General features: G+C 38.9%; 52 protein-coding genes, 1 tRNA gene and 1 pseudogene (1 of these 54 running past the window's edge). 29 read left to right on the top strand and 25 right to left on the bottom strand.

Going from position 1 to position 57,671, the window contains the following annotated elements:
- Window positions 1-500, bottom strand: partial view of a metallophosphoesterase family protein gene (locus VAHSUH02_RS01235; RefSeq protein WP_005384124.1) — the 5' end (the start) only. 766 nt of this gene lie to the left of the window's left edge; 500 of the gene's 1,266 nt are visible here — the first part of the coding sequence; it begins with the start codon at window positions 498-500; the stop codon falls past the left edge of the window.
- A gap of 184 nt (window positions 501-684) precedes the next feature.
- On the opposite strand from VAHSUH02_RS01235, the gene bioB reads away from it, so the two are divergent.
- Window positions 685-1,710, top strand: coding sequence for a biotin synthase BioB (gene bioB, locus VAHSUH02_RS01230; RefSeq protein WP_005375253.1), 1,026 nt, complete (start codon window positions 685-687; stop codon window positions 1,708-1,710).
- A gap of 182 nt (window positions 1,711-1,892) precedes the next feature.
- On the opposite strand, the gene VAHSUH02_RS01225 is transcribed toward bioB, so the two are convergent.
- From VAHSUH02_RS01225 to VAHSUH02_RS01205, 5 genes are all read right to left on the bottom strand, one after another.
- Window positions 1,893-2,255 carry a hypothetical protein gene (locus VAHSUH02_RS01225; RefSeq protein ID WP_005375251.1) on the bottom strand — a complete coding sequence of 121 codons (363 nt, stop codon included), beginning with the start codon at window positions 2,253-2,255 and terminating at the stop codon, window positions 1,893-1,895.
- 426 nt (window positions 2,256-2,681) lie between these two features.
- Window positions 2,682-3,569, bottom strand: coding sequence for an RluA family pseudouridine synthase (locus VAHSUH02_RS01220; protein ID WP_038148970.1), 888 nt, complete (start codon window positions 3,567-3,569; stop codon window positions 2,682-2,684).
- Between the two features lies 1 nt (window position 3,570).
- Entirely contained in the window at window positions 3,571-4,764 is a 1,194-nt protein-coding gene (locus tag VAHSUH02_RS01215) for a GNAT family N-acetyltransferase (protein WP_005384130.1), read from the bottom strand.
- 143 nt (window positions 4,765-4,907) lie between these two features.
- The gene (locus VAHSUH02_RS01210) at window positions 4,908-5,852 is read right to left on the bottom strand and encodes a DUF2156 domain-containing protein (RefSeq protein WP_005375748.1); all 945 of its coding nucleotides are present in this window, start codon (window positions 5,850-5,852) and stop codon (window positions 4,908-4,910) included.
- A 30-nt stretch (window positions 5,853-5,882) separates the two neighbouring features.
- Window positions 5,883-7,007: an efflux RND transporter periplasmic adaptor subunit gene (locus tag VAHSUH02_RS01205; RefSeq protein WP_005375740.1), complete on the bottom strand. Its 1,125-nt coding sequence runs from the start codon at window positions 7,005-7,007 to the stop codon at window positions 5,883-5,885.
- Between the two features lie 168 nt (window positions 7,008-7,175).
- Between VAHSUH02_RS01205 and VAHSUH02_RS01200 the strand changes: the two genes are divergently transcribed.
- The gene (locus VAHSUH02_RS01200; RefSeq protein WP_005384133.1) at window positions 7,176-8,027 is read left to right on the top strand and encodes an aldo/keto reductase; all 852 of its coding nucleotides are present in this window, start codon (window positions 7,176-7,178) and stop codon (window positions 8,025-8,027) included.
- Window positions 8,028-8,289: 262 nt separating this feature from the next.
- Here VAHSUH02_RS01200 and VAHSUH02_RS01195 read toward each other — a convergent pair whose 3' ends face one another.
- The 3 genes from VAHSUH02_RS01195 to VAHSUH02_RS01185 all read right to left on the bottom strand — a co-directional run bounded on the left by VAHSUH02_RS01195 (window position 8,290) and on the right by VAHSUH02_RS01185 (window position 10,626).
- On the bottom strand, window positions 8,290-8,613 hold the full coding sequence (locus VAHSUH02_RS01195) for a branched-chain amino acid transporter permease (protein ID WP_005375776.1): 324 nt from the start codon (window positions 8,611-8,613) through the stop codon (window positions 8,290-8,292).
- The gene (locus VAHSUH02_RS01190; protein WP_050777371.1) at window positions 8,606-9,322 is read right to left on the bottom strand and encodes an AzlC family ABC transporter permease; all 717 of its coding nucleotides are present in this window, start codon (window positions 9,320-9,322) and stop codon (window positions 8,606-8,608) included. The genes VAHSUH02_RS01195 and VAHSUH02_RS01190 overlap by 8 nt, the downstream gene beginning before the upstream one ends.
- A 137-nt stretch (window positions 9,323-9,459) precedes the next feature.
- Entirely contained in the window at window positions 9,460-10,626 is a 1,167-nt protein-coding gene (locus tag VAHSUH02_RS01185; RefSeq protein ID WP_005384136.1) for an iron-containing alcohol dehydrogenase, read from the bottom strand.
- A 253-nt stretch (window positions 10,627-10,879) separates the two neighbouring features.
- On the opposite strand from VAHSUH02_RS01185, the gene VAHSUH02_RS01180 reads away from it, so the two are divergent.
- Window positions 10,880-11,698 carry a MetQ/NlpA family ABC transporter substrate-binding protein gene (locus VAHSUH02_RS01180; RefSeq protein WP_009660678.1) on the top strand — a complete coding sequence of 273 codons (819 nt, stop codon included), beginning with the start codon at window positions 10,880-10,882 and terminating at the stop codon, window positions 11,696-11,698.
- A 66-nt stretch (window positions 11,699-11,764) separates the two neighbouring features.
- On the opposite strand, the pseudogene VAHSUH02_RS09765 reads toward VAHSUH02_RS01180, so the two are convergent.
- The 7 genes and pseudogenes from VAHSUH02_RS09765 to VAHSUH02_RS01150 all read right to left on the bottom strand — a co-directional run.
- Window positions 11,765-12,292 (bottom strand): annotated as a pseudogene (locus VAHSUH02_RS09765) (nitroreductase family protein); the annotation flags it as partial.
- A 12-nt stretch (window positions 12,293-12,304) separates the two neighbouring features.
- Complete coding sequence (locus VAHSUH02_RS09760) at window positions 12,305-12,580, bottom strand: DUF362 domain-containing protein (RefSeq protein ID WP_005384141.1); 276 nt, start codon at window positions 12,578-12,580, stop codon at window positions 12,305-12,307.
- Between the two features lie 691 nt (window positions 12,581-13,271).
- Window positions 13,272-14,825, bottom strand: a complete 1,554-nt coding sequence (locus VAHSUH02_RS01170) for a nitrite/sulfite reductase (RefSeq protein WP_038148971.1) — start codon at window positions 14,823-14,825, stop codon at window positions 13,272-13,274.
- Window positions 14,826-15,113: 288 nt separating this feature from the next.
- The gene (locus tag VAHSUH02_RS01165) at window positions 15,114-16,505 is read right to left on the bottom strand and encodes a cation:dicarboxylate symporter family transporter (protein WP_005375760.1); all 1,392 of its coding nucleotides are present in this window, start codon (window positions 16,503-16,505) and stop codon (window positions 15,114-15,116) included.
- A gap of 204 nt (window positions 16,506-16,709) precedes the next feature.
- On the bottom strand, window positions 16,710-17,438 hold the full coding sequence (locus VAHSUH02_RS01160; RefSeq protein WP_005384144.1) for a LutC/YkgG family protein: 729 nt from the start codon (window positions 17,436-17,438) through the stop codon (window positions 16,710-16,712).
- The gene (locus VAHSUH02_RS01155) at window positions 17,438-18,883 is read right to left on the bottom strand and encodes a LutB/LldF family L-lactate oxidation iron-sulfur protein (RefSeq protein ID WP_005384145.1); all 1,446 of its coding nucleotides are present in this window, start codon (window positions 18,881-18,883) and stop codon (window positions 17,438-17,440) included. The genes VAHSUH02_RS01160 and VAHSUH02_RS01155 overlap by 1 nt, the downstream gene beginning before the upstream one ends.
- Window positions 18,884-18,895: 12 nt before the next feature.
- Window positions 18,896-19,633 (bottom strand): (Fe-S)-binding protein, encoded by a 738-nt coding sequence (locus VAHSUH02_RS01150; RefSeq protein WP_038148974.1) that lies wholly within the window; start codon window positions 19,631-19,633, stop codon window positions 18,896-18,898.
- A 500-nt stretch (window positions 19,634-20,133) separates the two neighbouring features.
- Here VAHSUH02_RS01150 and VAHSUH02_RS01145 point away from each other — a divergent pair, with 500 nt between their 5' ends.
- Both VAHSUH02_RS01145 and VAHSUH02_RS01140 read left to right on the top strand, forming a co-directional pair.
- Complete coding sequence (locus tag VAHSUH02_RS01145; protein ID WP_005384149.1) at window positions 20,134-21,744, top strand: S-layer homology domain-containing protein; 1,611 nt, start codon at window positions 20,134-20,136, stop codon at window positions 21,742-21,744.
- Between the two features lie 104 nt (window positions 21,745-21,848).
- Window positions 21,849-23,168 carry an S-layer homology domain-containing protein gene (locus VAHSUH02_RS01140; protein ID WP_005375742.1) on the top strand — a complete coding sequence of 440 codons (1,320 nt, stop codon included), beginning with the start codon at window positions 21,849-21,851 and terminating at the stop codon, window positions 23,166-23,168.
- Between the two features lie 207 nt (window positions 23,169-23,375).
- Here the strand turns inward: VAHSUH02_RS01140 and VAHSUH02_RS01135 are convergent, their stop codons facing one another.
- Together VAHSUH02_RS01135 and VAHSUH02_RS01130 are read right to left on the bottom strand one after the other, a co-directional pair.
- Entirely contained in the window at window positions 23,376-24,203 is an 828-nt protein-coding gene (locus VAHSUH02_RS01135) for a polysaccharide deacetylase family protein (protein WP_005375770.1), read from the bottom strand.
- Between the two features lie 10 nt (window positions 24,204-24,213).
- Window positions 24,214-26,298: an OPT family oligopeptide transporter gene (locus VAHSUH02_RS01130; protein ID WP_005375753.1), complete on the bottom strand. Its 2,085-nt coding sequence runs from the start codon at window positions 26,296-26,298 to the stop codon at window positions 24,214-24,216.
- Between the two features lie 278 nt (window positions 26,299-26,576).
- Here VAHSUH02_RS01130 and VAHSUH02_RS01125 point away from each other — a divergent pair, with 278 nt between their 5' ends.
- Window positions 26,577-27,932, top strand: coding sequence for a class II fumarate hydratase (locus VAHSUH02_RS01125; RefSeq protein WP_005375750.1), 1,356 nt, complete (start codon window positions 26,577-26,579; stop codon window positions 27,930-27,932).
- 202 nt (window positions 27,933-28,134) lie between these two features.
- Here the strand turns inward: VAHSUH02_RS01125 and VAHSUH02_RS01120 are convergent, their stop codons facing one another.
- From VAHSUH02_RS01120 to VAHSUH02_RS01105, 4 genes are all read right to left on the bottom strand, one after another.
- Window positions 28,135-28,476, bottom strand: coding sequence for a hypothetical protein (locus VAHSUH02_RS01120; protein WP_005384156.1), 342 nt, complete (start codon window positions 28,474-28,476; stop codon window positions 28,135-28,137).
- 115 nt (window positions 28,477-28,591) lie between these two features.
- Window positions 28,592-29,425 carry a hypothetical protein gene (locus VAHSUH02_RS01115; RefSeq protein WP_005384157.1) on the bottom strand — a complete coding sequence of 278 codons (834 nt, stop codon included), beginning with the start codon at window positions 29,423-29,425 and terminating at the stop codon, window positions 28,592-28,594.
- 44 nt (window positions 29,426-29,469) lie between these two features.
- Window positions 29,470-29,721: a hypothetical protein gene (locus VAHSUH02_RS01110; RefSeq protein ID WP_005384158.1), complete on the bottom strand. Its 252-nt coding sequence runs from the start codon at window positions 29,719-29,721 to the stop codon at window positions 29,470-29,472.
- A gap of 175 nt (window positions 29,722-29,896) precedes the next feature.
- Complete coding sequence (locus VAHSUH02_RS01105; RefSeq protein ID WP_255308839.1) at window positions 29,897-30,691, bottom strand: DUF805 domain-containing protein; 795 nt, start codon at window positions 30,689-30,691, stop codon at window positions 29,897-29,899.
- Between the two features lie 286 nt (window positions 30,692-30,977).
- On the opposite strand from VAHSUH02_RS01105, the gene VAHSUH02_RS09755 reads away from it, so the two are divergent.
- From VAHSUH02_RS09755 to istB, 3 genes are all read left to right on the top strand, one after another.
- Window positions 30,978-31,703, top strand: coding sequence for a DDE-type integrase/transposase/recombinase (locus VAHSUH02_RS09755; protein WP_255308838.1), 726 nt, complete (start codon window positions 30,978-30,980; stop codon window positions 31,701-31,703).
- Between the two features lie 67 nt (window positions 31,704-31,770).
- On the top strand, window positions 31,771-32,277 hold the full coding sequence (locus tag VAHSUH02_RS09750; RefSeq protein WP_255308837.1) for a Mu transposase domain-containing protein: 507 nt from the start codon (window positions 31,771-31,773) through the stop codon (window positions 32,275-32,277).
- Window positions 32,261-33,016: an IS21-like element helper ATPase IstB gene (gene istB, locus VAHSUH02_RS01095; protein WP_105112029.1), complete on the top strand. Its 756-nt coding sequence runs from the start codon at window positions 32,261-32,263 to the stop codon at window positions 33,014-33,016. The genes VAHSUH02_RS09750 and istB overlap by 17 nt, the downstream gene beginning before the upstream one ends.
- A gap of 57 nt (window positions 33,017-33,073) precedes the next feature.
- Here istB and VAHSUH02_RS01090 read toward each other — a convergent pair whose 3' ends face one another.
- Window positions 33,074-34,210, bottom strand: a complete 1,137-nt coding sequence (locus VAHSUH02_RS01090) for a hypothetical protein (protein WP_038148608.1) — start codon at window positions 34,208-34,210, stop codon at window positions 33,074-33,076.
- A 400-nt stretch (window positions 34,211-34,610) separates the two neighbouring features.
- Window positions 34,611-36,878: an autotransporter outer membrane beta-barrel domain-containing protein gene (locus VAHSUH02_RS01085; RefSeq protein WP_005382510.1), complete on the bottom strand. Its 2,268-nt coding sequence runs from the start codon at window positions 36,876-36,878 to the stop codon at window positions 34,611-34,613.
- A gap of 378 nt (window positions 36,879-37,256) precedes the next feature.
- Here VAHSUH02_RS01085 and VAHSUH02_RS01080 point away from each other — a divergent pair, with 378 nt between their 5' ends.
- The 3 genes from VAHSUH02_RS01080 (at window position 37,257) to VAHSUH02_RS01070 (ending at window position 40,054) form a co-directional block, all read left to right on the top strand.
- Window positions 37,257-37,853, top strand: a complete 597-nt coding sequence (locus VAHSUH02_RS01080; RefSeq protein WP_005382508.1) for a DNA-3-methyladenine glycosylase I — start codon at window positions 37,257-37,259, stop codon at window positions 37,851-37,853.
- 128 nt (window positions 37,854-37,981) lie between these two features.
- Window positions 37,982-38,698, top strand: a complete 717-nt coding sequence (locus tag VAHSUH02_RS01075; RefSeq protein WP_005378605.1) for a DUF554 domain-containing protein — start codon at window positions 37,982-37,984, stop codon at window positions 38,696-38,698.
- A 171-nt stretch (window positions 38,699-38,869) separates the two neighbouring features.
- Window positions 38,870-40,054, top strand: a complete 1,185-nt coding sequence (locus tag VAHSUH02_RS01070) for an MFS transporter (protein ID WP_038148606.1) — start codon at window positions 38,870-38,872, stop codon at window positions 40,052-40,054.
- Between the two features lie 74 nt (window positions 40,055-40,128).
- Here VAHSUH02_RS01070 and VAHSUH02_RS01065 read toward each other — a convergent pair whose 3' ends face one another.
- Complete coding sequence (locus VAHSUH02_RS01065) at window positions 40,129-41,115, bottom strand: GMP reductase (protein WP_005382504.1); 987 nt, start codon at window positions 41,113-41,115, stop codon at window positions 40,129-40,131.
- Between the two features lie 194 nt (window positions 41,116-41,309).
- On the opposite strand from VAHSUH02_RS01065, the gene thiT reads away from it, so the two are divergent.
- The 17 genes from thiT (at window position 41,310) to tnpA (ending at window position 57,590) form a co-directional block, all read left to right on the top strand.
- Window positions 41,310-41,840, top strand: a complete 531-nt coding sequence (gene thiT / locus VAHSUH02_RS01060) for an energy-coupled thiamine transporter ThiT (protein ID WP_005382503.1) — start codon at window positions 41,310-41,312, stop codon at window positions 41,838-41,840.
- Window positions 41,833-42,957, top strand: a complete 1,125-nt coding sequence (locus VAHSUH02_RS01055; RefSeq protein WP_005382502.1) for a molybdopterin-guanine dinucleotide biosynthesis protein MobB — start codon at window positions 41,833-41,835, stop codon at window positions 42,955-42,957. The genes thiT and VAHSUH02_RS01055 overlap by 8 nt, the downstream gene beginning before the upstream one ends.
- The gene (locus VAHSUH02_RS01050) at window positions 42,938-44,173 is read left to right on the top strand and encodes a molybdopterin molybdotransferase MoeA (RefSeq protein WP_005382501.1); all 1,236 of its coding nucleotides are present in this window, start codon (window positions 42,938-42,940) and stop codon (window positions 44,171-44,173) included. Before VAHSUH02_RS01055 ends, VAHSUH02_RS01050 begins: the two co-directional genes overlap by 20 nt.
- A 501-nt stretch (window positions 44,174-44,674) precedes the next feature.
- The gene (locus VAHSUH02_RS01045; RefSeq protein ID WP_005382500.1) at window positions 44,675-45,697 is read left to right on the top strand and encodes an AraC family transcriptional regulator; all 1,023 of its coding nucleotides are present in this window, start codon (window positions 44,675-44,677) and stop codon (window positions 45,695-45,697) included.
- 342 nt (window positions 45,698-46,039) lie between these two features.
- Window positions 46,040-46,306 carry a membrane protein gene (locus tag VAHSUH02_RS01040; protein ID WP_005377360.1) on the top strand — a complete coding sequence of 89 codons (267 nt, stop codon included), beginning with the start codon at window positions 46,040-46,042 and terminating at the stop codon, window positions 46,304-46,306.
- 168 nt (window positions 46,307-46,474) lie between these two features.
- Window positions 46,475-47,497 (top strand): AraC family transcriptional regulator, encoded by a 1,023-nt coding sequence (locus VAHSUH02_RS01035; protein ID WP_038148611.1) that lies wholly within the window; start codon window positions 46,475-46,477, stop codon window positions 47,495-47,497.
- A 385-nt stretch (window positions 47,498-47,882) separates the two neighbouring features.
- Window positions 47,883-48,785 carry a L(+)-tartrate dehydratase subunit alpha gene (gene ttdA, locus VAHSUH02_RS01030; protein ID WP_005382498.1) on the top strand — a complete coding sequence of 301 codons (903 nt, stop codon included), beginning with the start codon at window positions 47,883-47,885 and terminating at the stop codon, window positions 48,783-48,785.
- Window positions 48,785-49,396, top strand: coding sequence for a L(+)-tartrate dehydratase subunit beta (ttdB, locus tag VAHSUH02_RS01025; protein WP_005377424.1), 612 nt, complete (start codon window positions 48,785-48,787; stop codon window positions 49,394-49,396). Before ttdA ends, ttdB begins: the two co-directional genes overlap by 1 nt.
- A 102-nt stretch (window positions 49,397-49,498) precedes the next feature.
- Entirely contained in the window at window positions 49,499-50,767 is a 1,269-nt protein-coding gene (locus tag VAHSUH02_RS01020) for an SLC13 family permease (RefSeq protein WP_005377373.1), read from the top strand.
- A gap of 233 nt (window positions 50,768-51,000) precedes the next feature.
- Window positions 51,001-52,671: a formate--tetrahydrofolate ligase gene (locus VAHSUH02_RS01015; RefSeq protein ID WP_005382497.1), complete on the top strand. Its 1,671-nt coding sequence runs from the start codon at window positions 51,001-51,003 to the stop codon at window positions 52,669-52,671.
- 86 nt (window positions 52,672-52,757) lie between these two features.
- Window positions 52,758-53,375 (top strand): cyclodeaminase/cyclohydrolase family protein, encoded by a 618-nt coding sequence (locus tag VAHSUH02_RS01010; protein ID WP_005382496.1) that lies wholly within the window; start codon window positions 52,758-52,760, stop codon window positions 53,373-53,375.
- A gap of 163 nt (window positions 53,376-53,538) precedes the next feature.
- Entirely contained in the window at window positions 53,539-54,861 is a 1,323-nt protein-coding gene (locus VAHSUH02_RS01005) for a nucleobase:cation symporter-2 family protein (protein WP_105112028.1), read from the top strand.
- 173 nt (window positions 54,862-55,034) lie between these two features.
- Complete coding sequence (locus VAHSUH02_RS01000; protein ID WP_005380570.1) at window positions 55,035-55,475, top strand: MOSC domain-containing protein; 441 nt, start codon at window positions 55,035-55,037, stop codon at window positions 55,473-55,475.
- A 20-nt stretch (window positions 55,476-55,495) separates the two neighbouring features.
- Window positions 55,496-56,461, top strand: coding sequence for a GTP 3',8-cyclase MoaA (moaA, locus tag VAHSUH02_RS00995; RefSeq protein ID WP_005380654.1), 966 nt, complete (start codon window positions 55,496-55,498; stop codon window positions 56,459-56,461).
- 1 nt (window position 56,462) lies between these two features.
- Entirely contained in the window at window positions 56,463-56,765 is a 303-nt protein-coding gene (locus tag VAHSUH02_RS00990) for a hypothetical protein (protein WP_005380673.1), read from the top strand.
- Window positions 56,766-56,872: 107 nt separating this feature from the next.
- Window positions 56,873-56,948: transfer RNA gene (locus VAHSUH02_RS00985), tRNA-Lys, on the top strand.
- A 177-nt stretch (window positions 56,949-57,125) separates the two neighbouring features.
- Window positions 57,126-57,590, top strand: coding sequence for an IS200/IS605 family transposase (tnpA, locus tag VAHSUH02_RS00980; RefSeq protein ID WP_005375295.1), 465 nt, complete (start codon window positions 57,126-57,128; stop codon window positions 57,588-57,590).
- Window positions 57,591-57,671 lie beyond the last annotated feature (81 nt).

The raw sequence follows: 57,671 nt of genomic DNA, 5'->3' as shown, positions 1-57,671 counted from the left end.
TGCATGACAGCAAGGGAAAACTCATCTCGTTCAAAGGCTTTATATTGTGCAGCAAAATTAGATTGTTCATTGCCATGGCCACAACTGATGCCGTAAACACCACCAACTTCAATATTATTAACCATCAACGGAAATCGTTGTACCTGTGTATCCGAAAACACATGTACATTATCAGGCATTGATAAGCCAGCGCGCCAGCTTTCAGCAGGATCATGATTACCTTGCACCATATATACGGGAATATGCGCCTCCCACAAGCGATACATAGCACGCACAAATCGGACCTGAGCCTCTAAATTATGATCTTCACTATTATAAACATCACCGCTAATCACAACTGCATTAACGCGTTCGCGCACAGCGATTTCAATGATATTATTGAAAGCTTCATAAGTTGCTTCTGCGACAGCACGATCTACATGCCGACTCATCCCCATAGCATATTGAAAAGGAGCCCCTAAATGAAGGTCTCCACAATGTATAAAACGAAAGGGTTGCATATTGTCTCCTTTCCTAACTTATAGAATACTAATATCTAATTATACTATATATTTCTATATAATATGTAAGATATCATATTGTAAACTAATTAATTTATACAGTTGACAATTAGTATACAAGAATACTACAATTACATTGTAAATATATTCGTTTTTATAAGTTAACAATAACAAGGAGGCTATAATGGCACTTCCAGTAGAGCAACAAACCCAGGTGGGTTCTTATGAAAAAATATTAACTATTGCCAATCGTATATTACATGGTGGGGAAATCACTAAAGAGGAAGCCATCGATTTAATCCATACATCCGATGAAGATACCATGATTCTATTGGCTATGGCAGATAAAATAAAACAACATTTCAACGATAATTCCGTCGACATTTGCGCGATTGTAAATGCTCGTTCTGGTAAATGTCCTGAAAACTGTAAATTCTGTGCACAGTCGGCACACCACAATACAGGCGTTCAAGAATATCCATTTATGGATGATGAATCGATTTTAGAGGCTGCTAGAAAAGCAAAAGAAGCTGGTGCTATTCGTTTCTCTATTGTTACAAGCGGTCGCAACACTTCCAACCCTAATGAATTCAACCAAATCTTACGCGTATTAAAAGAAATCCGCGAAAAAATTGGTTTAGAAATTTGTTGTTCCCTTGGTTTGTTAACCTATGAACAAGCTCTTCAATTAAAAGAAGTTGGTGTTACTCGCTATCATTCCAATATCGAAACTGCACCAAGTCATTTCCCTGACATCTGCTCCACACATTCCTATGAGGACAAGATGTCTACCATAGAAAATGCCAAAAAAGCTGGCATTCGCGTTTGCTCTGGCGGTATCTTAGGTCTAAACGAAACGCTAGAACAACGCGTAGAAATGGCGTTTGAACTTAAACGCCTCAACATTGATTCCATACCATTAAACATATTAAATCCGATCAAGGGTACTCCATTCGAACATAACAAAGCGTTAAAACCGATGGAAATTTTACGTACCTTCGCTGTATTCCGTTTCATTTTACCTCATGCATTAATTCGCACCGCAGGCGGTCGAGAAGTAAATCTACGCGATTTACAATCGTACGCACTAAAAGGTGGTCTTAACGGCATCATGGTAGGCGGTTACTTAACAACCGGCGGTAGATCCCCGCAAGACGATTTACAAATGATTAATGATTTGGAATTAACCCGTACAGCCGCTCAGCTATAAACTAACGGTTGTTACCAATCACTAGTGGATATCTTAAATTTTACCTATCTACAAAGACTGTAGCACCTCTGCGTGTTTACAATACATTTACACATAAAAAATACCTAGCTAGTTGCTGTCTAGCTAGGTATTTTTATATTTAATTTTTTAAATTTATATCTAAAATATTAAATTCAAGCTATTTATTGCCATAACAATCTATAGATGGCTTGACCATTCGTATTGCCTTCAATCGGTTCAGGATCTTTATCATAATCAACATTATCATATTGAGTGCCGTTTGGCATATACGCATCTACTTCTAGAATTTCCATGGTCCGATTATAACGGCTAATATATACCTTATAGCGAAGTTCATCGCCACCTGGTTCATTAACCTTTAGCCAAAGAACAGCATCATAATCGCTTTTTTGAACACTATCATTATCTATAAAGAGTTGATTACCTTTGTCATCAGGACTTACATAGTACCAATCAGTCGCTTGTGCCGTATTCGAATATGTTATGAGGCAAAAAAAGGCCATCAAAGCTATAAGCAACTTCATAGTGGCCCCCTTTCTAACCCAACAACAAAAGTCTTATAACTAGAACGATTTTTTTAAATATTTTTAAAAAAAATAAAGAGAAGATATTATCCTCCTCTATTATCATATCAAGAAGTATGGCATTTATCAACATTTAATAAACGAATTTTACATTTCATCTAAATTTCATAAAATATTTTTTAGAAGTTCATTTTACCTTCATGGTATTTACTTATAATTACTACATCAAATGATAATTATAAGTAAATATTCCCTGATTACTTAATGTATTTATCTCCCGACAAGTAATACTAACCCCAAACCTACTACTTGTTTAAATACATAGGTCATTTGATGTTAATACTAACACTCCCCTTACATGAAAAAGGACTCCATCAGGAGTCCTTTTTTCGTTGCTAAACCTATACACTTATGCAAAAAGCTGCCCTAGGGCAGCTTTTTAGTTTGTAGTTCACGACCTAAATCAGATGGTACAGGTGCGATAACAGTCACCAGTTCAGATTGTCCATATGGTATAAATGTCAACGAATAGGCATGTAAGGCCTGTCTCGTATACGGTTTTTTCCGCATACCATACATGGCATCGCCAATGATAGGGTGACCAATATGAGCCATATGAACGCGAATTTGATGAGTTCGTCCGGTTAGCAATGTAAACTCTAACAACGATTGTACATCATCATATTCAATCACATGATATTCGGTTACAGCATCTTGACCAAATTCATCAACACAACGGCGATTATCAAATACCGGATCCACACCGATAGGTTCATTCACCACACCATCAGATGTAATCTTTCCTTCTACGAGACCGCGATAGACACGGTGAATTCGACCTTCTTGTAGCTGTTTAGTGTAATATTGTTCTGCCTCACGGGTTTTGCCAAACATAATAACACCTGTTGTATCTCGATCCAAGCGATGAACAGGCCGAATTTTATGAACTTCGCCGCGTTTAGCATAATAGCCAGCCACCAGATTACTCAATGTATGATATTTCGTTTGACCTGCTGGATGAACCAGCATAAATGGAGACTTATACACCACAAGTGTGTGTTCATCCTCATAGAGAACCTCTATAGGTCCTTTTTCAACCTCTACACCATAACCCTTATCTTGTGGTAACTCAATAGTAATAACATCCCCTTTTCTTAGCATACGCTTGGAATGAGCAACGCGGCTATTGACCTTCACCCGTTTCTTACGAAATATCATCTGCACATTTCGAGAGGATAAAGAAAATCGCTCTTTTACATAAGCAGATACTGTTGTATCTACCTCTTCTTTTACTGTATATGTTCTCCAGCTCATATTACCACCATTCATTGATATATGTATTTTGTTTAGGATATACCATATCTAGATAATCAATCCAATGAGATTCGCCTTGTAATTTACCTTCAAACACAAGATCTTTAGCTGATACAGCCCCCATCAACAGGACTGTTAGACCGCCAATGTCTATGGTGATATCGATTTCATCCACAGATTCAGCAGAAACGCGTTTTACGTTAGGTAAAGTGCTTTCACCTAGGCTAAGGGCAAATACGCCATGATTCCAATCGCATAATGTATCGGTAACCTTAATGTTTAAGGTAATTGGCATCATAACGGCTTCTAGATTAACAGGTACCGTAGTCAACGCTGTTTCTACGTCTACGATACGCGCCATCATATACGGCATCGTTGTATGACCTGTTTTTCCATCAGGAACAAATCTATAACCCGTATCATGCAATCCTTCATTCCAGCGAATGCTTTCACCTTGAGAACGATGGTTATAAAAATAATTAAGCAAACCACGTTGAGCACGACGTGTTGTGTATACAAATTCTGTAACTGGAATTTCAGGGGCCCCCAAACGATAGACAGCGTAGCCCTCGATTTGACCTTCATCATTTTTTACGACCGCAATATTCACACCTTCAGCAAAGAAACTGCCTAATAGACGTCTCCACTCCTTCTCGCCGCGCTCTGCATAGCCGCACAAGTCCTTTGTATAGGCTTTGTAAACAGGAGCAAGCAATGTCCATTGCTCTACATCATTTAGCAATCCAAAGGATAAGGTTTTATCCGTCAAAGGACGCAAACTCTCTAATGGCATGGTCTGTACCCATTGATGAGCGTACAAATCCCAGCCATATTGTTGATAAAATCCCGCTTTAGAAGGCATTAAAATGGTAATGCCTTGACCACGACGGCGCAATTCTTCTAAGGAGTGCAACAATAATGCACCACCTACGCCGCCACGACGTGCGGCTGGATGAGTGGCAACACCAACCATGTAGCTAGTAGGCAAGATAGCGCCGCGCACATTGATGTTGTATTGACGTAAATGAACAGTGGAGAGCAATTGACCTTCTTGGATACCTACGACAGTATTCTCCGGTTCATAACAGTTAGAAAAATAATATTGAAAGAAGGGATCTTCTTTTGGTTCAAAGCAATACGCCCATAGCGCTTCAACTTGAGGGGTATCTTGTGATGTAGCAATTCTAAAATCCATACGATTTCCTTTCTATCCTAAATAGCTCTAGAGCTATATATTTCATGTAGTAGAATGTACTTCACACACTCTACCCTTTATTATAACGGAAAAGAGTGGCACCATACAGTACCACTCTCATATTCGTTATTAAATTGACCTAATTATTTACCGCCCGTTGCATTATCTGCTTCATTAGCATATACAGCATCATATTTTTCTGCAAAATGATCAGGATTATAAGATTCCTTCGCTTGACGAAGACCAGGCAAACCCATATCTTCTTCACGATTGATAAACTCTACATTGCTAAATTCATGGCGGATGAATTCATTATTAATTGCTTGATACAAACCGCGAATATCCGGATTGGCTTTTTCAATGTGAATTAAAGCCATTCTATCATTCATTAATTCGCCGATACTGAAAGCCTCTACGCGACCAAACAACTTAATAGCGCCGCCTTTTAAGCCTAAGACATCCCAATGATCAAAGAGTAAATTAATCGCCACTAATTCATCTTCAATACCTTCTTCGTGATGAGTTTCCACCCAAGACGCTGCTGTCTCACGGCACAATGGAATGATGTCTTCTGTAATTGGCACATATTCATAGTTGGAATATTGCATACGGAATTGATTCAAGTGATTTTTCTTTTGACGGAATTTCTTACCGGACAAATTGATAAGATCTTCAGACTTATAAATATATTCGTAGTTATCACGGTCAGGTGTGAATACGTAACGGCCTGGGCATAGTTCCTCCATCCGTTCTTTCACAACCTTGCTAACACCTTTGAAAATGAATGGTAATTTATTTTCTACAAACCATTCTTTTGCACGCAATAAACCATCGAGGAACTTCGCATCCTTACCAGCAAATGGAGGTAATAGGAATGGATCGCGCTTACCACCACCTTGGATGTACAATACGCCATTTTCTTCAGCCCAACGAATGCCATAGGCTTCTTGCCACATATACAATGTAGTAAAGCAATTATCCGACGCTTCGTAATGATGTTGTTCAAAATATTTATCGATTAATGGTTTATCTCTTAATTCAAAACGTTTAAATTCTAAAATAATAATCTCCTCCTTTTTAACATTCATGGTGCTAGTTTCTAGCTACTCATAAGATATTTATTGAACCTTCACCTTTTCACCTAGTTCAAAGGTTCCCTTGGTTGTAATAACTTGTTCGCCTTCATTGAGGCCTGTCATGATGGACACATACCCATCTTGTTCATCCCCTACTTCAACGACACGTACGTCTACCGTATTATCAGCGGTTAATACATATACATATTTACCATCTTGATTTTCACGTACTGCCGCAGCAGGAACAACGAGCATCTTAGCTTGAGCACTAGATTCGATGGTCAAACTATAAAATTCACCAGCCTTAATAGCTCCTTTTTCGTTGTTGAAAGTAGCCTTAACTAGTACACTTGGTACATTTTCAGGCTGGTTTGTATCTATATAGGTCAACTCACCTGGAATATCTGAATCACCGACATGCAAAGACACTTTAATACTTGATTTTGCCTCTGGGCTAGCTAATTTCATAGCCGCATCACGAGGAATACTCAAGGATGCTACCATAGGCGTCTCTTGTTGTATCAACATAAATGGACGATCTGCAATCGCCATTTGACGATCTTCATTGTAAATAGCAGTCACCACACCAGCTATAGGAGCCGTAATATTAGCGGCAGCTATTTGTGCGGACACCTGAGCAATTTGTGCCTCAATAGCAGCAACACTAGCACCGTTGCCACCACCGCCACCACCAGTTGTGGTTGTCACAGTTTGAGGTCGAGACCGTTCTAGAATACGATTATATTCCTTTTCTGTAATATTACCAGCCTCGCGCATTTGGCGAGCACTTTCAAGCTGAGCACTGCTAACCGTAGGCGCCGTCGTTGTCGTCGTTGTTTCAACAGCAGGCGTATAGGATTGGGCCGCACTAAGCTGACCTTGTAAGGACGCTAATTGTTGTTGCAATGCCGACGTATCAATCGTCGCCACCACTTGACCTTGTGTTACCTTATCGCCTACCTTCACAGCATACGTAGCCGCACCTGATACAGCGGGCGTAATAGTGGACTTATTAAGAGCTGTTACATTCGCTTCATTATGAATTTGTAACGGCATATCTTTATAAGTAACATCGGCAACGGATACCGTAGATGTACCACAACCTGCAATCGCACATACAACAATGACCAATAGTGCCATTACAGCACCAAGTCGAAATTTGTTCATACTTTCACCTTATCTCTATCCATTGTATTGATTTTTATCAATACCTTAGTATATCACAAAATCAATAAGAATTGTATGAAAGCTAATTCCCTATATGATTAGATATTACTAGTCAGAAATAATATCTGATATAATATTCCTGAACAAGTATACATATGGAGGTTTCTCATGGAAGAACGTATGGATTTTAGAATTTTAAATAATGGTAGCTTTGTGCCATCCATCGGATTTGGCACCTACAAAACAGGAACGTCGGAGGAAACGGAGCAAGCTGTAACGAATGCCTTACAGGCTGGATACCGTTTACTCGATACGGCAGCTTATTATGATAACGAAGAAGCCGTCGGCAAGGGCATGAGTGCATCTGGTATTAATCGGTCCGACATCATTGTAACCACTAAAATTTGGTATACCAATGCCGGTTACGATGCTACGATGCGTGCTGTTGAAAGTTCTCTAAAGAAGTTAAATACTAATTATATAGATATCATGCTTATTCACCAACCAATAGGTGATTACTACGGCTCTTGGCGCGCCATGGAGGAGTTATACGACCAAAACGTGCTACGCGGGTTGGGTCTGTCTAATTTCTACGAAGACCGCTTAATCGACTTGCTGTACCACTGCAATGTAAAACCTGTGGTAAACCAAATCGAATGCCACCCATTCAACCAACGTAAATCCTTATTACAATTAATGCGTAAGCATCAAGTAGTAGGTATGGCGTGGTCTCCATTTACTCGTGATCGCCAACCTGTATTGGACCATCCTATCATCAAGAGCTTGGCTGAAAAGTACGGCGTTAGTAAGCACCAAATTATTTTACGTTGGCACATCCAACGAGGCATCATTCCATTGCCAAAGGCAACAAGCTTAGAGCATATGAAGTCTAACTTTGACGTCTTTGACTTCAAATTATCCATTACAGATATGGATCTCATGGAGCTACTTGATCAAAGAGCGTTTTTGGAAAATCATCATACTGCTGCGGGGCTTGAAAGAATTTTAAAACTAAAATAACTTGCTGAATTGCTTCTAAGAAATCATTTATTGCATTGTAAAGAAATCCCCCTTCCGTCAAGCCTCCACCGGCCAGGTCTGACTCCGCCCTGCGGGCTCCGCAGGGCCAAAGTCGTTTGACGAAAGGGGGATTTCTTCATCACACCATCAGCAAATTCTTCTAAAGAAGCAATTCAAAATCTGTGTCATATCATTTTAAAATTCTTTCAAGCAACAGACAATAGAGAACTTTTCCAAAAACGCTCTTTGATTTAGAGAAATATTAAATATTTTGTACGATAAGCATATACACTATAGTACCTACGGCAATGGATACGAGCATGTTCCGTTTCCATAGATGTAATCCTACTGTAACCAGTAATGCTATCAATTCAGGGATACCATATGGGTATGCTAAAACGACGGTTTCCTTAAAGGTATATACGACGAGCATACCCATAACGGCAGCAGGTAATGCTTTGCCTAAAAAGAGTACAAAATCTGGCGCCTTTTTCCCAGGTGGGAATATGAGGAACGCTCCAAAGCGAGTCAATAATGTACCTGCTACTACGATAGCAATGGTCATAACCATTTCTATATTAGTCAAGGCGCACACCTCCCCATTTGTACGCAAGATAGCAAACTACGAGCATACAGCTCATAGATAGAAGCATAAAGAGAGATTTCCCCACCAATAAGAGCATGGCTACCGCTATAGCTGCACCTGCTACACCAAAGGCTCGAATCTTATTATTCTTTGCATTAAGTAGCATTTCAAGAAATACCACAATAAATAGCCCTTGTAACACGAAATCAATACCTCGTAAATCTACAGAAGTCAATAGATTACCAAATAGACCACCTACAAAGGTACTAAATACCCAGAACACATAGTTAAGCCAAGACACGTGGAAGTAAAACCATTTTTTATCCACATCATCCGGTAATCTTGTAGACATGTTGATAGCAAAGCTTTCATCACACATCCAAGCAACGGTAGGAAACCACTTCCAACCCATATGAACATATCGTTGTAGCGCAGATAAACCGTAGAAAAAATGACGACCATTAACGAACATGGTTAAAACAAAGGCATTAATAGGATCAAATCCAGCCATCAACATACCTATCGTTACAAACTCCATGGATCCTGCAAAAATGGTTGCTGCCAAAACAGGTGGTGTCCACCAAGGGAACCCTTGGCTCGTAGCATATAAACCAAATCCTAAGCCTATGAAAAAGAAGCTTATGCCCATAGGAATCATAATAGGAAAAGCATAACTAAAAGCTTGACGCCCTTTATGTAATTGTTCCATTAATATATCGCCTTCTTTCATTTACACTAGATTATGATATTCATAAAATGTATATAATACCATCATATTCTCCATACAATGTACAAAGAAAAGACACCTACCAGGTGTCTTTTCTAATATATACACTATTCTACTAATTATAAGGCACGCGTTAAAATTTCGCGAGCCACTTCTGGTGTAATATCACCGTTTTCACCAAGTTGTGTCATACCATGACCTTCTAATTGTTTCACAATTTTATCAACTGCGTCTTCGCCTAGACCATAATCTTTCAAATGCGTAGATACACCAAGGGACTCGAAGAATTCGCGCGTTTTAGCGATAGCCTTATCTGCTTTTTCTTCTGTTGTACCTTCTGTGATATGCCATACACGTGTAGCATATTGTGCCAATTTTTCAAGCTTGTCTGCTTTTTTCACTTCTAACAATGCAGGCAATACGATAGCTAATGTAATCCCATGGTCAAGATGGTACGCCGCAGTTAACTCATGACCAATAAGATGTGTGGCCCAGTCTTGTGGCACGCCGGCACCAATCAAGCCATTTAATGCCAAGGTAGAAGCCCACACGTGATTAGCACGAATATCGTAGTTTTCTGGATTTTCTACCGTTTCTTTGCCGATTTCAATCATAGTTTTCAAAATGCCTTCGCTGAAACGATCTTGAATACGGCCCTCTACAGGATATGTTAAATATTGCTCTGTGGTATGCACGAAGGTATCGATTACGCCGTTCTTAACTTGTTTTTCAGGCAATGTGAAAGTCAATATTGGATCAAGCATGGAGAACTTAGGGAATACTAAGCTACTGAACACAGGATATTTACCATCACCATAAGTAATAACGGCACCATTGTTCATTTCAGAACCTGTGGCAGGTAGAGTCATAACTGTACCAAATGGTAATGGATTTGGCACCATTTCCACTGGAACCTCTGGTACACCAGCTTTCATAACTTCAACGACAGGACCATCATAAGTAGCGCCCATAACGATAAGTTTTGTAGCGTCTACTACAGAACCGCCGCCTACAGCGAGAACGAAATCTACGCCATGTTCTTTAATGAAAGCTACTGCACGTTCACACGTTTCAAGGGATGGGTTTGGCTCAATACCGCCGAATTGCTCTACCTTGCGGTTGCCAAGGGCTTTCACAATACGATCAATCAGACCACTGCGCACAGCAGATCCACCGCCGTAAGTAATGAGCACCTTTGCATCCTTTGGTACCAATGTATCTAATTCACCTAAACGATCTTTACCAAATACGATATGTGTAGGGTTATAAAAATCAAAGTTAAACATAGGGACCTCCTAAGTATTATATTTGTATTCCACCGCTTTAATTGTATAAAACTTATCTGTATTATATCATATTTCGATTTTTTTAGATATATCTAGATAACGCTACTTTCAATTACTTAATAACTCTACTTTACAATCATCGTAGGAGCCATAGTTTTAATCTATATCCAACCCTTATATTTTTATCTATATACAAAACCCCATTTACATGATAGGATATATCCATTATATGTATATAGAAAGGGATGTTCACATGAAATTAAAGAAATTTATTGCCCCGCTTCTCGTTGGCGTTTTAGCATTCGCCATCGCAGGCTGTGGCACAAATACAAATCAATCTAGTCAGACACCAAAGGAAATTAAAATTGGTGCTACTGCTGGTCCTCACGCTCAAGTAGCAGAAGCTGTAGCAAAAGAGGCTCAAAAGCAAGGTATCGACCTTAAGGTTGTGGAATTCTCCGATTATGTAACACCAGACAAAGCATTGGCTGATGGAGATATCCAACTCAACGCATACCAACACGTTCCATTTATGGAAAACTTTAACAAACAAAATGGTTCCGACCTTGTAGCTATTGGCAAAACGATTTTAATGCCTATGGGATTGTATAGTAACTCTGTACATAGTGCACAAGATGTACCAAACGGCGCTATCGTAGCGATTCCTAACGATCCAACAAACGGCGGTCGCGGTCTTGCATTACTTGCTAAAGCGGGCCTCATTACATTGAAAGAGGGCGTTGGCTTTAAAGCAACAGTAGCAGATATTACATCTAATCCTAAAAACCTTCAAATCCAAGAGCTTGAAGCAGCTCAATTGCCACGCAGCTTAGATGATGTTGTTGTGGCAGCAATTCCTATGAACTATGTTCAAAGCGCAGGCCTTAACGTAGAAAAACAAGGTTTCTTCTTAGAACCTAAAGACGAACCTTTAGCTGTTATGATACTTGCTGTACGTAGCCAAGACAAAGATAACGAAACATACAAAAAAATTGCAGACATCTACAAATCTGATGCAATCAAACAATTCATCAACGATACTTTCAAAGGTAGCATTACCTCTGCAAACTAACAAAAAGCGATACTCTAACTTTTTTTAGAGTATCGCTTTTATTTTATTCTTCAGTATCAATCACGTTTATTCTTCAGTATCGAATGTAACATCCAATGGTTGGCGTTCCACAATATTGCGGTAACGAACCTTTGGATAGCCCATCAAGATACCACCAGCAATGATTTTATCCTCAGGTACACCTAATAGGTCCAATAATGGTTCATATTCTGCTTCCCCAGCATGTTCAAAGAAGCCTGCCCAACAAGTACCTAATCCTAATGTTGGTGCATACAACTCTGCATAAGACAAGCAAGAATGACCACTATCGTGAGTACGATGAATATCCTTTTTAGAACCGATAGCCACTACTAACGCAGGCGCATCGCGCAAGATGTATTCCTTACCCTTATCCACTTCAGCTTGTGCTGCACGAGCATAAAGACGCATAATCGGCACAGTTTTTGCCGCTAAATGCATCCACTCAAGAACGAGATCTGCAATGCGGCGTAATTTTTGTTTATCCCGAATCACGATATATGAAATTCCTTGCGTATTTGTCGCAGTTGGCGCCATACGAGCCACATTCAATACCTTGCGAATCAATTCAGCAGGAACTGGTTTATTTTAATAATTACGAATAGAGCGACGGCTGCGCAAGAATAACTCAGCTTGCTCTGGCGTTAATTTTTGTTCTTTTGTGATATCGATTTGCTCTTTACGTGGTGTCATATCACTATCAAGAGCAAGCGTTGGGCATACGGAAATACAATGCCCACAGGAGATACAACCTCCCTTGCCAGTCACAGGCCCATTCTCGGACATCACTAGCAAGCCTGTCGGACAGTCAGCTACGCAAAGGCCGCATCGTGTACAGACTTCTGTATTGACGGTAAATAACATCTGATAAATCCTCCAAACACTACTATAAAGCCTATTATAACACAATCAATCAAGGGTTATCTAGGCAACATATGCTTTTCAAGGTTATTCTCCCTATTTTGATGGGGCCCCATTTCATTTCTACAACCTAGTTAAAAAAGTACGAATATACTTGCTTGCTCCGTCCTTCGCAAAGTCGCTGCACAAGTATATTCGTACTTTTTTATAACCATATTTATAAAGGCGTCCCATCAAAATAGAACTACACACTTTAAACACATAACACCTAGATAACCCGATTGATTTATATAAAAAAGCTTTAAACTAATGGCGCCACGCCCTCCATCTGGAAGAAGCTAGCCTGCGGCTAGGCTTTAGAGTAGTGATGCCATGCCCACCGTAGGGGAAGGACTAGCCGAAGGCTAGTCTCTCCCTTTCCCCATCACATAAAAGCATATTGAGTAAAGATCAAATGTAGCTTGTGATAGGGAGCCAGCAATATATAGAGAAAATAGTCGATTGCTATGGGACTAATTCATAGCAGGTGTTATAAAAATAAAACTAGGTATTTCTGCAGCGACTTTACGAAGGACGGAGCAAGGAGATACCTAGTTTTATTTTTAATTAAGTTGTCGTAGTGAAACGGGGCCTCATAGCAAACGACATAATATCTGCTCAATTGCTGGGGCCCTATCACAAGCGGAAAGCATATTTACTCAAATGCTTTTACAAGTTCCATATATTGAGTCTTATGAGTCAATCGCCAAGAACCAAAATCCGCTTCTGGTGCCTCATTAAGTATATTGGCTAACGCCTCCATAAATGCTGGAATTTTTGCAGCTACAATATTCCCAGCCATTTTACCAAAACTTTCAGAACCCATATGTTCTGAACCATCATCTACGATGATGAAAGCAGGTTGTGGTTTCTTATCTACGAGTTTTACAGCACCGTGAAATCCAATTTCCCCAATTTGATGAGTCCCACAAGAATGTGGGCAACCAGAAATATGTACTCGCGGCAATTTTTTCGTATCAATACCTTTTTCTTCAAGATGATCAAAGACAGCCTTTAGCAAACCATTAGAATCTTGCATTCCGATTTGACAAACTGTAGAGCCCACACAGGATACGGAACGACGAAAATCATCGCGTGCGCTATCATCTGTTAATTCCGCAATTTTTCTAGCTTCGTCAGCGGTCAAATTGATGAAAAACAAGGCTTCATCCGGTGCAATGCGAGCCTCCACTTGGTCTAATGTAACAGCATAATCAAGGGCCGCCAATATATGTTCAACGTTCGCATCGCCACCAATTGGGTGGTATTCTACAAAGTACAGACCTTCTTGTTTTTGACGATGAATACGATGATTTTCTACCGAATCATCGCGCTTGCCCGTCTTCGTAATTTCATAAGCATAATCTGCAGGATTAATGGTCAATTTTTCAACCTCTTTCACCATTGCCAATGTTTCTTCATAGGTTTTGATGAAAGCTTCCGCGCCCCCCATTTCTGCAGGCATATAACGGGTACGTGCTTTGCCGCGATTTTTAAAGTTACCATGGTTTGCAAATACCATGAGCATAGCTTTCACATGATATAAAACATCCTCAGGTTGCACATCACGAGCTACGGGAATACCGATGCGAGGATTAGGACCAATACCACCACACGCATATACATCAAAGGTATGATGTTTTGTTAAATTGAATCCCAGATCCTTAAAGGTAGCATGTGGTGTGCTATCAAATCCATTATCGATACCCATCTTAAATTTACGGGGAATCTTGATATAAAACATTTGCTCCATAAGAAATTCGCTAATGGCTGCCGCATATGGTGAAATGTCAAAGGTCTCGCGAGGATCAATGCCGCGTAAGATACTGGCTACTACATTTGGATTATCGCCGCCTGCACCGCGATTATAAATGCCATGTTCATAACATTCCTTGAAGAGCTGTAAAATAGTTTCCCCATCGAGTCCATGCATTTGTAAGCATTGACCAGTTGTGAAATGAATATGTGTAAGATTGTACTTGCGGATAGTATCTGCTAAGAACCGCATTTGTTCTTGTTTGATGCGACCACAATTAAAACGCCAACGGCTCATGCCCGTAGCAGCACCACGTTCGGCGTAGCTACCATATGCGCCGGACTGGCCCTTATAGTCCGCAATAGACATCTCTTTCTTATAAAACTTGCGTGTCATATCTTCAAACTTTGGATAATCTGCAATTAAACGTTCTTTTACTTCTTCTGTAATCATAGTACTACCTCTTGGCTTATATTTATTAAGCATATATAGAAACTTTTATATGTACATTATACGCTTATGTAATACTTGAAAACGTATCCATAGTCACAATTATATATATAAATATTTGTATTTTGATATTACAAAATGTAATAATAATTATTTTCGATTGCACCGAAGAAGGGTATAAAATCAATTGCATTACAATCTATGCATTCTACTACAACACATAGTCCAACTACGCAAAAAGCAGCAGACCTAATGTCTGCTGCTTTCACAATCAATATGATTATTTAACTATTATTCCTCACCTTGTGTAGGATTGTTATACGCATCTTTATCAATGGTGCCCATAATTTTATCTACCACAAGTGCATTTGTTAAGGAACCGGATACGTTCAAGCATGTACGTCCCATGTCGATTAATGGATCGATAGCAAGAATCGGGCTGATGGATGTGAAGTATGCACCAAGACCAGTACCACTAAGGGATACGGATGCAGCCATTGTAGCCGTACCAGGAACGCCTGCAATACCAACGGAACCAATAGCGATAACGATAACGCTCATGATGTACATTGTCAAGTCAAATGGAATACCCGCTACATTAGAAATGTAAACTACCACAAGGGCTGGGAATACGCCGGCACAACCTTGCATGCCTGCAGTAGTACCAAAGGATGCTACTGTATTAGCAGTTGTAGCATTTACGCCAAGACGTTTTGTCAATGTTTCAACAGTCAATGGCAATACGCCCATAGAGGAACGAGATGTGAAGGCCAACAACAATGGAGCCTTCGCTTTTTTAAAGTATGTAATCGGGTTGTAACCAAAGCTAGCAATTAAGATAGCTTGAACGACGAACATAATCAAAAGACCTACGTAAAGCAATACTACGAAAAGTCCCATGTCGAGGATGGCTTGCAAGCCACGTGTCGCCAATGTAGATGCCAATAAAGCAACTACGCCGTATGGCATAAGGCCAATAATGAAATCGGCAACCCAGGAAATCAATTGATGAAGCTCATCAAATAACTTTGTAAAGATTTCCATGTTATTGGTGCCCGTTTGTTTTAAGAGACGGGCTACGCTGCCCAAGATGATGGCAAATACTACGATGCCAATAACATTTGTTTCTGCAGCAGCTTGAATAGGATTGCTAGGAATCAAAGCACGGAATGTATCCACCATCGGTTTGATTTCACGGATTTTTTTACCGGACTCAACAATATCAAAACCTTGACCTAATCCAAAAGCATTACCGAGGATAAGGCCTACGATAGCGGCTACAGCCACCATGCCGAGGTTAGTGGACACCATGGCAACTACTAATTTCTTAAGATTAGCCCCTGCCTCCATGTGTAAAATAACATGGACGATGGAGATAAATACGATAGGAATAACAAGCATGCGGATTAAGTCGATGAACCCCCCACCCACAAGGGAGAACCACTTCGTACTTTCCTTGATGTAGACCACCTTAGACGGATCATCAGGAAAACCAGCAATAACTTGAATTGCTACGCCTAATACGGCACCAATAATAGTGCCAATAATAACAAGATTACCAAAGGATGTACCCTTACGTTGCAATACATAAATACCGATTAAGGCAAGTACAAACACTGCGATAATACCAATACTCAATGAATTGCTTAGCATGAGGTAATCCGTAAAGAATGGAATATTCATAATACACCTCGTTTAATTCATATTAAAATAATAGGTTATGAACTTAGTATATCATATATCGAATAATTTACAAGTGCTATATCGAAATTTCTATAAATAGATGTATGCCTATTTTGCATTCTATACAAAGGTGCAAAAAGGCGACCTTCCATCGGAAGATCGCCTTATACAGTCTTTAGTTATATTAAGCCTCTAGTATTAGGACTATCTGTTAACAAGGACATATGTTACTTGGATAGGACCATGAGCACCATCTACAGTAACGAGCTCGATATCAGCCGTACGAGACGGACCAGAAATCAAGCAGATATTTGTAGGGAAATTAGCTGGATCATTGTGGTAACGTTCAGCCAAATGTTCCATTGTTTGTGTCATGCGTGGGTTGATTGTATCAGTGTACAATACAGCAATGTGAGTTGTAGGCAACAAGCTGATAGCACGACCAGATTCTTCGCCAGATGCTTGTACTACAGTAGCTGTTTCAGCAATACCGCAGTATGGGAATGTAATACCAATATCTGCATTTGCAGTATTAGAAATACATTCTTCACGGCCTTTAGCTGGGTCCCATTGGAAGTATGTACGAGTGCCGCCATTATTAGCTGCATCTTGTTCGAATAATTCTTTTAATTTATATTCGTCTACTTCAGGAGTGCTTGGGAATACAATCTTACCATTGCCCCAATCTTCGATAGCTGCCAAAATTGTTTCACCTAATTTATCAGGTGTAGTTTCAACGAATTTTGTACCAACACGTTGACATTGTTCCTTAAACATTGTCAAAATTTGATCTTGATTCAAATCTTTGAACATAGTTTCTTGAGGACCATGGCTGTAATCAAAATCCTCTACATAGTCAGGGCACATTTCTTGATCACGGCCTAATGCACGAGATAAACGTGCAATAAATTGTTTACGTTTAGCTTCATCCATTATTTTTTCTCCTTCTTCTTGTTCTTTTCATGTTCAGCATATAAATCGCGGAATTTCTTGAATTTCAAGGAACCCAATTCTTTAGACTTAGTCCAGCCATTCATTACAGGCACAGCTTGAGTCCATGCAGGCATATTACCTTCTTTATTACTAATCAAGTTCATGCCGATAGCACCAGCTTTTGTACCAAGGTCGAATAATGTGGAGTTACCAAACATCTTAGCCGCTGCAGTGAAGATTGCTTCTTCTGCTTTCGGACGAGTTTTTTCGATGTCAGCCATAATATGACGGTGTTCCATCAATAATTCATGCAATGGAATAGCTACTGGACAGTTTTCTGTACATGCACCGCACAATGTAGAAGCATATGGAAGATCGCCTGCTACGTCGTAACCTTTGAACAATGGAGTCAATACAGCACCCATTGGACCTGGATATACGGAGCCATAACCGTGACCAGAGATGTGACGGTATACAGGACAGATGTTCATACATGCACCACAACGGATACAACGTAACATTTCTTGGAATGTACCACCCAAGATACCGGAACGACCGTTATCGATAATGATGATGTGAGTTTCTTCAGGACCGTCAGCTTCGCCAGCACGACCAGGACCAGTCATCATGGAGAAGTAGTTGGAAATTTTAGCACCTACTGCAGAGCGGTTCAACATTTCCATCATTACGTCAAGAGCTTTGAAGTCAGGAACGATACGTTCTGTACCCAAGAAGATTACTTGAGTCTTAGGAATGGAACTAGACATACGACCGTTACCTTCGTTGGAAACGATAGTACAAGTACCAGATGCAGCAACTGCAAAGTTACAACCATTAACACCTACGTCAGCTTTCAAGAAGCGTTCACGTACATAACCACGTACGAAGTGAGTCATTTCAGTAGGGTTTTCAGTACCTGTATAACCTAATTTTTCAGCGAAAATTTCGCGGATTTTATTACGTTCAAAGTGAAGGCCTGGTACTACGATGTGAGATGGTGGGCTCACTGCTGTTTGCAAAATGAATTCCGCCAAGTCAGTTTCGTTTACTTCAATACCAGCTTCTTCAAGAACTTCGTTCAAACCAATTTCTTCAGTTAAGATAGTTTTGGATTTAACGATCATTTTGGCTTCGCGTTCACGAAGGATATCCAAAGCGATTTGAGTCGCTTCTTTATCGTCGAATGCAAAGTGAACTTTAGAACCAGCTTTTTCAGCGTTTTCAGCGAATTGGTTTACATAGTAATCCAAATTGTTAAGAACGTGATCACGAAGTTTAGCTGCTTCTGCGCGGAAATCTAACCATTCAGGAACGTCCGCAACTACTGTATTACGTTTGTCATAAAACACGTCTTGTGCTTTTTTGATAGCTGCAACTTTGAAATCGTCAGCCAAACATTCTTTTATACGTGTTTTATAGGGGCGATTGTCATATATAAGTGCCATGTCGTCTCCTCCTTAGCGGCAGTTTAAGATTTCAGCAATATGCATTACTTTGATACGGCGATCGATTTCACCATCTTTATGAAGACGGTCAAGCATACCTGCAATATTCATCAAGCAAGCTTGGTCGGAACCGGAAATTACATTAGCACCAGTGCTAGCGATTTCCAAAGCTTTTTCGCGTGTCATTACTTCGCTGATTTCTGGGTTTTTAACGGAGAATGTACCGCCGAAACCGCAGCAACGGTCTGCACGAGGTAATTCAATCAACTTAAGGTCTTTTACATTGCGAAGGAGTTTGAAAGGTGGTTCTTTTACACCCATCAAGCGAGTTACGTGGCAAGATGTATGGTATGTAACAGTTTCGTCAAAGCGTGCGCCAACGTCTTCTACACCCAATACATCGGTAATGAATTCAGTGAATTCATAAATTTTTCCGCTCAATTTTTCTGCGCGTTGTTGCCATTCAGGTTGACCTTCCAAGAAGTGTTGGTATTCATCGCGAATAGCAAAGGCACAGGAGCCAGACATGCTGACTACATAGTCAGCGTTTTCGAAGCATTCGATTGTATTCTTAATAGCATCCATAGCCGCATCATTGTAACCGGAGTTAGTGAACATTTGTCCACAGCATACTTGTTTCTTAGGCACTACAAGGTCGCAACCTAGTCTCTCAAGTACTTCTACACCAGCCATGCCAACATGAAGGTAGAACATATCAATCAAACACTGTTGGAAAAGATGAATTTTCATATTTTCGTCCTCAACTTTTCTAGTACTTAACTCAAAAAAAATTTTGATATGTATCCATTTAGGTCGATAAAATTTCACAAATTATCAGCCTATACAATAAATTGACGATCTTTAAAGTGTTATATTTAAAGAACATTTCGATATAATTATAAATAAGGGCACCATAAATGTCCAAGCAATTGCTATATTCGTATTTAGGGTTGTATAAATCATATCCTTATGACTAAAAGTAATAATCAAAATTGATTTTTATCACACTCACGTACTGCTTTATAAATTTTTTCTATAACTCCCGTGTTTTCTTTATTTGCAAATGTTTATCAAGTAGATATTTTTTAGTCCCAAAATTGCACCATTCTCATTTGCTATAATGAAAATGTAACTTTCACCATTATTCATCTAATTTTTATCCTTATATATTACATTTTCTTATAGTAGTGGTTATTTCATAAAAGTGCTATAATTTATGTATATAAACGTAATTTGAAAGGAGCTTTCTCATGAAACTCAATAAATTGTCCTTATCTCTAGCGATTACATTGGCGCTAGGATCTACATTCGGCATGGCTCATGCAGAAACTACAACAACTACGAAAACACCAGTTGTAACGAATGCAAAAGCATCTGCACATACTACAACTGCTAAGACAACACATGCAAAAACAACTGCTGCGAAAACTACACCAGCAGCGACAGCTAAATCTACTACAACTACAGATAAAACTACAACAACTGCAAAAGCAACACAAAAATCTGAGGCTCCTGCAAAGGCTAAAGAAACATTGCCAGCTGGCGTATACCCAGATACAAAGGATAACTGGGCTCGCGATGCCATCCAAGCAATGACAGAGGCTGGCTACTTATCCGGCTATGCAGATAACACATTCCGCCCTGGTAAAAGTATTACTCGTGAACAAGCAGCAGCCATTTACGGCAAAGTGTTGCAACACAATATGAACGAGCAAGAACTTGCTGACTTAGTAACAAAAGAAAATGGTGTTTCCTATTCCGATGTTGAAAGCGACCGTTGGTCCAATACAGCTATTAAATTAGTTGGTGCTGCTGGCGTTATGGAAGGTACAACAAAATCTACATTTGCCCCTGCTAAAGCGATGGACCGCGAAGAATTCGTTGCTTCCGCAGCTAATTTAGTAAAGAAAATAAAACCTGATGCACCTGTAAAATCTGAAAAGGTTACATTCAAAGACAGTGCTAGCATTTCCAAAGCATATGTATCGGATATCGAATACATGGCACAACGCGGCTATGTAGCATCCGGTGCAACAACAGATTTTAACCCAACACAACCTGTAACACGCGCACAAGCGGCAACAATCTTAAACCGCATCTTAAACGGTGAAACAGCCCCTACTACTAGCAAGGCTACCGCTATTAAAGAAGATACAAAGCAAGACGCTGAAAAGGTTGAAAACAAAACTAAAACCGTTGAAAAAGAAGTCGCTAAAGACGTAAAAGCGGATGCTAAGAAAGTGGATACTGCTGCAAAGGCAGATGCAAAAAAAGCTGATGCTGCTGTGAAATCTGATGCTAAAAAAGTTGATGCTGATGCGAAAAAGGTAGAAAAAGAAGCTAAGGCTAAAAAATCTGACAAGGTTTCTGAGTCTAAAGCAGAACAATCTCCACGCATCGTTCGACCTGTACGTCGCAGCACATTAAAACCACTCGATCAAAAACAACAAGAAACATTGGAAAACAATGTATTCACTCAACTCAACAAAACATATAAAACACCAGAAGCGTTCCAAGACTATGGTGTTATGTACTGGAGAGACAATCAATTGCACGTAGCTTTGAAATCTAATTCCGATTTGGATACAGTAAAAGCTAATTTGGCAAGCCAAGGCAATGCTACTATCAACAACTATGTAGTAGTTGAACCATCTCAATACAGCCAAACTGAATACGATGTTATCGAATCTAATTTCCGTAACTACTACAGCAAAAACGAAAAAGGTGGCAATATTATCGCCGTATTCCCAGACGTTGAAAATAATCAATTATACGCTGTAGTTAGCACTGCAAGCAAAGAAACACAACAAGGTATTTCCAAGGTATTTGGTTCCAAAGTTAAAATGACTGTAAAACGCTAATAGCGACAAAACTCCGATATACTTTAGTCCTTAAGGAGACTTCAAAAACAGCGTTATCTAACGCTGTTTTTGATATATTTACCACATGATTAGGAAGGATATGTATGCAACAGGTATCAAAACACACATTACGGGCTCTCATCCTGTCCGCTTTACTTACTACATCCGGTATGGCATTTGCCGCTACACCGGCACAAACACCAAGCGCTACTCCAGCGCAACATACTGTAACAACAACGGCAACCGTTCAAGATACAACAGCTACTGAACAAAATAAAACTGCTGTACCTGCTAATACTGTTGTTAACCAACAACTTCGCTCCGGTGTTGTTACGTCTCCAAAGGATATCCAAGATGTGCGACCATACATCTTCTCCGATGTACCAAGTGATTTTTGGGCTTCTAAATCAATTAGTGCCGTAGCAAAGGCTAAATTGATGAAAGGCTATGCGGATGGCACATTCCGTCCTAATCAACCAATGACACGCGAAGAAGTGGCCTCCCTATTCAACAACATTACCGATGATGGCCAAGCAGCGTTCATCTCTAGTCACTTTAAAGATATTACATCCGACCGTTGGTCTGCCCTCGCTATTGAATCAGTAGCGCGCAAGAATATCATCTCTGGCTATGGCGACACTACATATAAACCTGAAAAATATATGTCCCGCCAAGAATTTGCTGTGGTAGCAGATAACTACCTACATTATCTAGGCTATACAACAGATGATCCTACTGTACTCGATCAAGTAGCGTATGGGGACCAAAAATTCGTAGCCCCTTGGGCACAAGATGCAGTCCGTGAATTAGCATACTTAGGATTTACCAACTATGCACCAGGCACGATGTTTAACCCAGAAAAATACGTAACCCGTGCAGAGGCGGCTGAAATTTCCTACCGTATGACACAAACACCACAAGCATTGGCATTCCACAATGCGCTCTACCGTCAACAAGTGGAACAAAAAACATCCAATGTCATCAGCCACGCCCTTCACTATGGTCAAGACTTCACACAATTTAGAAACGATGGTGCTCTCTTCTGGAAGGAAGGTAAATTGCACGTTTCTGTAGTGGACAAAAAACACTTCGATACAGTTCATACAGCACTAGCTGACGCTCACGATCCACAACTCGATAATGCATTAATTGTAAGCCAAGGCAAATTGACACAAGCCCAATTAGAAGACCTCCAATCCGATGCATTGGCACTTTATCAAAACAAAGAACCTCAAGGTAAAATCATTAGTATTTTACCAACAGATGATGCATCTGTATTAGTTATTACGGCTGATTCTGTACAACCTGGAACAGTAAAGGCATTTAAAAAGAAATTTGGTAAGAAGGTAATTGTTCAAACACCGCCTGAGGAAATTCCGACTACGACAATCCAATTCCCATTACCATTAAAACCAACAAAATAATCAATTAGGCAGCCCTTCGGGGCTGTCTTTTTTGTCCTATCCCCCTATTCTTCATACAGGATAATACGCACAAAAGCCCCTCCGCACATCGCGGAGGGGCTTTTTAGTAAGTATTAAGTTCTATACCACATAAAACAGTCTGTGTACCCTTTTTGGTGCTACGCACCTTGCATTGTTTAACAATACAGACACATATAGTTAGTTTTGTTATTTGGTCACATCATTTTGACGGTCGCGCAAATTGCCAACTGGTACATATACGGTACCAGCACTATGGATTGTATCCACATCTTGTTGAAGAATCATCACTACCGAATAATCTTCAGTTGTGTAGAATTCAGATGGCATTTTGTCGAATGTAGCATTCGCACCAACGGCATCCTTCACTTGTTGATTATTATTGATAGCATTAACGAGTTCCTTCTTATTCAAACCACCAAGATCATACAAGGATAATTGACGACCTGTTGTAGTATTGAATGTAAAGCCTTTTACATAATTTACACCATTTGCATCGCCATCACGCATTGTATAGGTGTGAATCAAAACGCTAAAGATACCATTTTTATCCGTTTTTACATCATAATACATGATGACATTCGTTTTATTGGATTCTTTTTCGTTCAATTTTTGAGTGTCATTTTGAACCTTGGACACGTATTTCTTAATCGTTGTATTAATGGCTTTTTCAACGATAGGGCTAACAGATTTAACCTCTGGGAATACGAGATTCAAATGATCTGTAGTCGCATCTACAGGAGATACGCCTACCTCTTTACGATCCATATAACGATCTGCATTTGGCGCTACCACTTCGATAGTACCACGATCAGTTTTATTCGCTACGGAACGTAATTTTTTGTTTTGCTCTGGCGTAGCCGTGCTAGAAAGACGATATGTCACATCGTGACGATTATTTTGTGCTACTACAGCACCAGTATCCTTTGTTACAGGAATCGTTTCACTAGCGGCTGCCATAGATGTGAGTGGCAATGCGGCAGCCATCATGATGAGAACAGTCTGTTTTAATTTCATGGTTAACCTCTTACTTTGCTTGTTCTTGCTCTGCTTTCATAGCGAGAGCTTCTGCTTTATCAAATTTGTGAGTTACAACACGACGAACTAGATAGAGTGCAGAGAAGATGAAAGCAAGTAGACCTAACCAACCAGCTGTACTTTCAAATTCAGGACCAACTAATTCAAGTGGAGATTCACCACCACCAGTTGTAACTGACAATACAATAATAACAGCTATGATTACACCAATCAAGCTTTCACCAACAATCAAACCAGACGCAAAGAGAACGCCACGACGATTAGATTGTTCTACATCGTATTCAGCCAATTCACCAGCACGCATTTTAGCGCGAGCGATGAGGTAACGACCTACGAAATAGCTCAAGAAAGAACCGATAATAAGAGGTACTTCCAATGTTGGAGGCAAGTAGATACCCATACCAACAGCCAATGGAGGCAATGTTAAGGAAGCAGTTGTACTCTTAAGAATCAAGTTAACAATGATTGCTACTACGCCAACACCAACGCCGATCAAGATGTAATTCCAATCCATACTAGCATTGAAAATACCTTGAGCGATTGTAGTCATCAATGTTGCTTGTGGAGCAGATAATGCAGCATTTGGATCCATTTCAGCACGAGGCAACGCACCTGTAAAACCATATGCTTGGTATAACAAGTTAAGAACTGGAGCAATCGCAATAGCACCGGCTACGGAACCAAGTAACAATGCAATTTGTTGACGCCAAGGTGTAGCACCAACGAGTTGACCAGTTTTCAAGTCTTGCAAGTTATCGTTAGAGATAGATGCAATAGCAATAACTACGGATGTCATGAAGATAGCCATAGCTGTAGCGAATTGAACGCCTGCTTCGGTAGCAAACAAATTATTTTCAGAAGCGATGAAGTATACCACTAGAGAAGAAATAATAGTTGCTAGGATACCAATACCGGAGATTGGAGATGCAGATGTACCGATAAGACCTGCCATGTAACCACATGCTGCAGCTACGAAGAAGCCGATTAATAAAGCTACTACAACACCTACAACAACAAGAGTCCACATTAAACCTGCACTAATAGGTACAGCGGATACGAAATCCCAGAACGTAATAACCAAACCAATAAGGATGATGGCAAATACGATCAATACAGATTTTGTACTCATATCTGTATCCATGCGATGCGTTTCGCGTTCAGCAGCGCTGCTATTCATGGATTTAACGGAAATTTTCATACCTTCGATGATAGGTTTAATCAAGGTAATCAATGTCCAAATCGCTGCGATACCGATAGCACCAGCACCAATAAAGCGAACTTTAGATTTCCAGATACCCATAGCAAATTTTGCAGTTGCACCACCATCTGGAGCAAATACATTAGTCAAGTAAGGCACAAAGCCAGCCCATGCGATGAGAACACCAACGAGGATAGCGATACCAGATGCGATACCGATAAGGTAACCAGCACCTAACAACGCTGTGGAGAATCCCAATGGAATTTGAGTAATCCCTTTGCTACCTACTGGAAGCCAGAAGCTCATGCTATCGCCAAGAACTTTGAAGCCGTTAGCACAAAGGCTGATGATACCAGCTACAGCACCACCGGAAACGATGTCTGCCATACCGGAACCAGATTTAGCAACTTCACCACCATTATGAGATCCGACCTTCAAGATTTCGGCTGCTGCACGGCCTTCTGGATATGGTAGGTCACTGTTCACTACCATGGCACGGCGCAATGGAATGGTGAATAACACACCGAGGGAACCACCGCATGCACAAATCAAGAATGTTTGCCAGAATGGGAACCCTTGCCAATAACCAAGCATTAAAAGACCTGGCAAGATAAAAATAATTGCAGATAAGGTACCAGCTGCAGATGCTTGCGTTTGTACCATGTTGTTTTCAAGAACGTTAGAATCCTTGAAGAAACGTAAAATTGCCATTGAGATAATGGCTGCCGGGATGGATGACGAGAATGTCAAACCGACCTTCAAACCTAAGTATACGTTAGATGCCGTAAATATTAGAGTGATCAATGCACCTAATAACATCCCACGCAACGTAAGTTCCGGCAAGTGAAGGTCATGGCTCATAAAATCATGTTTCATAAGTACTTACCTCCTCTTATAAATTAAATAAAACTAACTATAAGCTATATTCATTTTATCGTGTTAAAGCGATGTTGACAATAAATATAACCATATATGTGCTATGTATACACAAATTTATAGATATAAATCAAATATGTATAAAGGTAATAGCCATGTACGCATTATATCTAATTGGTATTTATTATCATTTTCTATTATATTTTTTCGTTTTTCTGTATATAATAGAAAGGAACCGACGATAGGTCGGCATGTCTTTTAAGGAGGTTGTAAACATTATGGAAACAAGAATTGAATATGATTCAATGGGACCAGTCGAAGTCGACGCTAGACGAATTTACGGACCTCAAACGCAACGCTCGTTCAATAACTTTAAGATCGGTGACCACCGCATCCCTATTGAACAAATCAAAGCGCTTGCGCTTGTCAAAAAAGCATGTGCTTTAACCAATGCAAAATGTGGCGCAGTAACTGAGGAAAAAGCGAAACTCATTGCCCAAGTAGTAGATGAAATCGTAGATGGCAAATGGGATGAGGAATTCCCATTGACCGTATTCCAAACAGGCTCTGGCACACAAACAAACATGAATGTGAACGAAGTTATCGCTCACCGGGCTAAGCAGTTAGATGAAGCTAATCCACTTCATCCTAACGACGATGTAAACCGCGGCCAAAGTACAAATGATACATTCCCAACAGCAATGCATATCTGCGGGTACTTTGAAATTACAAAACGCGTAATTCCTGCATTGGACGGCCTTATTGTATCCTTTGAAAAATTGCAAGAAAAAGGTATAGGCTTGCAAAAGGTTGGTCGTACTCACCTACAAGATGCTACTTTCATCATGGTGGATCAAGAAATTAGCGCCTTTGTAGACGGCCTAAAAACTGCCAAAACTATGCTCCTTCAAAACGCTGACTACCTACTCGACGTTGCCCTTGGCGGCACTGCCGTTGGTACAGGTGTGAACACACCTAAGGGATATCTAGACGTTATGGAAACCGTATTGCCAGAAGTAACAGGCGCTCCATTCCGCGTTAAGAATAATAAATTCCAAGGCCTATCCTTAAAAGATGCGTTCATGATGGCTCACGGCGCACTTAACACATTGGCTACTACATTGTTTAAGATTGCGAACGATGTCCGTTTCTTAGGATCCGGCCCTCGCTGTGGCTATGGCGAATGGCATCTTCCTGAAAACGAACCAGGCTCCTCCATCATGCCAGGTAAGGTTAACCCTACCCAATGCGAAGCTCTTGCTATGGTATGTGCCCAAGTATTCGGTATCAATACAACCATGACACTTTGTGCAGGTAGCGGTGCGTTCCAATTGAACGTGTACATGCCTATCATGATCTATGATTTTGTTGAAAGCTGTCGCCTCCTCGCAGATGCGATGAATTCCTTCACTACACACTGCATCGACGGCGTAGAATTCGTACCTGAAAAACTTAAATTCTTCGTAGAACAATCCCTTATGATTGCTACTTCCTTAACACCATACATCGGCTACGATAAGAGTGCTAAGGTCGTAAAAGAAGCATACAAACGCGGTTGCTCTATTAAAGAAATCATCTTGGAAGAAAAACTCATGACCGAAGACGAATTTGCTGAAGCAGTTCGCATGAAATAAACCTCTCACATCTCTTTGACATATCTATAACATCCTCTCATACCTCAAATGAACGGAAAAAAGGACGCCATAGTTCTAAATCATTCAGTATATACTACTGAAGATTAGACTATAGCGTCCTTTTGTGGTTTCACCTTATTTCTCACAAATTCTCTCCCTTGCAAAAACTCCCACCAAGCAAATCCAAGTAAAAGTATAATATTTAATAATAGGTTAAAACATATAAATATATGTATAAGGCTACTAGAAATAACCAAGAGTATAAAGCGCCTTTAAATAATTTTTGATGCTTTTGTGTTTCAACCGCATCATAATTTTCACTACTAGGTATATAATACATTCCGATTAAAGAAATCCCCATAACAACTGAAGACCAAAAGAATAATACAAATATCGAAACGACTTCATGAAGTAAACCTAACCCAAGCCATATAGACATACCTAACATTGCCACAATTCTGGCTAATGAAAGCTTACCTTCATGAGTAATTAATTTGTATGCAAAAAATATTATTCCTATTATTATAATTAAGTCCTGAAGCATTACCTATCTATATCCTTTTTTAATCAGATTTAATTTTATCTGTAGCACACGCTCACTCACCGTAACAGATACAAAAGAACCGACATTTCTAGCAACGACTTTCTAAATATAAATCTTATAATAACACTACATGATTAGGTATCTTATCAAATGGAATTATATATTCTGAAAGACTTGTTAATTCTTCCAAATCATTATGGCTTATAACATATAAATGAAGTCCATCATCTTTTTCAACTATATCAGCTCGCCCACCATACCATGGTCTTTTATATGATAATATCTTGCTTTTTATATCTCCATTGAGATTAAAAATCTGTAATTGATTCTCTGCAACAGCTAAACCATATTTATCAGTCACAAATACGTCAAAATACGGAACAGAAATAGGGTTTTGAATCTGAATCTTTTTAAGATCATCTAATATCGTAATATTATTTGTATCCAAACACACTAATTTTTCATTATGAGGAAATGACTCTTTTATTTCACTTTCATAAACAAAATATGCAAATTTTTCATCATAGTCTGCTATTTCATCTATAATACGAACAGAATAATCAATCAATGACAAAGATACTATGCCTTTGTTGGTACGCATTAAAATTATGTCATCACTAAATTTATATAACTGATAAAAATAGAATTCCTTAATATTTTTTGGAATAGGTATTAACTTAACAAAATGGGCATCAATATCTACAAAGCATAAAGACGACTCTAACTTAAATACAATTTTATTTCTCACCATATCTGTGTAAATTGCTTCAATAAGTAATAATTGTTCGCCTATATAAATTCTATTAACTTCTCTCCACTCTAGGTCCAAAACAATTAAACCATTAAGTTTATCATTTATAATCATATAATTTACACATCGCAAAGCAAAAATTATAACATTTTCTGAACTTGGACTTTTTATCTGCTTAATAGGTTCTAATTCTATCATCTACATTCCTTCTATAGTTTCATTAGATTATAATTCAGGCCTTCTTACATTAAAAGTAATCCACACTCTCTCTGCTCTATAATATCTTTTAAACTCCTCCCATTTATTAACAGATTTTCTAATAATGGTAAAAAATCATTACATTCTGCTAAAAGATCCTCATCTTTCCAGAGTTGCCATAACGCCCCATAAGTAACAAGCCCATATGTGGAATCATTATAATATATTTCTAACTCCCTGTTACACCTCAAACCTTCAATAACTTCATCATATAAAGAAGCATCTGAGTCACTCATTGATGTTTATTCCTCCATAATTTATCTCGTCGAATATGCTCTCTACCATTCACCATATAAATACTGATATTAAAATTATTACGCTTGCCATTTTCAAACCATTTGCTTAATTAACGTGAAAAGGGGGGCAGATGAAATATAAGTTTATCAGATTCCATCCCAACCCCTCTTTTAGTTATAAAGGATAATAAAAGATTGAGTTACTTTCCTGATCATATACTGCCGAAGTTTTATTATATAACAAGTATAGTACGTATATATTAACTAAAGGCACAAACAAACACAAAAGCCAGAAAATACTGCTATTGCTATCTATCAAGCGTCTACATATCATAGTAAATACAGTATATGTGAGATAAATGTATAAAGCATATCTTATAATGAATGGCTCAATAGTATAAGTTACAACAAAATTATATATAATAAAAGCTAAAAATACATTAAACATACCCCACTGACGAACAGTACTACGCCCATAAAACCATAGGCTATCAATTAAAATACTTTTATAAATATCAACCCAGAAAGGATAGTTATCTTGACGGCTATAATACAACTTTAAAGTCTTAATCTGTCCATCGGTTAAATCATTTCTGTTTCCCCACCATACATCAATAACTTTATTATCAAAAATAATCCCATTAGTTTCAATAACATCAGGGTTAGACCATAATTTGTCAATTCCAAATGTAAAAAGTAGAAGAGTCCCGTACAAAAAAGGAAAGAACAATTCAGGTGTATCTACGCTCCATAGTACCTCATTCCCAAATATATAGTCAGTAGTGCTTGCAAACCTAAAATTAGAACTAGAAATAGTAATACTATTCCCTAATAGCAAAACCACTATTAAAAAAATTATTATAACGACATTAAGCCAATTAAAAGAATCTTTTTCATAATAATTCAATCTCATATAATTTATACTAAATATATAAAGAGCATAAAGAATAGCACCAACATAAGATATCATATTGTAATCATATTGTGTATACGTTATCCCCGGAATAAGAGATAGTATAAATACATTAGTATCTATCCCTAAAAAAACTAGTAGAGCTATTGAAAGATAAGTTTGTATATTCATCGTAAGTGTTTTAAATTTACTTACATATTGAATTAACTCTACTACTTCAATCTTAAACTTTCTGAATTCATCAACTAAATGTAAATGATACTCTAAGAATGTACAAAAATGATGATATAAGAATGTACAATTTTGATTGTATCACCGATACTATAGTTGAGGTGATAACAACATGCAATACGTATACGCTATTAACAGTTCATTTACTGTAACATCATTATTAGACTTACCATTATTAAGAGACATTCTGGAGGCTTGCAATTTGAAACCTAATTATAGTTTACTAGGTCGTGAATTAGGCTATGATAGACGCACCATAAAATCTCATTATGAAAATGGAACGCCTGATCCACATCGTCATAAACCATCTATGATTGATAAATTTTATGACGTAATACAGACTTTATTATCTGATGATACGCCCCAACAATTTTATTATAAGCGTGTCTTGTGGCAATACTTGGTAGATAACCATGGACTCACAGCTGCTTACTCTACATTTCGCGGTTATATTTTAAAGATACCAGTATTTCAATCCTATTTTGATAGAAAACATACATCGCCTAGCACACAGCATACGATTCGCTTTGAAACCGCACCAGCTGAACAGGCTCAAGTTGATTGGAAAGAGAATATTAAATTCCTATTACATGATGGCACACACATAACTTTTAATATATTGCTGATGACATTAGGCTATTCTCGATACAAATTAGCAAAGGTCACTTTCGATAGAACTACTGAAACACTACAAGATGCATTGGTAGAATTCTTTGAACAATTACAAGGTGTTCCGCATGTACTATTAACAGATAATATGAAAACCGTGATGGTACAACCGAGGCTAGCTGGAACTAAAGGACAGCTTCATACCAAAGCAGAACCAATTTTCAAGTGACTTTAGCTTTACATTTAAGCCGTGTATGGCGCGCCGTCCACAAACGAAAGGCAAAGTAGAAAGCCAAATGAAAATTCTAGATGAAATTCATGCGTACCAAGGAAAATTAACAATACAAGAAGTGGAAGAACAGATTCAAAAAATTATTTTACGTAGTAATCTAGCGATTTCTCAAGCTACAAGACAAATACCGTCTGCACTGCTTGAAAAAGAAAAGGAATCTCTTACCCCACTTCCAACAAAAGTGATAAGAGATTCCTACCGCATAGATCACCCAAAAGCTAAGGTTTCAGCAAGTAATCTCATTAGCTTTCGTGGTAGCCACTATTCTGTACCGCCAGGATATGTGGCCAAATCTATGACCTTAAAGACCATAGATAAGATGCTATACATATATGATAGCACAGAATTGATTGCACAGCACCCATTAAGTGATAAGAAGGTTAACTATTTGCCTTCTCATTATGAGGCACAATTGCAGAAAACAATTCCTTATCTAAGTTCTGAAGATGTGAAAGCTAAAGCAAAATCTAATTTGGAAAAGATAGGAGCTATCTATGACACTACAGACTAATTACCAACGCTTACAAGATAATCTAGCATATCTAAAACTAAAACAATGCATGTTACACCTAGATGAAACAATTGAATTAGCTAATACACAGAGCTTATCTCATATTGAGTGGTTATTGAAGCTGAGTGATTACGAAGTTGATATTAAACGACAAAACGTAATTAACCATATGGTGAAAATTAGTAATTTTCCTCATTTGAAAACACTAGTTGATTTTGAATTTTCATTTCAACCACAAATTAACGAAATGCAAATTAAGGATTTAGCATCATTAGGATTCATGGAACAAGCTGAAAACATTGTATTTCTTGGCTCTAGCGGAGTTGGGAAAACACATTTAGCTACATCACTAGGTATTGAAAGCTCTCGTAACAGACGAAGCACCTATTTTATTAAATGCCATGATTTAATTCAAAACCTTAAGAGTGCAAAAGATGAAGGACGATTAGAAACTCGGCTCAAGCATTATGCACGCTACCAATTACTCATCATTGATGAAATTGGCTATTTACCGTTACAACCAGGTGATGCTAACTTACTATTTCAAATTATTGATAGACGGTACGAAAAGAAAAGTACCATCGTAACGTCTAACATTAATTTTGATGAGTGGGCTACCATTTTACATGATGAGCGAGTAGCTAATGCTATTGTTGATCGATTACTTCACCATGCACATGTGATTAGCATAACTGGAGATTCATACCGGTTACGAAACCATATGCAACAGAAGGAATAACTGTACATTGTACATCGTCAAAATTGTACATTCTTATATTGACATTTACATATTTTATTACTTTAATTTTATTAGATATGCATTTAGCATGTCTAACCGTTCAGTAAATAATGTTTTCATCATAGTAAGACGATCTTCCGTAATATTTGAATTTTTTGCATATATGGAATCCATCAATTCCATTGCTGTTTTAGACAATGACTGCGGAATTGTTAGTGGTGTTGTTACATACTTTATTTGCTTATCATGTTTCGATTTAAACGGTAATGATGGATACGTATGGAATGGTCTATGTGGATTAATCGTCATTTCGTTGTACCATAGGGTATTGCCATTATCGAAGATAGGGGCCATGCCAAGGAATTCAAGTGTTGTAGAATTCCGTAAGAATCCAAAGTTACCGTAGTGACGGTCGTCATTTAATGTTAGATAGTCCAAAGTAAGTGTTGCATCTAAATGAGCTTTCACATTTGGAATTGAAAAATGTGTACACTGATCTAAGAACGCTTGGTATTTATTATCGCGTCGTTTAAGTGGCGCTGCTATGTGCCAGGCAGGGATGTATTCAATGTCTCCGCTCGTAAATAGTGGGCAAGATGACACGATTTCACCAGATGCGATCGTTTCTAATTCATATGGTACATGGTGAAAGTTTAGTTCTTTGCATAATTTTGACACAAATACTTCATTAAATGGTTGTTGATTGAGGAAGTTTCCAGCTTTTAATAGGCGAATACCTTTTTTTTGTTGCACCCACATCTGACGAAGAGAACCGTTTACAGATGAATTCGGTGTAATTAAATCGATATCGATATCATCAGAATCAGATAAGAATAAAGGCGTGTCAATTATAGGATGGTCATAAAAATTGATAGTATCCCAATCTAAATTAGAGTGTATTGGTTTCATCCAATAGTGGTCAGATAGATTAAGTTGATATGATTTTAATGAAAATTCTAATGCATCTGATGCGTGATAGGCCTCTAGTAGATCTTCTAAATTAGGTCTAGAGCTTGGTATAGCATGATACCTTAAAAAATCATTAAGTGCGATTTCCTGGTTGTCCATGACCATCATATTCAATGGTTTGCGGTCTGGATTTATGATTTCAGTAACCTTGGTTACTGTTAACGTATCATCTAATATTGCTGTTAACACAGGAATATTTTTATGCATTAGGATATACGTACACATAGCATCACCTCCTTTATTGTCAAATTTTATAATTACATACATTATAATGTAAAATATAGCTATAGGTATACATTTTACATGGTAATCTAATATTTCTTAATAAAATGACTATTAGCAAAACAAAACGCCCCCTTCACAGCAACCATCTAAGGCTGCCAATGAAGGGGGCGTTTTGCATTGTAGTAAGAAAGTTAGTAAACATTTAGACGGAATCTAAATGTATGTATATAAGGCCATACAGCTTACGATAAGAGGGGAAAGTAGCATCCTATGGGAGTAGTATTGCATAAAAAGGGGAAATATATTAGGATGCGTCTCTCATAGATATGCAAGGGATATACAGGGGAGATATCTATGGTTGTACAACTATATGGCCGTATATAACGGTATGTTATATAAATTAGAATTTATGAGTAAATCCTGCGTTTACACCCCAGTCAGCTTGATAATCACCAGATAGACCGGTAGTAACGTCTGCATATACACTGTTGTTCGTATTGAAACCATAACGGCCGCCGAATGCGAGTTCAGTCCAAGTGCCTTTGAGGTCTTGTTCTGTCAATTTTACGGCATTACCGCTAGCATAGGTAGTTTTCACATTGCCTGTGAAAGCATGACCTGCAGCAAAGCGTGTATATAGGTTACCATTGCCAAATTGTTTGCCTACTTCGAGGCCTAGTTTGCCGGAGGTGCTATTTACACCAGCTTGGTTAACGGAAACATTGCCTGCTGTAAAGTCACGACCACCGAAGTGTGTATAGTTCAACTGTGCTTGTGGTTCTACATAGAAACCATTAGCAGATTTTATAGTTTTGCCGTAGCGAACGCCGAAGCTATACGCATTGGATTTTACATCGCCAGATTTAGCTTGGCCGATTTCATTACGCGCTGTAAATTCATTAGAGATACGACCTACTTGAGATTCTACATGTACGTATTGATCCTTACCAAGGTCTTTCAATCCATAAGCGCCAACAGCAAAGGATTTTACCTTGCCAGAACCATTGAATACATAATCTTCAGAACCGCGTAGGTAAGAAACTTGGCCACTAACGGTCCAGTCACGGATAGTTTTAGTATCATAACCGCCTTGGATGCTTGTGTAATCAGTAGCTGTATTGATACCGTCATTAGAATAATTATATCTACCGCCACCAATACGAGCCCAAATACCTGTTGGGGAACCTTGTTGTAATTGGTTAGCACGATTCATATCGCTCGTCATTGTACGCCATGCGTTGATATTACCAACTACAGCAGAACGAATGCCGCGCATTTGTGGTGTATCGTAAGCACCTGGAGTTATCGGAGTAGGTGCCGGTGTAACAGGAGTTACAGGTGTCACAGGGCTAGGTGCTGGAGTTACCGGAGTAACAGGAGAAGGTGTTGGCGTAACTGGAGTAACAGGGCTAGGAGCCGGAGTAACTGGAGTTACAGGGGGAGGTGTTGGAGTCACAGGGCTAGGTGCCGGAGTAACTGGAGTTACTGGTGTTGGAGCTGGCGTAGGCGTTGGAGTAGGAGCCGAATAGGAACCTTGACCATTACCGTTTTGCCATGTAATAGCACCTTCTTTTTGGTCTGTAGTTAACGCTTTTTTGAAGCTTGACACGATGCCATTAGAAGCGATGGATACAGTACCAGAAAGGTTTCTTTCACCATTCATATAATTTTCGTAATAGAATTTATGCGCCAAGTTATCTAGAATCTTGTTTACATTGCTTTCAGAGGACGTATCGAGATGATCGCCTGTTACATAGCCATGTACCCCAGACCCTGTTGTAGCGGATTTTACGATGAAGTTACCGCCTTCGATGTCAGATGCATCAAGGCCTGTTTTTTGAGCGGCTGGTTTAGCGAAGTTCAAACCAGTACCAGCGCTCATATCGTAAATGACATTGATGTGGCCGTCTAAATTATTAACGTGGATGTCGCTGCGAGAATCTTGAGAAATACGGCTGAATCCTTCACGTGTACGAGTGCCTTTGAGTGTATTGATACTGCTGCGCGCTTCGTTGCCTTTAATTTGGAATGCCTCCAAGCCACCCATGTTATCGTGGCTCCACATACCACCATCAAAGGTCATATTGATTTCACCGCCCTTATCTTCTAAGGTATTCACAGCCTTGCCGGTAAATTGGTTAGGGCTATTATGAGCACGGCCTAGACCGATGTTAATCACAGATGGTTGCTGTTGTTGATATGGAGGCATTGTTTTGTCGGACACGAGCACATTACCTTGCATATTGAACACTTTGTGCTTTACAGTGCCTGCATCATCGACACCAAGATTAATTTTACTATTATAGGCAAATGCTAGTGGATAGGGTGCATCCCATGGAGCGGTATTCACGTTCATAACTCCGCCATCCACTTGAATGGAACTATTATCTAGCATGCCTGTAATGAAAGCTGGTTGGCGATGGCGCTTAGGTAATTGATTTTGATCAGGCGTATCTAAGGAGGCAATAGTCACTTGACCGCCGTTTGATGCAATAACACCTGTTGCCGTCGTATTGCCAGTGCTTTCAAATTTACTTTCAGAACCTACGGCAAACACATTGCCATTAGAACCAAGGCCTGCTGCCGCCCACGTGCTAGGGAGGGCCACTGTAGATGATAACATAGTCATCATTACAGCGGACAATAACATCTTATTTCTCGCTCTCATTCTCTTACACCTCAACTATATTACTTAATTTGTAATTTATTTTTATATTGTGAAAGACTCTTCATAAATGAATATATAGCTATCGGTTGATTTAATACTCTCTTATATAATGAAAGATAGATATATACTCGCTTTATAAAGACTTTGTGTCAGACACATTTAAAATATATTTAAAATAATATAACATTTTTCGTGAATTGTAAATGAATTTCTACAATTTTATTTTAAAAACATTTAAATTATTAATAGATGAGTTACATATTAGGGGCGGTGAATACGACGTATGGTATTCTTTACAAATCTAGTGAGCATGGGTATTATTGTATGTATAGCGCGATTTCTAGTAACAGGCTAGTTGTAGCATAGAAAGGAGCCTTCATGAAAGTCACTTGTTCCTGGCCCACAACGCCACTGTATCAGGCGTATCATGATTATGAATGGGGGCGTCCTATTCATGATGATCAACATCAATTTGAACATTTATGTTTGGAGAGCCTACAATGCGGTCTGAGTTGGCTTACGATTTTAAATAAACGAGACGTTATACGTCAGTGTTTTGATTATTTTGATGTTGATGCAGTAGCTGAATATACGGAAACAGATATAGAGCGCATTATGAGTACAGAGGGAATGTTAAAATCCCGCAAGAAGATTGAGGCCATCATCAATAATGCACAGGCGTTCCAACGCATTCAAGACGAATTTGGATCCTTTTGCGAATATATATGGGCTTTCACCAATCATAAGACTCTTATCTATGAAGGCCATTCTGAGGGAAGGGTGCCTGCTAAAAATGAATTATCTACGCGCATTAGCAAAGATCTTAAGAAACGAGGGTTCAAATTTGTAGGACCTGTGACCATCTATTCCCATTTACAAGCTAGTGGTCTCATCAACGATCACGGTAAGGATTGCCCTTGTTTTAATGAAATCAATGAGGCTAATCCTGTGGTTTATATGACAATAGATGATTAATATAAATAGAACCGTATCTACTGAAACATAGATACGGTTTTTTTGTGATATTTTATATTGATTGTTATCGATATAGTTGATATACTACTTTCATAATAACTTTCATACGTAAGGAAAAGGATAAGAAGATGATTGGTTTAGGTACGGTTATCAACATGGGGCTCATTATCGGTGGTAGTATTATTGGGCTCACGTGCGGCCGATTTATGAAGGACAATTTAAAACAAACCCTTATGGTAGTATGTGGTATCATCGTGCTGTTACTAGGGATGAGCGGAGCCATGCAATTTATGCTGGTTATCGTTAATGGTTCCTTGCAAACTACTGGACCTTTGTTGATGATTATCAGCATGGTAGTTGGTGCTGTGATTGGTGAAATCATTGATTTAGACCGATGGATTACGGTCTTTGGTGACTGGGTGAAAGATAAAACCGGTAATACAGGGGACCCTAAGTTTACGCAAGCGTTTATCACTGCATCACTTACGTTTACTGTTGGTGCGATGGGCGTGCTCGGTTCAATTCAAGATGGATTGACAGGAGATTACCAAACCTTGCTACTCAAAGGAATTCTTGATGGTGTTATCGTTATGGTTATGACCTCATCCATGGGGAAGGGCGCATTGTTTTCCTTCATTCCTGTAGGTATCACGCAGTGGTTGATTACGGCCTTAGCGCATGTTGCGGCACCACTTATGACACAGCAGGCTATCGACAATTTATCCTATGTAGGATCCATCTTAATTTTCTGTGTAGGCATTAATATTATTTGGCCTAATAAGATTCGTTTAGCTAATTTATTACCTGCTATTTTTATCGCTATGGGCCTTACGTTTTTAATTTAAATTTAAATTTTAAGAACCCTCTTTACATTATGTGTAAAGAGGGTTACTATATTCTCAATATAATTTTCTTGTAGTTAAAATGGTTTCCCCTAGAAACGCATGTTATCGCGGCCTAGCGGATACAAAAGGGCCTTTCTTCGCCGAACGGTTCTAGAAACCAGAAAGGACATGATGAGCGAACAAGTTTCTGTTTCAAAATCTAATATTCGTGGTGCATTTGGTGCATTTTTTATCCCTGGTATGTACACTGCCTTATGGGCCGGATTTGTGCCATATTTAAAAGCGAAACTAATCATCGGTGAGGATGTATTAGGTTCCATGATTTTGTTGCTCGGTGTAGGTTCTTGTTTATCCATGGCTATAGCTGGTAAACTTGTAGAAAGCTTTGGCTGTAAGCGAGTCGTTTTATTAGCTAGTTTTATCGGCATGTTGTCTCTGGCTATTGTTACCATGTGTTCTACAATTGTGACAACCACAATAGCATTATTTTTCTTTGGCATTGGCGTAGGCCTTAGTGGTGCTTCTGCCAACTTACAAGCTATTTTAACCGAAAAGGTAAGTAAAAAGCATTTAATGGGTGCTTATCACGGTGGGTGGAGCTTAGGTGGCTTTGCAGGTGCCGGTGTATTGCTTGTTCTTTTAAAAATATTATCTTTGCCTGTGAATGAAAGTATTTGGGGACTTCTCATCATACTTTTTATTGCGATGGTCGTAGTTAGTCAATTTATGTTAACCTTTGGTAGCGATCCAAATGCAAAGGTTGTAAAAAAATCTAAAAGCCCATTATCATTTCATCCAATTGCCATTATTTTTGGTCTCTTATCCTTTGTATCCTATTTAGTAGAGGGGGCCGTAGGTGACTGGAGTGCGCTTTACTTATTTGAAGATAAAGGTATTGTTATTCAAGAAGCTGTCATGGGCGTCATGCTTTTTAATGGCACTATGTGTATTGGTCGTCTCCTTGGTAATACAATCGGTAAACATGTAACATCTAAGCAAGTCGTTGTAGGTGGGTACTTACTAGGTGCTATTGCAATGGCACTCATCGTATTCTTACCTGGCTATGCTTCCATGTATACTTATCTATTATTAGGTATCTCTTTAGCCATGGTTGTGCCAAATCTATTCTCCGCTATGGGGGAACAAAATGTTATTCCTATGACACAAGCTGTAGCAACATCTACTATGCTTGGCTATATGGGCATTTTGATGGGGCCTGCATTAATTGGTTTCATCGCTCATGGTACAAGCCTTACTATTGCATTTATTGTATTGACTGCATTGCTTGTTATTAGTGCGGGTATCGGTAAATATGCATATCATTTAATGAGCAAAGATTGTGGACTAGAAGAATAGTTTATAGAGCATAAAAAAGAAGAGGGGCTGTGATTCGTGTGAATCGCAGCCTCTCTTGGTATGTTAGTAACCGATTAGCGGTCGCCGTTGAAGATTGAGTTTTTAACAAGAACGTAGTCTACTTTGCGGATAGCTTGTAGAGTAGTACCGCCAGCATAGGAGATAGCAGATTGTAAATCTTGTTCCATTTCGATTAATGTATCGAAAATGGAGCCCTTGGAAGGAATGAAGATTTTTTTGCCTTCTACATTTTTACGTTCCCCTTTTTGGAATTCAGAAGCGGAACCAAAGTATTCTTTTACAGCTTGGCCGTCAACAATTTTTTCTTCCCCTGGAGATTCTTGATGACCAGCGAATAGAGAACCAATCATAACCATAGTAGCGCCAAAGCGGATAGACTTAGCAATGTCGCCATGATCACGGATACCACCGTCAGCGATGATAGGTTTCGTAGCTGCCTTTGCACACCAACGTACAGCAGCTAATTGCCAACCGCCAGTACCAAAGCCAGTTTTTAATTTCGTAATACAAACTTTACCAGGACCGATGCCTACTTTTGTAGCATCAGCGCCAGCGTTTTCAAGTTCACGAACTGCTTCAGGAGTACCTACGTTACCAGCGATAACGAATGTTGTTGGTAAATTCTTTTTAATATATTGAATCATATTGATAACCGCATTGGAATGACCATGAGCGATATCGATTGTGATATAATCAGGAATAAGGTTAGCTTTTGCTAATTCATCAACTAATGCAAATTCTTCTTCCTTTACGCCGATGGAAATAGAAGAATATAAGTTTTTTTCTTGCATGCGTTTTACAAAGTCGAGACGGCGTTCAGGTTGGAAACGATGCATGATATAGAAATAGCCTTTTTCTGCTAGTTTTTCAGCTAACTCTTCATCAATGATAGTTTGCATGTTGGCAGGAACTACAGGCAATTTAAATGTACGATTACCTAGTTTAACATGAGTATCACATTCGCTACGGCTGTTTACGATACATTTATTAGGAATCAGTTGTACGTCTTCATAATCGAAGATGTTAGTTGTATTAATCATAGTTTCTATATCTCCTTTGAGGTATAATAAATTGAACCTGTACCATTATACTGAATTTGTTTTCAATTTTCAATACATTCCGAATATTAAAAACACTCATATAGTTATTATACAATTTTATAGGTAGCTTGTCTGTACATTTTCTCTATGTTCAGCCCATTATATAAACATTATATTAATAGGAGGTTATTTTAATGGAGCATTCCAAGACACGCATGATAGCAGAAGCTGGTGTAGCTATTGCTATTGCACAAGTATTATCTTTCATTACACTTTTTCATATGCCACAAGGCGGTTCCATTAAGGCCGCATCCATGGTACCTCTCATGATTTTTGCATATCGCTGGGGTGGTGCACGCGGTATTTTGGCTGGCGTTGTATATGGTATACTTCATTTTTTGCTCGGTTTTAAATCATCTATCCATTATCTAAGCATCATCCTAGACTATCTTTTTGCTTACGGTGTTATTGGTGTGTGCGGGTATTTCAAAGATAATATGACAGGTCTTGTTAGCGGATCTATTGTTGCTATTGCGCTTCGTTGGTTTGTGTCCGTAACAAGTGGTGCTGTTGTATTTGCTAGTTATGCACCGCAAGGTCAAAATCCATGGATCTACTCTATGATTTATAATGCATCTTATATGGTGCCAGATGGAATTCTTAATATTGTTGTGTTGTTGTTTATTTACCAAGGGGTAAAAAGAGGGTTGAAACGCGGTGCTTAATTTAGGCGTAATTATTTTGGCTGGTGGCCTAAGTTCACGCATGGGATATCCTAAGGCTTTATTGCCTTGGACGAATGGTGAAAGTCTCATTTCTCATGCGTTGCGCAATGCATTAGAACATGATGCTAATGACATTCTCATTTCTATCGGTGACGATGAAAGTCTAGGCCAAGCCATTCAGGCTAATATTATCGACACATTGTCGAATAAAGAGAAAGAAAAAGTTTCTATCGTTCGGGATTCTGTTCCTCGAAGTGGTCCATTAGGCGGATTATATAGCACATTGGCCGTAGGCAAGAGTCATGCTTATGCGGTGTTAGCCGTAGATATGCCATTTATGGATTTTAATTTATATTACGATTGGCTCTACCAAGTAGAGGGCGATGACTGGCGTGTTATTGTGCCTGTTGGTGAAAGCGGACGCTTTGAGCCGATGGCGGGAATATATAAACCGTCTATTGCTCCTTTACTACAAACTGCGTTAGCAGGAGACGATGTATCCTTGCATCACGCATTAGACCTTGTAGGGTCTGTGGTAACTATCGATACAGGTGATTACGGTCATCATTTGCGTAATGTAAATCATATAGAGGCTTATAAGTGGGCTCGTGCAGAGGCTGTTAATGCTAATCGTCAAGTTCCACTTATCAGCGTGGTTGCTGAAAAACGTAAGACTGGTAAAACTATGGTGGTAACGCGACTCGTTAAGGAATTAGAACAAATTGGTTTCTCTGTAGGCGTTGTAAAAAGCGATAAACATGGTTTTCACATGGATTATGAAGGAACTGATACGGATCTTGCTATGAAAGCAGGCGCCACGGCCGTAGCCATTGCAGGCCCAACGGAAACGGCCATACGCATACGCACTGAAAAACAATCTAATCTGTATGATTTGGTACAGCAATTACCTGTAGATATTGCTATACTAGAAACGAGATCTCAAGGTATATTTCCGATTGTAGAGGTAACCAGAGAGGGGTATACAGAATCACTGATATCCAGTGATATAGAACGCGTAGAGACCATAGAGGTTACTAAATTAGATCAATGCATACCAACTTTGGTATGTCGAATACAAAGTATGATGAGGAATTTAGATGATAGCCGTTACTGTTGATGAAGCGCTTCATTTGTGGAATGAGGCTTTACGAGAACAACATCATAGCATCGAATCCATTGCCGTTGGCGACGCAAAAGGATGTGTGTTAGCCGAAGATGTTTTGGCACCTACCGATGTGCCCGCTTTTCATAAATCTGCAATGGATGGGTATGCCTTAGCATATGATCCTAATTGTGATACCTATATCGTCGATGGTATCATCGGCGCTGGTGTCGTATGGGATAAGCCTGTAACGACTGGCCATGCCGTACGTATCATGACAGGTGCTCCTGTACCAAGTACTTGTGATACAGTTATCATGCAAGAACAAGTGAAAGGTACTGGCGAAGTAGGGGCTACGATTACTATACAAGGTACGCAACAAAAGGGTAGCCATATTATCCCTCGTGGTGAAGAATGTTCCGCAGGGACCGTTGTTATTCCAAAGGGGACAGAAATAACCTCTACGGTGCAGACAATTTTGACCGGACTTGGTTGCATCGATGTGTCTGTGTATGCGATGCCACGTATACTGGTTCTTACATCAGGCTATGAAGTTATTGAGCCGGGCGAACCCTTAACTGCAGGAAAAATTTACAATTCAAATCGCATGATGATTTGTAGTTTACTTGCTGATTTAGGTTTTCGGCGCGTTACCCATTATCATGTGAGTGATGCACCGGATAGACTATACGCAGAAATTGAACGCGTTCTTGAACTCAGTGAACAAGCAGATATTATCATCAGCTCAGGCGGAGTATCTGTAGGTATGTTTGATACAATGCCTCTTATATATGAAAAGTTAGGAGCTAAAACCTTATACGGTCGTATCCAAATGCGTCCCGGTGCAGCCTCCTATGGGTCCGTTACGCCTAAAGGTCAACTTATCTTTGGTTTATCGGGAAATCCCGGTGCAGCCTTTAATGGTTGGCACCTATTAGTGGTTCCTACCTTGCGTAGATATAAAGGTATTAAAAATTGGTCCACCCCAGTACTTAATTGTGTAATGGATTGTGATCTATCTAAACGTAATGCCTTTGATCGCTACGTGCAAGGCAAGGTCATATTTGGTGATGGACAACCTCGTTTTGTGGCAAATCGTCACTTTAACAGTAGCAGCATGCTTGGATTATATACCGTTAATGCCTTAGCCTGCATTCCTAAAGGCGTACATGAGGTACATGAAGGAGATATATTTAAGGTATATTTGCTAGGCCTCATACCAACAATATAATAAATTGCAAGGGACTCATGTATGAGTCCCTTTTTAAATTAGTACAGGCCTGTACTAATTCTGGGCCCATATGTATAGGCTCGTTACAAATACTACAGGCCTGTACTAATTCTAGGATCATATGTATAGGTTAGTTGCAAATAGAACAGGCCTGTACTAATTTTAGAACCCTATGTATAGACTCGTTACAAATAGAACAGGCCTGTACTAATTTTGGAACCATATGTATAGGCTCGTTACAAATAGAACAGGCGTGTACTAATTCTAGGACTGCATGTATAGGCTCATCGCGAATAGAACAGGCCTGTACTAATTCTAGGACCCTATGTATAGGCTCGTTGCAAATAGAACAGGCCTGTACTAATTTTGGGAACAGTATGTATCGGAATCGATATTAAAAAATAAAGATGATATTGACCGTAATTGAATGAATATATCATAATTAAAGCATCTCTTTGATTGGAATGAGATGCTTTTTTCATATGGAGCGGTTAAGATGCTATGGATTATTTTGATTATACCTATAAGCACAATTATATAGAGTTTAGCAGTAGTATATATAAGGTTGGTACTTATACTTACAATTGGCACGGAGGGACCGAGATTTTTATTCTCTTAAAGGGTCGTGTTGAGATGAGTTGTAATGATGAGGTTTTTACGATGGAACCTCTTGATGTTGTTATTATTTCTCCTCAAGTGGGACATTCAACACTCGCTCTTGAAGAGGATGTGGTTGCCTTTGTTATTCAAGTAGGTAATGAATTTTATCAACAGTATGATTCGGATTTTGGCATGTATGAGTTTGTTATTCGTTCCGATGCGAGCACACGTCGTAATGAATTTTTTACGACATTACGTCATCATGCGGCCATGACGATGTTATTAATGAATAAAGGTGAAAACCCAATTCATCGTATGTGGATAGAGCATCATTACTTGTCTTTAGCGGGGGATGTATTTAGAGAATTTGATCCAGTCAAAAAAATCCATGAAAATGCAAGACCTGGTGATATTAAACCGGCTACCTTTGATAAAATGATTGAGTATATCGACGAACATTACCAACAAAAGTTAGAACTAGAAGATATTGCGAGAATAGGTGGCTATAATGTGGCCTATACATCACAATTCTTTAAACGGCAAATGGGCATTTCTTTTGTGGACTATGTATTGCGGTTGAGACTGCGAGATGCTACGACACAATTAACTAGTACGGATGAGTCTGTTGCAAGGATTGCAAGTAGTTGTGGATTTGCAGATATCAAGGCCTTTAATGTAGCTTTCAAAAAGCATTTTCATATGACGCCAACAGAATATCGTAAGCAAGTGAAAGAAATTGGACGTAAAACAATGGTACAAGATTCGAAGGAAATTATTTCGGTTGAAAATCAAGATGTACTAGACCTATTACAATCCTTCCTGTCTTATGAAGATGATGCTAGAGCAAAGGCGGAGTTAGAGTACATGAGCCACAAGCTAGAATCATTGAAAGCGAAGCTTGCCGATGTTGTTAGCGAATTATAATTACTATCTATAGTATGGTGTGGCAATGATGGAACTTTTGCTGTTCATGCAAAATATTTTTTGTAGCATATAGAAAAATTAGACCTAGGTGATTTTCTATATATTTAAAAATCATATATTTCTTAGAAGAGTATTACTGTTGATAAGTAGTGCTCTTATTATAGGAAAATCTATAGATTTTAGATTGATCAAAATGAGAAAATAGTAATGATTCCATATGTTTTCTATGATTTTACCTAAATAAATTACCTTTTAATATGGATAGTTATATCGACCAAAACGAGTAGAATATGATTCATCAGATAACAAACACGTATTGAGTTACTAATTTTGGAGGATATAATGACTCGTATTAAATTCATGGAAAACGTAGGTAAAGTTGCAACAGTTACAGCAGTAGCAATGTATGTATCTTATTTCCCACAAATTATGAACAACCTAGCTCATCCAGGCACAGGCGATTGGATTCAACCATTAGTAGCAGCTATCAACTGCACATTATGGGTAGCATATGGCTTGTTTAAAGAACATAGAGATATTCCAGTTGCATTGGCCAATGCACCAGGCATCTTCTTCGGTTTAGCAGCAGCTATTACAGCTCTTATGTAATTTTCTACATAAGCATTTCACATCGAGTTCTCTTTCGTGGGACTTGATGTGACTAAATCAATAAATAATCTTAAAATGCTGTTGACCATTTTTAATTATATATATCATAATAAATGCATCCCTTGGATTTATTAGGGATGCATTTTTATGTTAGAAGATGAGGTAATTATGGATTACTTTTACTATACATATAAACATAATCATATAGATTTCAGTAGCCATATATACAAGGTTAGTACTTATCATTACAACTGGCATGGAGAAACGGAAATTCTTATTTTGCTAAAGGGCCGTATCGAGATGAGTTGTAATAGTGAGGTTTTCACAATGGAACCTCTCGACTCTATCATTATTTCTCCTCAAGTGGGGCACGCTACGTTGGCATTAGAGCAGGATACGACGGCATTGGTTATTCATGTAGGTAAGGATTTCTTTCAACAATTTGATCCGAACTTTGGAATGTATCAATTTGTGATACGCTCTGATAAGTCTAATCGGCATAATCCGTTCTTTACCTCTTTACGACATCACGCAGCCATGATGATGTTGATTAAGTCTAATGGTGAAAGCCCCATTAATCAGATGTGGTTAGAACATTACTATTTAGCATTAGCCAGTGAGGTATATGATGAAATTGATGCGGTTAAGTCGATTCATGGTAAGCCTGTTGATATGACAGTAGCTACCTTTGATAAGATGATTGCCTATATAGATAAAAATTATCAGCAAAAGATTGAATTAGAAGATATTGCCCAAATCGGTGGTTATAATGTGAACTATACATCTCAGTTCTTTAAACGCCAATTAGGCGTTTCCTTTTTAGAGTATCTCTTGCGGATGAGGCTAAGGGAGGCTACAGTTCGTTTAGCTAATTCTGATGATGGGGTTGCTCATATTGCAAGTAGTTGTGGCTTTGCAGATATTAAAGCCTTTAATGTTGCCTTTAAAAAGCACTTTCATACGACACCATCAGAATATCGTAAGCAAGCAAAAGAGTTAGGGCGTAAGACCAAATTACATAATTGGAAAGAGATTATATCTACACAAGAGGAAGATATTGTAGAACTACTGCAATCTTGTTTGCCTTATGAACATGATTCTAGTTATAAGTTAAAGCTAGAGGAAGCGAATCAAAAATTACAAGTTGTTAGAGAACAGCTTGAATCTGTTGTTAAAAAATTACAATCCTAACCTTAATTAGTACAGCCATTGTAAATTGTTATAATTTTATGGTTTTGCGTTTTAAATTTAGGGAGATATACAATCATTAGGTATAGGTAATTTTGTATATTCTAAAGTAATTGGTCATTAGATCCTGAAAGAGCACTACTTTTTGATAGGTAGTGCTCTTTTTGTGCTTGTATATAGGTTAAATTGTATATTTTGTATGCGTTAAAATTTACTTATATAGGTGATTCATTATGATTGCATAGGGATTTCACTCTCAAAAATCAACTTGTATATTGGATAGTTATATCCTGAAAAAAGAGTATAATGAAATCATCGAAAGGAGCTAAGGTTCCGATACAAAATAAATGCTAAGTTTTAAATAATGAAGTCCTGTTGGAGGTTTACGATGAGTACGAAAGAACAACAAGTACAAGAGATGACGAATGTCATTGCTAAGTTCATTGCTTATATGGCAAAGAAATTACCTGATGATGTGGAAGCTAAAATTAAAGAATTGGCAGCCGATGAAAAGAATCCATTAGCTAAAACAATTTATGAAACGATGCATAAAAATATGGACCTTGCGTATGAATTGAATCGTCCTTCTTGCCAAGATACAGGAGTATTGCAATTCTGGGTGAAGGTTGGTTCTAATTATCCATTAATTGGTGAACTTGAAGAAATCTTGCGCAATGCCACATATCAAGCTACGCAAGATGCGCCACTTCGTCATAACTGTGTAGAAACATTTGATGAATTCAATACTGGTAAAAATATTGGTCGCACTGCACCTTACATTACATGGGATATCGTACCTGATCGTGATGATGTAGAAATTTTCCCATATATGGCCGGTGGCGGTTGTTCCTTGCCAGGATCTGGTAAAACATTGATGCCAGGCGAAGGTTATGAAGGGGTAGCTAAATTCGTATTGGACTTGATGACAAGTTATGGTTTGAATGCATGTCCTCCATTATTGGTTGGTGTAGGTATTGCTACATCTATCGATACAGCAGCAACTATGTCTAAAAAAGCATTGATGCGCCCTGTATCCTCCAAAGCAGATAATGAAAAAGCAGCGTACATGGAACAATTACTTGAAGACGGTATTAATGCATTGCACCTTGGACCTCAAGGTATGGGTGGTGACAAATCTGTTATGGGTGTAAACATCGAACATGGTTCTCGCCATCCATCTGTAATTTCCGTAGCTGTTAACGTTGGTTGCTGGAACCATCGTCGCGGACATATGGTATTTGATAAAGACGGTAAGTACGAAATTTTATCTCACAAAGGAGTGACATTCTAATGGCTAAACATATTTTGACAACACCAATCCAAGCATCTGATCTTAAAGGAATTAAAGCAGGGGATATTATTTACTTAAATGGTCACATCACAACATGTCGTGATGTAGCTCATCGTCGTCTTGTTGAATATGGTCGTGAATTACCAGTAGATGTTCGTAATGGTGCCATTTTACATGCAGGTCCAATCGTGCGTGACCATGGGGATGATAAATTCGAAATGATTTCCGTAGGTCCTACTACATCTATGCGTATGGAAAAATTCGAATATGAATTCGTAAAACAAACAGGTGTACGCCTCATCGTTGGTAAAGGTGGCATGGGTCCTGAAACAACGCGTGCATGTAAAGATTTTGGTGCTCTTCACTGCGTATTCCCAGCAGGTAATGCCGTACTTGCTGCTACAGAAGTAGAAGAAATCGAATCTGCGAACTGGCGTGAACTCGGTATGCCTGAAACCTTGTGGACTTGCCGTGTAAAAGAATTTGGTCCACTCATCGTATCCATCGATGCGGAAGGGAATAACTACTTTGAAAATAAAAAAGTAGAATACAATGCGAAGAAAGATGAAGTGTTAGAAGAGATTTATAAACACGTAAGCTTCATTAAATAATCGAATTGTGATCTTCAATTTAATAGGGGGATTATACGGATTTTGTACAATCCTCCTTTTTTGTACCCTTTTTTAGGGATTTACACGTATTGGGAGGTATGTATGGATACGAGTGTAATGATAACTCTTGGCTTCTTGGTATTTGCCATCGTCATGTTTGCATGGGAGAAAATCCCATTATCTATTACTGCTATGGTTGTAGCAGTAGGTTTGCACTTAAGTGGAGTCTTATCCGCTAAAGAAGCATTCGCCGGTTTTGTAGATCCAAATGTCTTACTATTTATGGGCATGTTTGTTATTGGTGAAGCCTTCTTTGCAACTGGTGTAGCAGTGGGTGTAGGTAATGTAGTTCATAAGTTTGCCAAAACTGAAACGTCTTTGCTCGTTGCTGTTATGATGATTACAGGTATATTATCTGGTTTCTTATCTAATACTGGTACAGCTGCTGTACTAATTCCTGTAATTATTGGTATTTGTAAAAAAAGTGGTTTTAAACAAACTAAATTATTGATGCCTCTTGTATTTGCTGCAGCTATGGGTGGTAATATTTCACTTATCGGCGCTCCTGGCAATATGATTGCGCAAGCGGGCTTACAACAAGCGGGCCTAGGCTCTTTTGGTTTCTTTGATTATGGTCTAGTAGGTTTGCCAATTCTAATTGTTGGTACTATTTTCTATGCTACAATTGGTAAACGTTTCTTACCAGATGCTCCAAGTCATCAACCAGATGGTGCCTTTGAAGGTAATGATGATTATAGTCATGTACCATCTTGGAAAAAATGGACTGCTGCAATTGTATTAATTTTGACAGTTGGTGCTATGATCTTTGAAAAACAATTAGGTGTAAAACTTTATGTAAGTGCCTGGATAGGTGCGCTTGTATTAGTTGCTACTAATGTTATTAGTGAAAGTGCAGCTGTTAAATCTATAGATATGAAAACAATCATGCTCTTCGCTGGCTCTATGGCCCTTGGGGACGCAATGGTTAAAACAGGTACTGGTTCTGTAATTGCAGATCTTATCGTAAACAGCCTTGGTGCTAGTCCATCTCCAATTGTTGTTCTAGTAGTAATCTTTGTACTTGGTGTGTTCATGACGAACTTCATGTCTAATACTGCTACCTGTGCATTATTGGTACCAATCGGTCTTAGCTTAGCATCTCAATTGGGATTCGATCCAAAAGCGGTGCTTGCAGCTATCGTAATCGCTAGCTCCTTAGCATATGCTACACCAATTGGTATGCCGGCCAATACTATGGTATATAATATAGCTGGTTATAGCTTCATGGACTATGTGAAAGCTGGTTTACCACTCATTGTCGTGTCTAGTATTGTAGCATTAGTATTATTGCCAATCCTATTCCCGTTCTAATATGTACAAAGTAATTTTATATAGTAAGTGATATTAAACCATCACCGTTGGTGGCGGTTTTATTGTTGAACTCCTTAGACTATGTGTGCCTTAGCCTATTGATTAGAAAGAGCAATATACATATAAGTAAGAAATGATTAGACATAATCCATACTTTCACATATAATAGAAAAGTAACGAGTGTACAAATATACATTCACAGTAGACAAAACAGGTGGATATGAGGAGGAATTATGCTTACCGATATTGAAATAGCTCAACAAAATAAGATGGAAAAAATTCAGGTTATTGCTGATAAATGTGGTCTTACACCTGATGATATAGAGCAATATGGTCATTATAAGGCAAAAATTTCTTTTGATGCCATTAAGCGTTTAGAAAATAAAAAAGACGGGAAATTAGTTCTCGTTACGGCTATTACACCAACGCCAGCAGGGGAAGGGAAATCTACAACTACCATCGGTTTGGTGCAAGCATTAAATAAAATTGGTAAGAAGGCTATCGCCGCACTTCGCGAGCCATCCTTGGGACCTGTATTCGGTATCAAGGGCGGCGCTGCTGGTGGCGGTTATGCCCAAGTAGTACCAATGGATGATATTAATCTTCATTTTACCGGTGATATGCACGCCATTACAGCGGCAAATAATTTGTTGTCCGCTATGATTGATAATCACATCCACCAAGGTAATGAGCTCCAAATCGATTTGCGTCAAATTTCTTGGACACGTGTTCTCGATATGAATGATCGTGCATTGCGCAATGTAACTGTCGCACTGGGGGGCAAGGTATGTGGTTTCCCTCGGGAAGATCATTTTATGATTACCGTTGCCTCTGAAATCATGGCTGTTTTATGTTTAGCTAAGGATTTAGAAGATTTAAAAGCGCGTTTTGGTCGCATCGTCATCGGCCCAAATCTTAAAGGTGAACCGGTATATGTACATCAACTCGGATGTGAAGGTGCGATGGCACTTCTTATGAAAGATGCTATTAAACCAAATCTTGTACAAACATTGGAGCATACACCTGCCATCGTTCATGGCGGTCCATTTGCTAATATTGCACATGGTTGTAACTCCGTGGTGGCTACAAAACTCGGCATGAAACTTGGTGATATCGTGGTGACAGAAGCTGGATTCGGCGCTGATCTAGGGGCAGAAAAGTTCCTCGACATTAAATGCCGTTATGGCGATATCTTCCCAAATGCTGTTGTCATCGTCGCTACATTGCGCGCTCTTAAGATGCATGGTGGCGTGTCAAAACAAGAATTGAATACAGAAAACGTACAGGCTGTAACAAAGGGCTTCAGCAATTTGCGTAAAGCTATTGAAAATATGCGCTTCTTCGGTGTACCTGTTATGGTTGCCATCAATAAATTCGTTACCGATACGGATGCAGAAATTGCGGAGTTAACTCGTTTGTGCAATGACTATGGCGTGCCTGTAGAGCTCAATGAATGTTGGGAAAAAGGTGGCGAAGGCGGTATCGATATGGCTAAACGCGTTGTGGAACTCGTGGAAGGCAGCGAACCAACACCTAAATTCGTATATGAATTAACAGATAGTATTGAAGATAAAATTGGTAAAATCGTTCGCACTATTTACGGTGGTGATGGCGTAACATTTGGGGCAAAGGCGAAAAAACAAATCGCTCAATTAAAAGACTGGGGCCTTGATAATCTACCTGTTTGTATGGCAAAAACGCAATATTCCTTGTCTGATAACCCAGCTCTATTAGGGGCACCAACAGGTTTTACAATCAATGTAACGGATATTCGCGTTGCTAATGGTGCAGGATTCCTCGTATGCCGCACAGGTGATGTTATGGTTATGCCAGGTTTACCTAAACGTCCTGCCGCACTTAACATGGATATTGATTCAGACGGCACTATTAAAGGCTTATTCTAATAATATGGTATTGTAATCGACATAGTATTTTTATTGACATAGTATACAGAAGGGGCGATGGCCCCTTTTGTTATTGAGGAGTATATATGGATTTATTGACGAGTTCTGTAAAAGATTTTGTAGCGGCAACCGCTTCAAAGGAGCCAACTCCAGGTGGCGGTGCTATTGCAGCATTGACGGCCGCCACAGGTGCAGCGTTAGCTGAAATGGTAGCGAATTTAACCTTTGATAAAAAAGGGTACGAAGATGTGCAAGAGGAGATGCATCTTTTACAACAGAAAGCAGAGTTTATTCGAGAAAAAGCGCTTTCACTAGCACAAGCAGATGCTAATGTATTTAATTTGTTTATGGATGCCTTGGCATTGCCAAAAAATACGGATGAAGAAAAACTAGTGCGTACTGCTGCGATTCAACAGGCTTATAAGGATGCAGCTAATGTACCTTTAGAAATAGGCATGATTAGTTATGAAATATTTGATCTTGCCTATGTTGCGGCTACGAAGGGCAACCAAAATCTCATTACCGATGGTATTATTGCAGCTATTAATGCAAGAGCTGCGGTAAAGGCAGCCTTTTTAAATGTGCGTATCAATATATCTGGCATTAAGGATGAAAGCTATGTAGCTGATTTGAAAGCGCAAATGAATCAAATAGAATCTGAACTAGACGAAAAGGAAGCATCCGTTTTAGCCTTGTACAAATAAATGGACGATAACATACTTTTACACTAAGAATGTTCGGGAAAAAATAAAATAGAAAGCCTTAGAAAATAAAATTTCTAAGGTTTTTCTTTTTCTATTGTTAAAATCCGAATAATAACGTAGAATATAAGTGTAATGTTTGTAGTTTAGAAAACAGGAGACCATTATGTCAGAACAAAACAATACTGTTGACTCTATGTTGCCAATACCTAAGCTGTTTGCCTACGGTTTACAACACGTATTAGCAATGTATGCCGGTGCTGTAGCGGTACCAATCATTATTGCGCAAGCTATGCATTTGCCTGTAGAGGATTTAATCCGACTTATTACAGCGGACTTATTTACTTGCGGTATTGCCACACTTATTCAAACATTAGGGTTTGGTAATATTGGTGGTCGAATCCCGATGATTCAAGGCGTAACCTTTGCCTCTGTTGGTCCGATGGCCATGATTGGTGCTCAACATGGCATGACCGCTATTTACGGTGCCATCATCATAGCCGGTATTTTTACATTCTTAGTGGCACCGTTTTTTAGTCGTTTGATTCGTTTGTTCCCACCGGTTGTAACAGGTACCATTATTACAATCATTGGTATTAACCTTATGCCAGTTGCCGTCAACTGGATGGGGGGCGGTGTAGGTAATCCGCAGTTTGGTAGTCTTACCAACATAGGACTCGGGTTCCTTACATTCTTAATCGTTATTTTTACTTATAAATTTGCCAAAGGTTTTCTTGGTAATCTTTCCGTTTTAATTGGTCTTATTGGTGGTACGGCTATTGCCTTTGCCATGGGAGTAGCTAATTTTGCTGAGGTAGGCAAAGCTCATTGGGTAGCTATGATTGAACCTTTCTACTTTGGTATGCCTACATTTGATTGGGCATCCGTATTTTCCATGGTAGTCGTTATGCTCGTTGTTATGGTTGAAACAACTGGCGATAGTATTGCTATCGGTGAGATTGTAGATAAAAAAATCGATCGTAAGGAATTGGCATCCATTATCCGTGCCGATGGTCTTTCCACTGTTATTGGTGGTATTCTTAATAGTTTCCCATATACAGCATTTGCTCAAAACGTTGGTCTTATCGCTGTAACACGCGTTAAAAGTCGTTTTGTAGTAGCTGCATCTGGTGTAATCTTAATTCTATTAGGTTTATTCCCTAAATTGGCGGCTGTTGTAGCAAGCATTCCAAATTCAGTGCTCGGCGGTGCTGGTATTGCTATGTTTGGTATGATTATTGCTAGCGGTATCCGTTCGCTTGGTAAAGTTAATTTTGAGGGTAATCAAAACTTGATGCTCGTTGCTATTAGTATTGGCGTATCCATGATTCCTATTGCGGCACCAACATTCTATGCACATTTCCCTGCATGGGCTCAAATTTTATTAAAATCTGGTATTACCTTTGGTAGTATCATGGCCATCCTCCTTAACTTATTGCTCAATGGCGTGAATAAGGGCGATGAATTTAAAGAAATGGGCCGTCGTTAATCGGCTTTCACCATTATTAATATTAAGAACTCTACTCATCATGGGTAGGGTTCTTTTTTTGAAAGTAATAATCTTGAAATAGTGACTAAACTCACAGGGGGTACACCTATATACTATGTTATAATAAATTGATAAATTTAGATGATTTGTTCCCATAAGAAGGGAAGGAGTTTATGGCTGAAGGTAAGATTATTGCCATCTCGATTAGCGAGAAAAAAGGGCAAAAGAAACATAATATTGAATCTGCTAATCTCATCGTAGATTACGGCATGGAAGGCGATGCACACGCAGGTAATTGGCATCGTCAAATTAGTTTGCTCGGCATTAAAAGTATTGAGCATATGCGTGATAAAGGGGCCGATGTAAAGCCTGGAGATTTTGCTGAGAATATCACTGTTGAAGGCATTGTGTTGTACGAGTTGCCGGTAGGAACTAAACTGCAATTAGGCCATGAGGTATTGCTTGAGGTAACACAAATCGGTAAAGAGTGCCATCACGGCTGTGAAATTATGAAACAAGTTGGATCATGTATTATGCCTACGCAAGGAATTTTTGGTAAAGTTCTAAAAAATGGTACAATTAACGTAGGGGATGAAGTATCGATTATTAAATAATGTTGTAAATGAGGTGTACTATGAAGGATGCATGGGGCCGAACAATTGAATATGTACGTCTGTCGTTGACGGACGCGTGCAATTTTTGCTGCCCTTATTGTCGACCAGCAGAGATTACACCACAAAGCCAACATCAACTACTATCTGTGGATGAATGGATGACTATTTTAGGGGCATTTCATCAAGTGGGGGTGAAAGCTGTACGCCTTACTGGTGGTGAGCCGTTATTATATCCTCATATTGAAGAGTTATTAGCACGTATCAAGCAGACCGGATGGTTTGAAGATATATCCATGACTACTAATGGTAGTTTATTGGCACCTAGAGCTACTAAATTAAAAGAACTTGGCTTAAATCGTGTAAATATTAGCCTTGATTCCCTTGATAGCGATGCCTTTGCTCTATGTGTGGGCAAAGCTAACCAGCTAGATTCCGTTCTAAATGGTATTCAAAGTGCTATTGATGCTGGTTTTACTTCTGTTAAAATCAATACTGTCCTTTCACGTCACTGGACTGATGATGAAGTTCATGATTTGCTAACGTATGTAGAAACTTGGCCGGTGATTTGGCGTTTTATCGAGTATATGCCATTTCAAGGCGATGCGTTTCATGGGCCGACTTTTGATGAATGGAAGGCTCAATTAGAACGCGTCAGTGGTGGTATCCTCACTGAAAATCACGATGTATACGGCTTTGGACCTGCCACGTATTATAATTTACCGAGTGGTAAGGAGATTGGTTTTATCTTCTCCATGTCTCATAGTTATTGTGATACATGTAATCGCGTTCGCCTTACCTCAGATGGTCAAATGCGACTCTGCCTTCTACGTGATGATGAGGCCGATTTAGTGTCTCTTGTACGTCGAGGTTTAAGTGAAACTGAACTCGCTAGTCATATTGAATGGGCACTACAACGTAAACAAGAACGTCATGATGGTGTTACTATGGATCAACCAGAACGCCCTATGTGGCGCATTGGAGGATAGTATGGGATTCTTTGATTTTCTGAAACCGAGAAATAAAGAGTTTGTCGAATCCTGTTGGCCTGGTGGTAAAATGTTACAAGTCCACATGGAATACGATACACAAAAACTTATATTTACCTATATAGGCCGTTATGGATTACAATTTAGCGTGCCTAAGGCTGATGTAACAGACATCATTGTGAAAGAAGTAAGTCGTACCCATAGCGTCATTCAAATTTATCATGGCGATGTATGTGTGGGAACTACGGATATCATTCCTACAGAGGCTTGTGAAACGATAAAGAATTGGATGCTAGAATTCTAATATCCTATGCATATAGATATGGTATAAATCAAATTGATATATTTTATGGGAATGTAATAAATATTCTTTACATTCCTATAAAATAAGCATATAATAATTCATGTCATGGACCACTAGCTCAGCTGGCAGAGCACCTGACTCTTAATCAGGGTGTCCAGGGTTCGAACCCCTGGTGGTCCACCAAAATAAACCCGCACGGTTGTGCGGGTTTTTCTTATTGTACGCCGAATAGGCATGACTAAACCCCCAGTTAAACTGGGGGTCGGTAAAAAATTCTTAGAGAAAAGGAAAGAACCTCCTAGTGGTAAAATGAAGTTGGTCTGGCAACCACAACATTTCAACATAGGAGGTTCAATGTCAATGAATGACGTAAAAAGCTTATCACATAGTAAATGGAGATGTAAATATCATATTGTTTTTGCACCAAAGTATAGAAGGCAAATAATTTATGGACGGATAAAAGCTGATGTAGGTAAAATTTTAAGAGATTTATGTAATAGAAAAAATGTAGAGATTATAGAGGCAGAATGCTGTCCGGATCATATTCATATGTTAGTAACTATTCCACCACATTTAAGTGTATCAAGTTTTATGGGATATTTAAAAAGCAAAAGTAGCCTCATGATATTCGATAAACACGCAAATTTAAAATATAAGTATGGAAATAGACATTTCTGGTGTAGAGGATATTATGTGGATACAGTGGGAAGATACGAAGGAGCGATAAAAGAGTATATTCGCAATCAATTACAAGAAGATATAGCACAAGATACATTAAACTTTAAAGAATATACCGACCCGTTTACGGGTGAGCCGGTAAAATAGGCAAAATAAAAGCCCCCGAGTAGGGGGCAGCCAGTGGTAATAGAGTGGTTGTCAGATCATTCAAAGCCCTCTTTAGAGGGC

It is taken from the genome of Veillonella atypica KON (genome assembly GCF_002959915.1).
GTDB classification, from domain to species: domain Bacteria; phylum Bacillota; class Negativicutes; order Veillonellales; family Veillonellaceae; genus Veillonella; species Veillonella atypica.
Note: the sequence above shows the minus strand (reverse complement) of the source record. Positions and strands in the feature narration are given on the sequence as shown.

Coding starts and splice junctions, on each gene's coding strand:
- bioB (WP_005375253.1), top strand. CDS start 685: ATGGCACTTCCAGTAGAGCAACAAACCCAGGTGGGTTCTTATGAAAAA.
- VAHSUH02_RS01225 (WP_005375251.1), bottom strand. CDS start 2,255: ATGAAGTTGCTTATAGCTTTGATGGCCTTTTTTTGCCTCATAACATAT.
- VAHSUH02_RS01220 (WP_038148970.1), bottom strand. CDS start 3,569: ATGAGCTGGAGAACATATACAGTAAAAGAAGAGGTAGATACAACAGTA.
- VAHSUH02_RS01215 (WP_005384130.1), bottom strand. CDS start 4,764: ATGGATTTTAGAATTGCTACATCACAAGATACCCCTCAAGTTGAAGCG.
- VAHSUH02_RS01210 (WP_005375748.1), bottom strand. CDS start 5,852: ATGAATGTTAAAAAGGAGGAGATTATTATTTTAGAATTTAAACGTTTT.
- VAHSUH02_RS01205 (WP_005375740.1), bottom strand. CDS start 7,007: ATGAACAAATTTCGACTTGGTGCTGTAATGGCACTATTGGTCATTGTT.
- VAHSUH02_RS01200 (WP_005384133.1), top strand. CDS start 7,176: ATGGAAGAACGTATGGATTTTAGAATTTTAAATAATGGTAGCTTTGTG.
- VAHSUH02_RS01190 (WP_050777371.1), bottom strand. CDS start 9,322: ATGGAACAATTACATAAAGGGCGTCAAGCTTTTAGTTATGCTTTTCCT.
- VAHSUH02_RS01185 (WP_005384136.1), bottom strand. CDS start 10,626: ATGTTTAACTTTGATTTTTATAACCCTACACATATCGTATTTGGTAAA.
- VAHSUH02_RS01180 (WP_009660678.1), top strand. CDS start 10,880: ATGAAATTAAAGAAATTTATTGCCCCGCTTCTCGTTGGCGTTTTAGCA.
- VAHSUH02_RS09760 (WP_005384141.1), bottom strand. CDS start 12,580: ATGTTATTTACCGTCAATACAGAAGTCTGTACACGATGCGGCCTTTGC.
- VAHSUH02_RS01170 (WP_038148971.1), bottom strand. CDS start 14,825: ATGATTACAGAAGAAGTAAAAGAACGTTTAATTGCAGATTATCCAAAG.
- VAHSUH02_RS01165 (WP_005375760.1), bottom strand. CDS start 16,505: ATGAATATTCCATTCTTTACGGATTACCTCATGCTAAGCAATTCATTG.
- VAHSUH02_RS01160 (WP_005384144.1), bottom strand. CDS start 17,438: ATGGATGAAGCTAAACGTAAACAATTTATTGCACGTTTATCTCGTGCA.
- VAHSUH02_RS01155 (WP_005384145.1), bottom strand. CDS start 18,883: ATGGCACTTATATATGACAATCGCCCCTATAAAACACGTATAAAAGAA.
- VAHSUH02_RS01150 (WP_038148974.1), bottom strand. CDS start 19,633: ATGAAAATTCATCTTTTCCAACAGTGTTTGATTGATATGTTCTACCTT.
- VAHSUH02_RS01145 (WP_005384149.1), top strand. CDS start 20,134: ATGAAACTCAATAAATTGTCCTTATCTCTAGCGATTACATTGGCGCTA.
- VAHSUH02_RS01140 (WP_005375742.1), top strand. CDS start 21,849: ATGCAACAGGTATCAAAACACACATTACGGGCTCTCATCCTGTCCGCT.
- VAHSUH02_RS01135 (WP_005375770.1), bottom strand. CDS start 24,203: ATGAAATTAAAACAGACTGTTCTCATCATGATGGCTGCCGCATTGCCA.
- VAHSUH02_RS01130 (WP_005375753.1), bottom strand. CDS start 26,298: ATGAAACATGATTTTATGAGCCATGACCTTCACTTGCCGGAACTTACG.
- VAHSUH02_RS01125 (WP_005375750.1), top strand. CDS start 26,577: ATGGAAACAAGAATTGAATATGATTCAATGGGACCAGTCGAAGTCGAC.
- VAHSUH02_RS01120 (WP_005384156.1), bottom strand. CDS start 28,476: ATGCTTCAGGACTTAATTATAATAATAGGAATAATATTTTTTGCATAC.
- VAHSUH02_RS01115 (WP_005384157.1), bottom strand. CDS start 29,425: ATGATAGAATTAGAACCTATTAAGCAGATAAAAAGTCCAAGTTCAGAA.
- VAHSUH02_RS01110 (WP_005384158.1), bottom strand. CDS start 29,721: ATGAGTGACTCAGATGCTTCTTTATATGATGAAGTTATTGAAGGTTTG.
- VAHSUH02_RS01105 (WP_255308839.1), bottom strand. CDS start 30,691: ATGATATCTTATGTTGGTGCTATTCTTTATGCTCTTTATATATTTAGT.
- VAHSUH02_RS09755 (WP_255308838.1), top strand. CDS start 30,978: ATGCAATACGTATACGCTATTAACAGTTCATTTACTGTAACATCATTA.
- VAHSUH02_RS09750 (WP_255308837.1), top strand. CDS start 31,771: ATGAAAATTCTAGATGAAATTCATGCGTACCAAGGAAAATTAACAATA.
- istB (WP_105112029.1), top strand. CDS start 32,261: ATGACACTACAGACTAATTACCAACGCTTACAAGATAATCTAGCATAT.
- VAHSUH02_RS01090 (WP_038148608.1), bottom strand. CDS start 34,210: ATGTGTACGTATATCCTAATGCATAAAAATATTCCTGTGTTAACAGCA.
- VAHSUH02_RS01085 (WP_005382510.1), bottom strand. CDS start 36,878: ATGAGAGCGAGAAATAAGATGTTATTGTCCGCTGTAATGATGACTATG.
- VAHSUH02_RS01080 (WP_005382508.1), top strand. CDS start 37,257: ATGAAAGTCACTTGTTCCTGGCCCACAACGCCACTGTATCAGGCGTAT.
- VAHSUH02_RS01075 (WP_005378605.1), top strand. CDS start 37,982: ATGATTGGTTTAGGTACGGTTATCAACATGGGGCTCATTATCGGTGGT.
- VAHSUH02_RS01070 (WP_038148606.1), top strand. CDS start 38,870: ATGAGCGAACAAGTTTCTGTTTCAAAATCTAATATTCGTGGTGCATTT.
- VAHSUH02_RS01065 (WP_005382504.1), bottom strand. CDS start 41,115: ATGATTAATACAACTAACATCTTCGATTATGAAGACGTACAACTGATT.
- thiT (WP_005382503.1), top strand. CDS start 41,310: ATGGAGCATTCCAAGACACGCATGATAGCAGAAGCTGGTGTAGCTATT.
- VAHSUH02_RS01050 (WP_005382501.1), top strand. CDS start 42,938: ATGATAGCCGTTACTGTTGATGAAGCGCTTCATTTGTGGAATGAGGCT.
- VAHSUH02_RS01045 (WP_005382500.1), top strand. CDS start 44,675: ATGGATTATTTTGATTATACCTATAAGCACAATTATATAGAGTTTAGC.
- VAHSUH02_RS01040 (WP_005377360.1), top strand. CDS start 46,040: ATGACTCGTATTAAATTCATGGAAAACGTAGGTAAAGTTGCAACAGTT.
- VAHSUH02_RS01035 (WP_038148611.1), top strand. CDS start 46,475: ATGGATTACTTTTACTATACATATAAACATAATCATATAGATTTCAGT.
- ttdA (WP_005382498.1), top strand. CDS start 47,883: ATGAGTACGAAAGAACAACAAGTACAAGAGATGACGAATGTCATTGCT.
- ttdB (WP_005377424.1), top strand. CDS start 48,785: ATGGCTAAACATATTTTGACAACACCAATCCAAGCATCTGATCTTAAA.
- VAHSUH02_RS01020 (WP_005377373.1), top strand. CDS start 49,499: ATGGATACGAGTGTAATGATAACTCTTGGCTTCTTGGTATTTGCCATC.
- VAHSUH02_RS01015 (WP_005382497.1), top strand. CDS start 51,001: ATGCTTACCGATATTGAAATAGCTCAACAAAATAAGATGGAAAAAATT.
- VAHSUH02_RS01010 (WP_005382496.1), top strand. CDS start 52,758: ATGGATTTATTGACGAGTTCTGTAAAAGATTTTGTAGCGGCAACCGCT.
- VAHSUH02_RS01005 (WP_105112028.1), top strand. CDS start 53,539: ATGTCAGAACAAAACAATACTGTTGACTCTATGTTGCCAATACCTAAG.
- VAHSUH02_RS01000 (WP_005380570.1), top strand. CDS start 55,035: ATGGCTGAAGGTAAGATTATTGCCATCTCGATTAGCGAGAAAAAAGGG.
- moaA (WP_005380654.1), top strand. CDS start 55,496: ATGAAGGATGCATGGGGCCGAACAATTGAATATGTACGTCTGTCGTTG.
- VAHSUH02_RS00990 (WP_005380673.1), top strand. CDS start 56,463: ATGGGATTCTTTGATTTTCTGAAACCGAGAAATAAAGAGTTTGTCGAA.
- tnpA (WP_005375295.1), top strand. CDS start 57,126: ATGAATGACGTAAAAAGCTTATCACATAGTAAATGGAGATGTAAATAT.